Source organism: Pseudomonas sp. E45-MNA-CIBAN-0222 (genome assembly GCF_040310405.1).
Lineage (GTDB): Bacteria > Pseudomonadota > Gammaproteobacteria > Pseudomonadales > Pseudomonadaceae > Stutzerimonas > Stutzerimonas stutzeri_AC.
This window is the reverse complement of the sequence record NZ_JBEOPU010000003.1, coordinates 55,812-110,847: the sequence shown is the minus strand read 5'-3', so window position 1 is coordinate 110,847 and position 55,036 is coordinate 55,812. Positions and strand designations below refer to the sequence as shown.

General features: G+C 61.2%; 54 protein-coding genes and 3 pseudogenes (2 of these 57 only partly in view). 38 read left to right on the top strand and 19 right to left on the bottom strand.

Annotation, left to right across the window (positions count from 1 at the left end):
• The 3 genes from AAEZ08_RS05970 to AAEZ08_RS05960 all read left to right on the top strand — a co-directional run.
• Nucleotides 1–771: the 3' portion of a LysR family transcriptional regulator gene (locus AAEZ08_RS05970; RefSeq protein WP_058064020.1), read on the top strand. The gene continues 186 nt to the left of window position 1, outside the view; only the last 771 of its 957 coding nucleotides appear in the window; its start codon lies off the left edge, out of view; it ends in the stop codon at nt 769–771.
• A gap of 56 nt (nt 772–827) precedes the next feature.
• The gene (gene rloA3, locus AAEZ08_RS05965; RefSeq protein WP_500123913.1) at nt 828–1,346 is read left to right on the top strand and encodes a retropepsin-like aspartic peptidase RloA3; all 519 of its coding nucleotides are present in this window, start codon (nt 828–830) and stop codon (nt 1,344–1,346) included.
• 361 nt (nt 1,347–1,707) lie between these two features.
• Nucleotides 1,708–3,696: a TonB-dependent receptor domain-containing protein gene (locus AAEZ08_RS05960; protein ID WP_500123912.1), complete on the top strand. Its 1,989-nt coding sequence runs from the start codon at nt 1,708–1,710 to the stop codon at nt 3,694–3,696.
• Between the two features lie 29 nt (nt 3,697–3,725).
• Here AAEZ08_RS05960 and AAEZ08_RS05955 read toward each other — a convergent pair whose 3' ends face one another.
• Nucleotides 3,726–4,688, bottom strand: coding sequence for a class I SAM-dependent methyltransferase (locus tag AAEZ08_RS05955; RefSeq protein ID WP_427703002.1), 963 nt, complete (start codon nt 4,686–4,688; stop codon nt 3,726–3,728).
• 62 nt (nt 4,689–4,750) lie between these two features.
• A pseudogene (locus tag AAEZ08_RS05950) lies at nt 4,751–5,760 on the bottom strand (zinc-dependent alcohol dehydrogenase family protein).
• Between the two features lie 253 nt (nt 5,761–6,013).
• Here AAEZ08_RS05950 and AAEZ08_RS05945 point away from each other — a divergent pair.
• Entirely contained in the window at nt 6,014–7,525 is a 1,512-nt protein-coding gene (locus AAEZ08_RS05945; protein ID WP_427703001.1) for a phosphate ABC transporter substrate-binding protein, read from the top strand.
• A gap of 18 nt (nt 7,526–7,543) precedes the next feature.
• Here AAEZ08_RS05945 and AAEZ08_RS05940 read toward each other — a convergent pair whose 3' ends face one another.
• Both AAEZ08_RS05940 and AAEZ08_RS05935 read right to left on the bottom strand, forming a co-directional pair.
• On the bottom strand, nt 7,544–8,860 hold the full coding sequence (locus AAEZ08_RS05940) for an NTP/NDP exchange transporter (RefSeq protein ID WP_014821105.1): 1,317 nt from the start codon (nt 8,858–8,860) through the stop codon (nt 7,544–7,546).
• Between the two features lie 67 nt (nt 8,861–8,927).
• Nucleotides 8,928–9,974, bottom strand: a complete 1,047-nt coding sequence (locus AAEZ08_RS05935) for an SDR family oxidoreductase (RefSeq protein WP_090521443.1) — start codon at nt 9,972–9,974, stop codon at nt 8,928–8,930.
• 148 nt (nt 9,975–10,122) lie between these two features.
• Between AAEZ08_RS05935 and AAEZ08_RS05930 the strand changes: the two genes are divergently transcribed.
• Nucleotides 10,123–11,028 carry a LysR family transcriptional regulator gene (locus tag AAEZ08_RS05930; RefSeq protein WP_014821107.1) on the top strand — a complete coding sequence of 302 codons (906 nt, stop codon included), beginning with the start codon at nt 10,123–10,125 and terminating at the stop codon, nt 11,026–11,028.
• 52 nt (nt 11,029–11,080) lie between these two features.
• Here AAEZ08_RS05930 and thrH read toward each other — a convergent pair whose 3' ends face one another.
• From thrH to AAEZ08_RS05915, 3 genes are read right to left on the bottom strand one after another with little or no spacing between them, the layout of a single operon-like run.
• Complete coding sequence (gene thrH / locus AAEZ08_RS05925) at nt 11,081–11,695, bottom strand: bifunctional phosphoserine phosphatase/homoserine phosphotransferase ThrH (protein ID WP_014821108.1); 615 nt, start codon at nt 11,693–11,695, stop codon at nt 11,081–11,083.
• Nucleotides 11,696–11,709: 14 nt separating this feature from the next.
• Nucleotides 11,710–12,327: a LysE family translocator gene (locus AAEZ08_RS05920; RefSeq protein WP_003300809.1), complete on the bottom strand. Its 618-nt coding sequence runs from the start codon at nt 12,325–12,327 to the stop codon at nt 11,710–11,712.
• Between the two features lie 48 nt (nt 12,328–12,375).
• A complete protein-coding gene (locus AAEZ08_RS05915) occupies nt 12,376–13,158 on the bottom strand; it encodes a 2OG-Fe dioxygenase family protein (RefSeq protein WP_272867665.1) in 783 nt (260 codons plus the stop codon).
• 121 nt (nt 13,159–13,279) lie between these two features.
• Between AAEZ08_RS05915 and AAEZ08_RS05910 the strand changes: the two genes are divergently transcribed.
• Nucleotides 13,280–14,215, top strand: a complete 936-nt coding sequence (locus tag AAEZ08_RS05910; protein ID WP_037000029.1) for a LysR substrate-binding domain-containing protein — start codon at nt 13,280–13,282, stop codon at nt 14,213–14,215.
• 70 nt (nt 14,216–14,285) lie between these two features.
• Here AAEZ08_RS05910 and AAEZ08_RS05905 read toward each other — a convergent pair whose 3' ends face one another.
• Together AAEZ08_RS05905 and AAEZ08_RS05900 are read right to left on the bottom strand one after the other, a co-directional pair.
• Nucleotides 14,286–14,873, bottom strand: a complete 588-nt coding sequence (locus tag AAEZ08_RS05905) for a glutathione S-transferase family protein (protein WP_500123911.1) — start codon at nt 14,871–14,873, stop codon at nt 14,286–14,288.
• Nucleotides 14,870–15,298, bottom strand: a complete 429-nt coding sequence (locus AAEZ08_RS05900; protein ID WP_500123910.1) for a VOC family protein — start codon at nt 15,296–15,298, stop codon at nt 14,870–14,872. Before AAEZ08_RS05900 ends, AAEZ08_RS05905 begins: the two co-directional genes overlap by 4 nt.
• A 113-nt stretch (nt 15,299–15,411) precedes the next feature.
• Between AAEZ08_RS05900 and AAEZ08_RS05895 the strand changes: the two genes are divergently transcribed.
• On the top strand, nt 15,412–16,308 hold the full coding sequence (locus AAEZ08_RS05895) for a LysR family transcriptional regulator (RefSeq protein ID WP_500123909.1): 897 nt from the start codon (nt 15,412–15,414) through the stop codon (nt 16,306–16,308).
• Between the two features lie 252 nt (nt 16,309–16,560).
• On the opposite strand, the gene AAEZ08_RS05890 is transcribed toward AAEZ08_RS05895, so the two are convergent.
• Complete coding sequence (locus AAEZ08_RS05890; protein ID WP_197444646.1) at nt 16,561–16,800, bottom strand: hypothetical protein; 240 nt, start codon at nt 16,798–16,800, stop codon at nt 16,561–16,563.
• 164 nt (nt 16,801–16,964) lie between these two features.
• On the opposite strand from AAEZ08_RS05890, the gene AAEZ08_RS05885 reads away from it, so the two are divergent.
• Both AAEZ08_RS05885 and AAEZ08_RS05880 read left to right on the top strand, forming a co-directional pair.
• Entirely contained in the window at nt 16,965–17,528 is a 564-nt protein-coding gene (locus AAEZ08_RS05885; protein ID WP_500123908.1) for a hypothetical protein, read from the top strand.
• Between the two features lie 19 nt (nt 17,529–17,547).
• On the top strand, nt 17,548–17,997 hold the full coding sequence (locus AAEZ08_RS05880) for a hypothetical protein (protein WP_312963157.1): 450 nt from the start codon (nt 17,548–17,550) through the stop codon (nt 17,995–17,997).
• A 226-nt stretch (nt 17,998–18,223) separates the two neighbouring features.
• Here AAEZ08_RS05880 and AAEZ08_RS05875 read toward each other — a convergent pair.
• Nucleotides 18,224–18,460: pseudogene (locus tag AAEZ08_RS05875) on the bottom strand (IS66 family transposase); the annotation flags it as partial.
• A gap of 83 nt (nt 18,461–18,543) precedes the next feature.
• On the opposite strand from AAEZ08_RS05875, the gene AAEZ08_RS05870 reads away from it, so the two are divergent.
• From AAEZ08_RS05870 to AAEZ08_RS05855, 4 genes are all read left to right on the top strand, one after another.
• Nucleotides 18,544–19,737: an SAVED domain-containing protein gene (locus tag AAEZ08_RS05870; RefSeq protein WP_312963168.1), complete on the top strand. Its 1,194-nt coding sequence runs from the start codon at nt 18,544–18,546 to the stop codon at nt 19,735–19,737.
• Nucleotides 19,737–20,990: a nucleotidyltransferase domain-containing protein gene (locus tag AAEZ08_RS05865; RefSeq protein ID WP_312963156.1), complete on the top strand. Its 1,254-nt coding sequence runs from the start codon at nt 19,737–19,739 to the stop codon at nt 20,988–20,990. Before AAEZ08_RS05870 ends, AAEZ08_RS05865 begins: the two co-directional genes overlap by 1 nt.
• 970 nt (nt 20,991–21,960) lie before the next feature.
• Nucleotides 21,961–22,758, top strand: a complete 798-nt coding sequence (locus AAEZ08_RS05860) for a ThiF family adenylyltransferase (RefSeq protein WP_500123907.1) — start codon at nt 21,961–21,963, stop codon at nt 22,756–22,758.
• Nucleotides 22,755–23,246 carry a Mov34/MPN/PAD-1 family protein gene (locus tag AAEZ08_RS05855; RefSeq protein WP_197444642.1) on the top strand — a complete coding sequence of 164 codons (492 nt, stop codon included), beginning with the start codon at nt 22,755–22,757 and terminating at the stop codon, nt 23,244–23,246. Before AAEZ08_RS05860 ends, AAEZ08_RS05855 begins: the two co-directional genes overlap by 4 nt.
• Here the strand turns inward: AAEZ08_RS05855 and AAEZ08_RS05850 are convergent.
• Nucleotides 23,243–23,791, bottom strand: coding sequence for a 3'-5' exonuclease (locus AAEZ08_RS05850; protein ID WP_197444641.1), 549 nt, complete (start codon nt 23,789–23,791; stop codon nt 23,243–23,245). The two genes, AAEZ08_RS05855 and AAEZ08_RS05850, sit on opposite strands and share 4 nt — an antisense overlap.
• 270 nt (nt 23,792–24,061) lie before the next feature.
• On the opposite strand from AAEZ08_RS05850, the gene AAEZ08_RS05845 reads away from it, so the two are divergent.
• Nucleotides 24,062–24,454 carry a VOC family protein gene (locus tag AAEZ08_RS05845; protein ID WP_003285382.1) on the top strand — a complete coding sequence of 131 codons (393 nt, stop codon included), beginning with the start codon at nt 24,062–24,064 and terminating at the stop codon, nt 24,452–24,454.
• A 131-nt stretch (nt 24,455–24,585) separates the two neighbouring features.
• Here AAEZ08_RS05845 and ggt read toward each other — a convergent pair whose 3' ends face one another.
• A complete protein-coding gene (gene ggt, locus AAEZ08_RS05840) occupies nt 24,586–26,259 on the bottom strand; it encodes a gamma-glutamyltransferase (RefSeq protein ID WP_500123906.1) in 1,674 nt (557 codons plus the stop codon).
• 297 nt (nt 26,260–26,556) lie between these two features.
• Here ggt and AAEZ08_RS05835 point away from each other — a divergent pair, with 297 nt between their 5' ends.
• On the top strand, nt 26,557–27,747 hold the full coding sequence (locus AAEZ08_RS05835) for a Fic family protein (protein WP_500123905.1): 1,191 nt from the start codon (nt 26,557–26,559) through the stop codon (nt 27,745–27,747).
• A gap of 77 nt (nt 27,748–27,824) precedes the next feature.
• Here the strand turns inward: AAEZ08_RS05835 and AAEZ08_RS05830 are convergent, their stop codons facing one another.
• Nucleotides 27,825–28,526, bottom strand: coding sequence for an SDR family NAD(P)-dependent oxidoreductase (locus AAEZ08_RS05830; protein WP_500123904.1), 702 nt, complete (start codon nt 28,524–28,526; stop codon nt 27,825–27,827).
• 14 nt (nt 28,527–28,540) lie between these two features.
• The gene (locus AAEZ08_RS05825) at nt 28,541–29,848 is read right to left on the bottom strand and encodes an ABC1 kinase family protein (protein WP_500123903.1); all 1,308 of its coding nucleotides are present in this window, start codon (nt 29,846–29,848) and stop codon (nt 28,541–28,543) included.
• A gap of 435 nt (nt 29,849–30,283) precedes the next feature.
• Here AAEZ08_RS05825 and AAEZ08_RS05820 point away from each other — a divergent pair, with 435 nt between their 5' ends.
• The 8 genes from AAEZ08_RS05820 (at nt 30,284) to AAEZ08_RS05785 (ending at nt 37,022) form a co-directional block, all read left to right on the top strand.
• Nucleotides 30,284–31,810, top strand: coding sequence for an ATPase domain-containing protein (locus tag AAEZ08_RS05820; protein ID WP_003285376.1), 1,527 nt, complete (start codon nt 30,284–30,286; stop codon nt 31,808–31,810).
• Nucleotides 31,794–33,494, top strand: a complete 1,701-nt coding sequence (locus AAEZ08_RS05815) for an ATP-binding protein (RefSeq protein WP_500123902.1) — start codon at nt 31,794–31,796, stop codon at nt 33,492–33,494. The genes AAEZ08_RS05820 and AAEZ08_RS05815 overlap by 17 nt, the downstream gene beginning before the upstream one ends.
• A gap of 172 nt (nt 33,495–33,666) precedes the next feature.
• Nucleotides 33,667–34,170, top strand: coding sequence for a GNAT family N-acetyltransferase (locus tag AAEZ08_RS05810; RefSeq protein WP_003285374.1), 504 nt, complete (start codon nt 33,667–33,669; stop codon nt 34,168–34,170).
• 98 nt (nt 34,171–34,268) lie between these two features.
• Nucleotides 34,269–34,670 carry a GFA family protein gene (locus AAEZ08_RS05805; protein WP_482695737.1) on the top strand — a complete coding sequence of 134 codons (402 nt, stop codon included), beginning with the start codon at nt 34,269–34,271 and terminating at the stop codon, nt 34,668–34,670.
• Entirely contained in the window at nt 34,667–35,206 is a 540-nt protein-coding gene (locus AAEZ08_RS05800) for a GrpB family protein (protein ID WP_003285372.1), read from the top strand. Before AAEZ08_RS05805 ends, AAEZ08_RS05800 begins: the two co-directional genes overlap by 4 nt.
• A gap of 87 nt (nt 35,207–35,293) precedes the next feature.
• Nucleotides 35,294–35,974 carry a hypothetical protein gene (locus AAEZ08_RS05795; protein WP_500123901.1) on the top strand — a complete coding sequence of 227 codons (681 nt, stop codon included), beginning with the start codon at nt 35,294–35,296 and terminating at the stop codon, nt 35,972–35,974.
• A gap of 138 nt (nt 35,975–36,112) precedes the next feature.
• The gene (locus AAEZ08_RS05790; RefSeq protein WP_003280159.1) at nt 36,113–36,520 is read left to right on the top strand and encodes a RidA family protein; all 408 of its coding nucleotides are present in this window, start codon (nt 36,113–36,115) and stop codon (nt 36,518–36,520) included.
• Nucleotides 36,521–36,533: 13 nt separating this feature from the next.
• A complete protein-coding gene (locus AAEZ08_RS05785; protein ID WP_500123900.1) occupies nt 36,534–37,022 on the top strand; it encodes a 2-thiouracil desulfurase family protein in 489 nt (162 codons plus the stop codon).
• A gap of 137 nt (nt 37,023–37,159) precedes the next feature.
• Here the strand turns inward: AAEZ08_RS05785 and AAEZ08_RS05780 are convergent.
• Both AAEZ08_RS05780 and AAEZ08_RS05775 read right to left on the bottom strand, forming a co-directional pair.
• Nucleotides 37,160–37,309 (bottom strand): annotated as a pseudogene (locus AAEZ08_RS05780) (YggS family pyridoxal phosphate-dependent enzyme); the annotation flags it as partial.
• Nucleotides 37,310–37,343: 34 nt separating this feature from the next.
• The gene (locus AAEZ08_RS05775) at nt 37,344–38,591 is read right to left on the bottom strand and encodes a benzoate/H(+) symporter BenE family transporter (RefSeq protein WP_500123899.1); all 1,248 of its coding nucleotides are present in this window, start codon (nt 38,589–38,591) and stop codon (nt 37,344–37,346) included.
• 372 nt (nt 38,592–38,963) lie between these two features.
• Between AAEZ08_RS05775 and pdxR the strand changes: the two genes are divergently transcribed.
• From pdxR to AAEZ08_RS05730, 9 genes are all read left to right on the top strand, one after another.
• The gene (gene pdxR, locus AAEZ08_RS05770; RefSeq protein ID WP_500123898.1) at nt 38,964–40,463 is read left to right on the top strand and encodes a MocR-like pyridoxine biosynthesis transcription factor PdxR; all 1,500 of its coding nucleotides are present in this window, start codon (nt 38,964–38,966) and stop codon (nt 40,461–40,463) included.
• A 352-nt stretch (nt 40,464–40,815) separates the two neighbouring features.
• The gene (locus AAEZ08_RS05765; protein ID WP_500123897.1) at nt 40,816–41,796 is read left to right on the top strand and encodes an isopenicillin N synthase family dioxygenase; all 981 of its coding nucleotides are present in this window, start codon (nt 40,816–40,818) and stop codon (nt 41,794–41,796) included.
• Nucleotides 41,789–42,538 carry an alpha/beta fold hydrolase gene (locus AAEZ08_RS05760; protein ID WP_500123896.1) on the top strand — a complete coding sequence of 250 codons (750 nt, stop codon included), beginning with the start codon at nt 41,789–41,791 and terminating at the stop codon, nt 42,536–42,538. The genes AAEZ08_RS05765 and AAEZ08_RS05760 overlap by 8 nt, the downstream gene beginning before the upstream one ends.
• Nucleotides 42,539–42,588: 50 nt before the next feature.
• Nucleotides 42,589–43,566, top strand: a complete 978-nt coding sequence (locus AAEZ08_RS05755) for an ABC transporter substrate-binding protein (protein ID WP_500123895.1) — start codon at nt 42,589–42,591, stop codon at nt 43,564–43,566.
• A 4-nt stretch (nt 43,567–43,570) separates the two neighbouring features.
• Nucleotides 43,571–44,374 (top strand): ABC transporter ATP-binding protein, encoded by an 804-nt coding sequence (locus AAEZ08_RS05750; RefSeq protein ID WP_500123894.1) that lies wholly within the window; start codon nt 43,571–43,573, stop codon nt 44,372–44,374.
• Entirely contained in the window at nt 44,361–45,155 is a 795-nt protein-coding gene (locus AAEZ08_RS05745) for an ABC transporter permease (protein ID WP_482695721.1), read from the top strand. Before AAEZ08_RS05750 ends, AAEZ08_RS05745 begins: the two co-directional genes overlap by 14 nt.
• Nucleotides 45,156–45,191: 36 nt before the next feature.
• The gene (locus AAEZ08_RS05740; protein ID WP_003280143.1) at nt 45,192–45,662 is read left to right on the top strand and encodes a nucleoside deaminase; all 471 of its coding nucleotides are present in this window, start codon (nt 45,192–45,194) and stop codon (nt 45,660–45,662) included.
• Nucleotides 45,663–45,784: 122 nt separating this feature from the next.
• Complete coding sequence (locus AAEZ08_RS05735; protein ID WP_500123893.1) at nt 45,785–46,522, top strand: SDR family oxidoreductase; 738 nt, start codon at nt 45,785–45,787, stop codon at nt 46,520–46,522.
• Nucleotides 46,523–46,532: 10 nt separating this feature from the next.
• Nucleotides 46,533–46,988 (top strand): carboxymuconolactone decarboxylase family protein, encoded by a 456-nt coding sequence (locus AAEZ08_RS05730; RefSeq protein ID WP_102821238.1) that lies wholly within the window; start codon nt 46,533–46,535, stop codon nt 46,986–46,988.
• A 66-nt stretch (nt 46,989–47,054) separates the two neighbouring features.
• Here the strand turns inward: AAEZ08_RS05730 and AAEZ08_RS05725 are convergent, their stop codons facing one another.
• The gene (locus AAEZ08_RS05725; protein ID WP_500123892.1) at nt 47,055–47,975 is read right to left on the bottom strand and encodes an AraC family transcriptional regulator; all 921 of its coding nucleotides are present in this window, start codon (nt 47,973–47,975) and stop codon (nt 47,055–47,057) included.
• Between the two features lie 250 nt (nt 47,976–48,225).
• Here AAEZ08_RS05725 and AAEZ08_RS05720 point away from each other — a divergent pair, with 250 nt between their 5' ends.
• From AAEZ08_RS05720 to AAEZ08_RS05710, 3 genes are all read left to right on the top strand, one after another.
• Nucleotides 48,226–49,782 carry an ABC transporter ATP-binding protein gene (locus AAEZ08_RS05720; RefSeq protein WP_500123891.1) on the top strand — a complete coding sequence of 519 codons (1,557 nt, stop codon included), beginning with the start codon at nt 48,226–48,228 and terminating at the stop codon, nt 49,780–49,782.
• Between the two features lie 12 nt (nt 49,783–49,794).
• A complete protein-coding gene (locus AAEZ08_RS05715; RefSeq protein WP_500123890.1) occupies nt 49,795–50,901 on the top strand; it encodes an ABC transporter permease in 1,107 nt (368 codons plus the stop codon).
• Between the two features lie 65 nt (nt 50,902–50,966).
• A complete protein-coding gene (locus AAEZ08_RS05710) occupies nt 50,967–51,893 on the top strand; it encodes an ABC transporter permease (protein ID WP_500123889.1) in 927 nt (308 codons plus the stop codon).
• Between the two features lie 766 nt (nt 51,894–52,659).
• On the opposite strand, the gene AAEZ08_RS05705 is transcribed toward AAEZ08_RS05710, so the two are convergent.
• A complete protein-coding gene (locus AAEZ08_RS05705; RefSeq protein ID WP_058063980.1) occupies nt 52,660–53,385 on the bottom strand; it encodes an SIMPL domain-containing protein in 726 nt (241 codons plus the stop codon).
• A 376-nt stretch (nt 53,386–53,761) separates the two neighbouring features.
• Between AAEZ08_RS05705 and AAEZ08_RS05700 the strand changes: the two genes are divergently transcribed.
• The 3 genes from AAEZ08_RS05700 to napA form a co-directional block, all read left to right on the top strand.
• Nucleotides 53,762–53,941: a periplasmic nitrate reductase, NapE protein gene (locus AAEZ08_RS05700; protein ID WP_003282219.1), complete on the top strand. Its 180-nt coding sequence runs from the start codon at nt 53,762–53,764 to the stop codon at nt 53,939–53,941.
• 61 nt (nt 53,942–54,002) lie between these two features.
• Nucleotides 54,003–54,257: a chaperone NapD gene (locus AAEZ08_RS05695; protein ID WP_058063979.1), complete on the top strand. Its 255-nt coding sequence runs from the start codon at nt 54,003–54,005 to the stop codon at nt 54,255–54,257.
• Nucleotides 54,257–55,036, top strand: the 5' portion of a protein-coding gene (gene napA / locus AAEZ08_RS05690) for a nitrate reductase catalytic subunit NapA (RefSeq protein WP_058063978.1). It continues 1,725 nt past the right edge of the window; 780 of the gene's 2,505 nt are visible here — the first part of the coding sequence; the start codon lies at nt 54,257–54,259; the stop codon falls past the right edge of the window. The genes AAEZ08_RS05695 and napA overlap by 1 nt, the downstream gene beginning before the upstream one ends.

The following is a 55,036-nucleotide window of genomic DNA, read 5'->3' as shown; positions in this document are numbered from 1 at the left end:
CTGACCGCAGCCGGCGAGATTTTCGCCCGTCACGTCATCGTGGTACTGCAGGATACCGAGCGAGTGCGCTCCGAATTGGACGCACTCCAGGGCCTGCGCACTGGCCATGTGGAGATTGCCACCGTATCGGGCGTAACTACCGATTTGCTGCCCGGGGTGCTGGAGCAACTGCGCGAGCGCTATCCTCGGGTCACGGTGGGCGTCACCAGCCTTGGCTCGCAGGCGATTCCTGAAGCGGTAATCAGCGGTCAGGCTGACATCGGCCTGGCTTTCGCACTGCCACGCACCGCTGATCTGCAGCAGCTGGGCGTCGGTCATTTTCGTCTGGGCGCCATCGTCGACCCGGCGCATCCATTGGCCGAACGCGCGGACGTCAGCTTCGCCACTTGCGCCGAATATCCGCTGATCCTGGCCAAGAGTGACCTCTCAATCCATCACCTGCTGGCACCGCTGCTGGCGCGTACTCGTCCGCGACACAAGGCGCCACTGGAAACCAGTTCGGTGGAGCTAGCCCTGCAGATGGCCAAGCGCGGCGCCGGTGTCGCTTTCCAGACGCGCATCGGCATCGAGGCAGAGCTCGCCAGCGGCACCCTGATGCACGTTCCGCTTAACGACAGTGGCGCGGTATTCAGCGATCTCGGCGTCTATGTGCGCAGTTCGCGTTACCTGCCTGTGGCCGTCGATGCCTTCGTCCGGGCGCTCAGCGAAGAAATCGCCATACGGGAGGCCGCGCAGAATGGCGTCGCGAGCAGCGCAACGAAAACAAGCTGAACGTCCGCCGCAGCTGTCGCTCTATTTAGCGAACCCAACGCTCAGGAGCACCCCTGATGTCATCCCGCCTGCTTGCTGTGCCTGCCGCAATGATTCTCTCGCTGGCGACCCTCTCCTGCCATGCCGCCGAGGGCACTCCGCTGGGCTGGGTCGAGCGTGGTCTGATACTCCCCGAACAAGTCACCGTGAAGTTCAAGCTCGACACCGGCGCCCTGACCTCCTCCATGCACGCCGAGGATGTCGACTACTTCGAGAAGGACGGTGACAAGTGGGTCCGCTTCGATCTGGACCTCAAGGACGTGGAGCACGACAAGCTGATCAAGTCGCGCATCGAGCGCAAACTGCAGCGCGAGATGACCGTGCGCGGCGCCGGTGGCAAAGAAGACAGGCCCGTCGTGCTGATGAAGGTCTGTATCGGCGATCGCCTGCTCGAAGAGGAGTTCTCGCTTCGCGACCGCGACGAGATGAACTACCCCGTCCTGCTCGGCCGACGCACACTGGAAAAGCTCGGCCCGGTGGACTCGGCGCGCACCTTCACCATCGAGCCGGCCTGCGAAGAGCTGGCCGAACGCTAAGCCACGATTGCGTCCGACGCGGCACTTGGCCGCGCGAGCGGCGGCCTCACCTTTTACACATACCCCGCATTACCGAGGCCGCATAACAGTGCGTTCGCGCACTCGCGCTAAAGCCCGACGCACCTCCCTCCCCGCAATTATCAAACAATAATTATTACCATTTGTAATAGATTCCTGTCTTGCCTACCATACGGCCGCTTCGACCACCGGCTGCACCTTCGTGGCGGTGGTCGAGCGTGGTCGTGCGCGGGTGCCTAGCGCCAGTGACGCATCCATCCGCCTCAATAACAAGCCGGGCCTGAGCCCGCAGCCGTAAGCCTGATGAGACTCACATCCGCATATAGTCGCAATGGAGTCTGCAATGCCCTTAGTAAGATCTGTTGGTCGTCCCTGTCACCTCTCGCTCACACTGCTCGGCACTCTGCTGCCGATGCTTGCCGTCGCTGCCGAGCCAATCACGCTGCAGCACGAGGTGATCACCGCCACCCAGACCGCCCATAGCGAGCTCAGCGCGCCGGCCAGTGTATCGGTCGTCACCCGCGAAGACCTCGACAAGCTGCCGGTGTACAACCTGGCCGACGCGGTGAAGTACCTGCCGGGCGTGTACATCAACCCGTCTTCGGCCTACGGCCGCAAGGAAATCAAACTGCGCGGGATGGATTCGGACTACACGCTGCTGCTGGTCAATGGCCGTCGCGTCAACTCCCGCGAGGCGCTGGTTTCCAACTACGCCAACGACTTCGACCTGTCGTCGATTCCCATGGCAGCCATCGAGCGCATCGAGGTGATCCGCGGGCCGATGTCATCGCTGTACGGTGCCGATGCCATTGGCGGCGTGGTCAACGTAATTCTGCGCAAACCGACCGCCGATACCCGAGCCGGCATTGCCTACGGCTACGAGCACCCGACCGAGGGTGACTCCGGCGACAGCCACAAGACCAGCGGCTACATCAGCGGCTCGCTGATCGACGACAAGCTGCTCGGCAATCTGATCATCGAGGGTACCGACCAGGCTGCCTGGGGCTCGGACCAGACGACATCACCATTGATTGACGCGGCAGAGAAGCGCCAGAACAGCAGCGCCTATGGGACCCTCAGCTGGCTGCTGGACGAGCGCCAGACGCTCGATCTCGACGTGAGCTATCGCGAAGACGATCGCAAAGCCACATGGAGCAATTCGGGTTTTGCCTTCCCGACCAATGTCCAGGAGATGAAGCGCAGCACGTTCGGACTGACCCACAGCGGCACCTGGGATGGCTTCAACTCACGTGTTCGCTATTACTACGAAGATGTCGATCTGACCGACGATTCAGAAGTCATGACCAACCTGCGTGGCGGTCGAATCAGCGACGTCAACCAGACCAACCATACGGTCGACGGCCAGGTAAGCGCGTTTCTCGGCAACCACCTACTGACCCTAGGAAGCGAACTGCGCCGCACCGAACTCAGCCACAGTAACAACCTGGGCTCGGACATCCAGGTCGATCAGCAGGCGCTCTACCTGCAGGACGAATTCTCGCTGGGCCAGCTGGACATCACGCTCGGCGCACGCCTGGATGACCATGAAAGCTACGGCACAGAGTTCAGCCCGCGGGCCTACGGCGTGTACAACCTCAGCGACAGTTGGGTGATCAAGGGCGGCGTGGGCAAGTCCTTCAAGGCACCGAGCATCGCGCAATCCGATCCCACCTATGTGGAAATTGCCTGTCGCGGCTATTGCGTGACGGTCGGCAACGAGGACCTCAAACCCGAGACTGCTACCAGTTACGAGCTCGGCACCTTCTACCAGAGCGACCGACTGCAGGCCGGCATCATGTTCTTCCAGACCGACATCGAGGACATGATCAGCACCGAAACGACACGGTTGATTCGCGTGAACGGCCAGATCGTTGCCGAAGATCCGGTGCTGACCACCTACAACCAACCTCACGTGCGGATCAAGGGCTACGAGCTGCAGGGCAACTATCTGCTGAGCGATAGCATCGGCCTGCGCGCGAACTACACCTACGCCGATGCCAAGGACCGCGATACCGACGAGGCGATTCGCAATTCGCCCCAACATGTCGCCAACCTGGGCGCCGACTGGCAGGCGCTGCCGAAGCTCGGTTTGAACCTGGACTACCAGTACACCGGCAGCCAGTACGTGTACGACGTAGCGCGCTCCGGGACCTTCGAAACCGGTGCATTCCATACCTTGAATCTTGGCGCCCGCTACCAGGCCACCAAGCAACTGACACTCAACGGCGGGCTCAACAACCTGACCAACGAGAAGCGCGACGAAGTTGCCCAGGCCGTCGACAACATTCTCATGGGCCGCACGCTGTTCGTAGGCTTCGCCTACGACATCTGATGGTCACCCGGCGGCGAAAGCCGCCGGGTCTACTCCGAAACCGAGTCGCCGAAATCGTCTGCGACGAACAGCAGTGCCTTGAGCCCGCTCTCGGGGCTGATGTCGGGAAACTCCGGCGGGTTTTCCAGGCGCTGCTCGAAGCGCAGCGGCGGCGCCTCGGCAGCCATGCCCTGGATCAGGAAGTCCGCGCCGATATCCGGGTCGTTCACACAGGCCAGCACCTGGCCGCCAGCATTCAGCAGTTCCGGCAGCTTGCGCAGGATTTTCTGGTAATCGCGGGTCAGGGCGAAGCTGCCCTTCTGGAAGGACGGCGGGTCGATGATGATCAGGTCATAGGGCCCGAGCCTGCGCACCTTGCCCCAGGATTTGAACAGCTCGTGGCCGAGAAAGCTCACCCGGCTGAGATCATGACCATTGAGGCGATGGTTCTCCCGCCCACGGGTCAACGCCGCGCTCGCCATGTCCAGGTTGACCACATGCTCGGCGCCACCAGCGATCGCCGCGACGGAGAAGCCGCAGGTGTAGGCGAACAGGTTGAGCACCCGCTTGCCCTGCGCCTGTTCCTGCACCCAGCGTCGGCCGTAGCGCATGTCGAGAAACAGACCGTTGTTCTGCTTTCGCCCGAGATCGAGCTTGTAGTGCAGGCCGTTCTCGCTGATCTGCCACTCGGCGGGCATATCGCCCAGCAACGCTTCGGTCGGCGCGTCCGGCAGATAGCGATGCTGCAGCAGCAAGCGCTGCGCCTGGCTCTGCTGCCAGGCCGCGGATTCGGTCAGCGCCATGAGCATCTGCCCTAGCGCCGCCCGTTCCGCCTCGCCTGGATCACGGAACAGCGCCACCAGCACCACACCCTGCAGCCAGTCGACGGTGAGTTGTTCGAGCCCCGGATAGCAGCGGCCCCGGCCGTGAAACAACCGCCGCGTCTCGTCGGGCAGGTTGGCCAACGCGTCGAGCAGGTGATCTTGCAGGGTGGAGAGGTGTTCGGGCGTCATGGGCGGGCATCGTCGGCAGCGTGGCCGCGCATTCTAAACGCAGCCGCCGCCGACGCCAGGCTTCAGATATCCAGGCAGATCTTGCCGAAGTGCTGGTTGGTTTCCTGGTAGCGGAACGCCTCGACGATATCGTCCACGGCGAAGTGCTTGTCGATCACCGGGCGGATGCCGTTGGCGTCGATGGCGCGGATCATGTCCTGCTGCTGAGCGCGACTGCCGACCAGCACACCTGCAGACGCAGCTGGCGCACCAGCGCCGGTACCAGCGGCAGCTCGCCGGCAACGCCAGTGAGAATGCCGATCACCGAGATATGCCCGCCGATGCGCGCCGCGACCATCGATTGCTCCAGCGTTGCCGGCCCACCGACTTCGATCACGTGGTCGACGCCGCGGCCATCGGTGAGCTGATGCACCGTCTCACCCCAGGCTGGCGTGCTGCGGTAGTTGATCAGGTGATCGGCGCCCATCTCGCGCAGGCGCTCAAGCTTGGCGTCGCTGGACGAAGTGGCGATGACCGTGGCACCGGCCATCTTGGCGAACTGCAGGGCAAAGATGGAAACGCCGCCGGTGCCCTGGATCAGCACGCTGTCGCCGGGCTTGAGCTTGCCGTCGGCCATCAGCGCACGCCAGGCAGTGAGGCCGGCGGTGGTCAGGGTCGACGCCTCGGCATGGCTGTAACCCTTGGGTGCATGGGTGAACGAGGTGGCGCGGGCGGTGACCATTTCCCGTGCGTAACCATCGACGCCATCGCCCGGCACCGTGGCGAAACCTTCGATCAGCGGCTCACCGGCCAGCCAGTCGGGGAAGAAGGTGCTGACCACCGCATCGCCGATCGCAAATTCGGTCACGCCTGCACCCACCGCCACCACTTCGCCGGCACCATCGGCCATGGGAATGCGCGGCTCGCTCGGCCCCCACATGCCGCTGACCACCGCGAAGTCGTGATAGTTGAGCGAGTTCGCGCGCAGGCGCACGCTGATCTCGCCGGCGCCGGGCGTGGCGGCCTCGCTGGTGCCGACGACGACCCGGTCGTAGCCGCCACCGGGCTGCACGAATATGGCTTTATGGCTCATGGCGTTCTCCTCTGCTCATGGAATGACCTGCATGGGAGCGGACGGCAACGACATCGTTCGACCTGCCAAAGCCTGCTGCGCATCGCTGCACGAGCGCCGCTCGAATGCGCCACAGCATAGCCAATCCGCCATCGACGTGGCTGCCGCGAACTTACGTCCTTTAGTACCGTCGAAAGCGCGTCCGCCAATACCTACGGCTCGCCTGCAACCTGCCGTACACGATGATCCAGTGCCGTCCCGGAACCGCAATCTCATGCTCGAGCTTCGCCATCGCCCCCAACAGCTGACTACTCCACGTCTGCGCACAGCCATCGCCGTAGCCCTGCTGACCATCACCGCGCCTGCCCTGGCCGCCCTGTCGGACAGCGAAATGACTGCCCGCGACGCCGAGAACAAGCGCCTGACCGCTGAGCTCATGGCCAAGCGGAACGAGCTGACGCAGCCGCTGGAGAGCAAGTACAACCACGTCATCACCTATGGCCAGTCGCTGGCATCGGCGGCCGAAGGCTGGCCGGCGCTGTCCGTCGCGCCGCGTTACGACAACCTGATGCTCGGCGATTCGCCGCGATCGGCCGCCTTCAGCGGTGCAACGTTCAAACCGGTCGGTGACGCCGCGTTCACACCACTGCGCGCCGTGGTGCAGCAGAAGAGCAATGCGGCGGTGCTGCTCGATACGGAAAAGGTCGCCAAACTCGACCCGAAGGCGCAGGAGGAAGGTGAATCTGTGGAAGTCGGCGCGCTGAACATGGCGCGGCGGCTGTATCTGCATCACCTGGGCCGTGACACCGACCCCGATCACCTGCTCGTCGCCAGCAACGCGTCGACCTCCGGCCGCTCCGTCGCACAGCTGTCGAAAAGCGGCGGCACCAACGAGTATCGCCGTGTGACCCAGGCCGTCGACCAGGCCAAGGCACTGGCCGACGCGCAGCAGGCCAGTTACAGCATCAGCGCGTTCTTCTGGCTGCAGGGCGAGTTCGACTATTCCCACACCAACGGCGGCAAGAACGACAAGGATTACTACAAGGCCAAACTGCGCCAGCTGCGCGACGACCTCTATGCCGACACCGCCAAGGCCATCGCCGGACAGGAAAAGATGCCCGCCTTCTTCAGCTACCAGACCGACGCCAAGTCCTCGGTCAAGGACGGCTCGCTGGCCATCGGCATGGCGCAGTGGGAACTGGCCCAGGAAGAACCCGGCTGGTACCTGGTCGGACCGGTCTACCCCTACACCGACAAGGGCGTGCACCTGTCGGCGAACGGCTATCGGTGGTTCGGCCAGATGCTCGGCAAGGTCTACCACCACGTCGTCGTCGAGCGTAAAGGCTGGACCCCACTCGCACCGCGCCAGGCCACGCTGGACGGCCGCGATGTACTGATCGACTTCCTCGTGCCGCACCCGCCCCTGGCGTTCGACCAGCCCTACATCGGCCACCAGGCCCGCGACGTGAAGGACAAGGGTTTCGTGCTGCGTGACGACCAGGGCGAAGTGCCCATCAACGCTGTCGACATCGTCGCCGATACCATCGTGCGCCTGCGCGCCGGTCGCGACCTCAGCGGCCAGCCACGCATCAGCTACGCCAGCCACCAGGTCGGCGGCGCCGGCCAGCTACGCGACAGCGACCCGATGCGCGCCGACGCCACCTACGAATACCTGCCCGACCTCATGCCTGCCGAGGCCAACATCAAGGCACTGGTGCACCAGCCCTACCCGCTGCACAACTGGAGCATCGCCTTCGATATCGCCGCGCAGGGTGGTGAACGCTGAGTCGAAGCAAGGTGGAATTCATCGGCAAGCGACCTCTGCCATCGCCGGTACTTCCACTCGCCTGTCCGCCTGCTTGCCGAGCTGCCAGCCGAGGTAGCCCCAGAGCAGCGCGCAGAGTGCGCCGGCCACGGCTACCAGGCCGGCGCCCTGACCGAACATGTCCAGTGCCGTCTTCCCCCAGCCGCTGACGGCATCGCCGGCGCGGTAGACAACCGTGTCGATGACGCTCTTCGCCTTGTACTTGCTCTCCGCATCCAGCGGCGCGAAGAGCATTTCCCGTCCGGGCCGGACGAACGCGTACTCGCCGATGCGGCGCACGATCATCAGCGCGGCGAGCACGGCGAAACTGGGCATCAGCGCCAGGCCAATAAAGCCGACGCAGACCAGCAGCGGCACGATGGCCAGCAGCACGCGCACGCCAAGCTTCTGCGCCAGGCGCCCGGTGATGAACAGTTGCGACAGCAGCGCGCCCGCCTGGACGACCACGTCGATGGTGCCGAACACGCGAACCTGGGCGGCCCGGTCAGGGAACAGCTCGGCCACCAGGCGCGCCTGCTCGAAATAGAGGAAAGTGGTCACGGTGGCCAGCAGCACCACGAAGCCGGCGATGCCGAGCAGATAAGGCGACTGCAGCACCCGCGTCATCCCGCTGAACGGGTTGCCTGGCACCGGCTTGCGCGTGCTTTCCGCCGGGGCCGCGCCGTGGCGCCCTGCTCCACCGATCTCGCGCCAGCGCATCAGTGAGAACTTCAGCGCCAGCGCCGCGCCCAGCAACAAGGCGGCGAGCAGCATCAACCCCGACTCGCCCAGGCTGCCGATCAGCAACGCACTGAGCGCCGGCCCGACCAGCCCGCCGACGCTCGCGCCGGCGGCGATAAAGGCGAACAGCCGCTTGGCCTGGGCGCTATCGAACACATCCGCCATCAGGCTCCAGGCCACGGACACGACGAACAGGTTGTAGACCGATATCCACACGTAAAACACCCGCGCCAGCCAGGGGTTTTCGCCCTGCAGTAGAAACAGCGCGGAGAACAGCAGCAGGTTCAGGCAAAAGAAGCCGTACACCCAATCGACGAAATGCAGCCGCGGTACGCGGGAGCTGAGCCAGGCGAACAACGGAACGGCAGCCAGCATGACAAAGAAGGTCGCGGTGAACAGCCATTGCAGGTTTTCCACCCCCGCCGCGATGCCCATCGACTCGCGGATCGGGCGCAGCATGAAGTAGCCGGCGAAGAGACAGAAAAACAGCAGGAAGCCACTCAGCGCCGGACGCAGCTCATGCGCTTCGGCATTGATCGTGGCACTCAGGCGATGCACAACGGATGGCGTGCTCATGGGCGCGCTCCTGACAAAGGAAGAGAGGTAACCGGGCGCGGGCGCAAGGCGGCCCGCGCCCGAGGGTTCAGGGGTAGCCCACGCCGGTCAGGCGTTCCGACAGCTGCCACAACTCGGCGGCATCCGCCTGGTTCGCGGCGGCCTCGGGAACCCTGGCAAAGCCCAGCGGCCCACGTTTCTCCTCCTCGCCGGTCGGCCCGTAATAGGCGCCGCCGACCGCTTCCGGCGCGGTCGCGGCATACAGGGTCGGCAGTGCGCCTTGGGCGGCGGAGTGGTACTTGTCGCGATCCTTGGCCCAGTTGGCAGCGAACTCGCTATCCAGCCCCGGCCCGCGCTTGACCAGTTCGGTCACCGCGACGCCCGGGTGCGCGGCGATGCTGCGAATGCCCCAGCCGGCGGAATCGCTGTGGCGCTGCAACTCCATTGCCCAGGTCAGCACCGCCAGCTTGGATTGCGCGTAGGTGGCGTAGGGGTTGTAGTCCTGCTCGGCCTGCAGGTCCGCGAAGTTCAGGCGACCTCGACCCGCCGCAATGCTGGACAGGCTGACCACCCGGGCATCGTCGCTTTCCAGCAGCAGCGGCATCAGCAACGCGGTCAGAGCGAACGGCCCGAGGTAGTTGGTCGCCAGCTGCAGCTCATGGCCGTCAGCGGAAGTGCCCCGCTCAGGAGGCGCCATGATTGCCGCGTTGTTGATCAGCACGTCCAGGCGCGGCAAGCGTTCCTGAAGGCGCTCAGCGAGGCCGCGCACCGAGGCCAGGTTGGCCAGATCGACGGCCTCGAACTGCACGCGGGCATCCGGCACCTGCTCACCTATCCGCTCGATCGTCTCCTGCCCGCGCTCGGCGTTGCGCGCGGCGATGATCACCTCGGCGCCGGCGCGTGACAGCGCCAGCGCATCTTCGTAGCCCATACCGCTGGTGCCGCCGGTGACCAGCACGATGCGGCCGGTCTGGGCCGGCATGTCGGCCAGGCTCCAGTCCGGTGTCGGCGCCGGTCGGTTGGCGGCTTCGACGGTCAGCGTTCCAGCCAGCGCCACCCCGGCGATCAGCGCTCTGGCCAGCTTCATAAGAGGCCAAGCATTACTGCCCGGCCCGGTTGCGTTTCTCTGCGCCATGATCGTTTCCTCGTCGTCGTGAATGGCCTGCCTCAGGCAGAGGCGGCCGACGGAGGAAGTATCAGCGTACGATCACAGGCTGATAATCCAGGCAAACATGGACGGGCTGTTCGACCATTCGTACAGTTCGATCATTCAAGGAGGTCCCATGCGTCAACCCAACCTGAGTGATGTAGCCCTGTTCGCCGCTGTGGTCGAAGCCGGAGGGTTTCGCGCCGCGGCGCAGAAACGCGGCATGTCGGCGTCCTCGCTGAGCGATTGCATGCGCCGCCTGGAAAGCGATCTGGGCTTGCGCCTGCTCAACCGCACCACCCGTAGCGTCACCCCGACCAGCGCCGGCGAACGCCTGCTGGAACGCCTGCGCCCGGCGCTGGACGAGATCAGCGCCGCATTCAACGACCTGGACGATGACGCCCAACGGCCGGTCGGCACCGTCAAGCTGAACGTGCCGGTGCCGGTGGCGCGCTTCCTGTTGCCGGACCTGCTGAGCCGCTTCCTCAAGCTCTACCCGGCGGTGAACGTCGAAGTGGTGATGGAGAACACCTTTATCGACGTCATCGCGGCGGGCTACGACGCCGGGGTGCGCTACGAGGAAAGCCTCGCCAAGGACATGATCGCCATCCCCATCGGCCCGCGCCGGCAACGCTTCGTCGCCGCCGCCGCGCCCAGCTACCTCGCCGCCCATGGCACACCGCGGCACCCGTCCGAGCTGACCGAGCACCAGCTGCTCGGCCATCGTTTCGAGAGCGGCAAGGTGGGTGTTTTCGAGTTCGAGAAGGACGGCCGAACCCTGCGCATACCGCCACAAGGCCAGCTCGTCACCTCCTCCCACGACCTGAAGACCAGCGCGGCGATCAACGGCCTGGGCATCATCTACACCTTCGAGGACTTCATCCGCGAGCCGCTCGCCGACGGCCGCCTGACGCCCATCCTCGAAGACTGGTGGCAGTCATTCGACGGCCCCTATCTCTACTACCACGGCCGCCGCCACATGCCCTCGCCGCTCAGGGCTTTCGTCGATTTCCTCAAGGCCGAGGGGCAAGAGCGGGCCTGACTCAGCGCAGGTCAGGGCTTGGGCAGATAGCCCGGAAGCGCCTCCAGCCGCTTCATTCCAGCGCAGCTCTTTCATGAACGAGCAAAGGAATAATCTCATCGACACTTGCCACAGTTTTAATATCTGGAGCAGCTGCGCGCGTCGCTGCAGACGGGCTGACTAAATAACTTTTATTCGCCATTCGCAACATCGCGAGATCATTGAAGGCATCACCTACTGCCAACACATAACGCCCTTCAGAAAGCGCCTGGGCCACATGGTCTTCCTTACCGGCGCGCTTATAAAAACTGCAATCCGTCACAAAGCCAAAACGATCCACATTCAGGCGATGACACATAGCTGTCGGCCCGCCTAACAAGTCGAAGAGCGGATTTGCCAACTCGAGAAAGCAGTCAGAAATAATGTTTATCTCGTACTCATTAAAAGAAAGCTCATCAAGAAACTGTCTGGCGCCGGGAACAGGCTCAACATGGGATAGTATTCGGCTGACACAGCTGAGTCTTAAGCCGTTGTCACGCAGAAGCGCAATGCGATTTCGCATCAACAAATCGTAATCTGGCACCTCGCGCGTGGTCAGTGCCAGGGAATCGATGCCTGTACGCTCGGCAATGATTGGCCAAAGCTCCGGGACCAAAACACCCTCTAGATCTATGCAGGCCAGTTTCATAAGCCTCTCCTGAATCATCGCCCAACGCCAGGCAATACTAAGCTCGCGCCAAGACCAATCAGCGCGGTACCAATAACCCGGTCAACAATGTGCTGCTTTCTCAGTATGCGTCTACGCAGAGCCTCAGCGGAAAAGAATACCGCCACTAAGCTAAACCAAACCAAGTGAGACAACGACATAAATATACCGTAAGCAAAATTAACGTATAGAGAGCTATCGGCGCGCACTACCTGACTATAAGTTGCAACCACAAACAACATTGTTTTTGGATTGAGCGCATTAGTAAAAAAACCAGTCCGAAATGCTTTCCAAGCTGTAGACTCACGTCCGTCAGCCTCCCCTATCGTCAGGGCTCCAGCATTCATCAACGATTTAATTCCCAAGTAAATGAGATAGCCAGCGCCGAGCATCTTCATACTTATGAACAGTATGGGTGAGTGGGTAATTATTACAGCGATTCCGAAAACCGTGTAAAAAACATGGACCTGCACGCCACAAGCAATACCTAGCGCAGCCGTCAAACCATTCTTCCGCCCGAACGAGTAACTATTGCGGGTCACCATGGCAAAGTCGGGACCTGGACTGACAACAGCTAAGACAGTAATGGCGGCCACTGCAAACAATTCGTTCATTTACATTCTCCGAGGCGGTAAGACTAGCCTACCGCCAGGATCTATTAATCAGCGCTTACTGAAGGTGATAACCAATACATCTCGATAAGCGGGCAACTCTGGATCTATCTGAATGACCGGTGTTACACCATGCAGCACACGCTCGTCATTCACGATGGCGGCCTCCAACTCATGTGCAAGTGTAAGACTACTCAACGGTCGTCTATCACGGTCATAGATAGACGTTTCTCCATTAACGATGTTGACGCGATTAACCAGCATCATGAAAACGAAGTTTACCCCATCACGATGAATGCCTTCAGGAGTTGGTGAGGCTGGAAGCTGTGAAGCATTTATTCTGAACTGGTGAACCTCGATGTGCCAAGAATAATACGGAGCTAGGCTACTAAAACTGGCACAACATAGCTTCAATGCAGAGCGCAACACTTTCCCTTCGCTTATTTCGCCCTCTATCGGAGCAAAGTATCGTGGAATACCGCCGTTGAGGCTGTTGTAGTCAGTGCTCTGAAAGTGCGGTTGGTGCGGTTCCATAACGGGGCACTGTATGCCAGGACCAGCACTGTATGTCCCATGTCGGCGGAAACGGTACGTGCCGCCATCGCGCATATACGCGTCCTGCTCAAGGCGATTCCAGCTCTCCTGAAAAGCATGCCAATCATCCATGACGTCTGGGTCCATTGCAGTCAGCAGCTTGGTAGTCTTTCGGCCAGCAAGGAAAATGAAATCTTTTTGTGCTACTTTTTCGCACAGATTTCTGACTTCAGGCGACGGGTTGGTGAGCTGAGGGTGAAACATGACGGCATTTTGTATATCGCTTCGCATGTTATTCATAGGTCCTCCTGATGGGCAATACCACCGCTTTGACTCAAGTGGCAGCAGAAATCTTGCGGACCTACAAGCAATTAGAAAAACGATTTATCGTTTCCGATATCTGTGAGAAAACGTCGTCTATATGAATTTACCTCCGCTAGCTTCGTTTCGATTTTTCACTGTTGCAGCCAAAACTCAGAGCTTCGTCAAAGCAGCTGAGCAACTGCACGTAACTCACGGCGCCGTTAGTCGTCAGGTGCGGCTGCTGGAGGAAGCTATCGGGGTCGAGTTATTTGATCGGCGCAACAGGGCAATATTTCTCAACCAGGCAGGCCACCTCCTTCTTAACGTGACAGCGCCCCTGTTCGATCAGTTGGAAGATGCCGTTTATCGCTTACAGCGAGAGGGTCGAGAAGACGTCCTTGTGCTCTCCTGTGAGCCCACCATCGCCATGAAGTGGCTGATCCCTCGACTTCCTGCTTTTCATGAAGCGCATCCGAACTTGCAGATCCAATTATTGGCCGCCGGCGGGCCGATTGATTTCGCCCGCTCAGGGGCTGATCTCGCAATCCGCCGCGATGACTTTCATTGGGGCAGCTCTGTACACAGCGTGAAAATCTGCGAAGAGTGGATCGGGCCGGTTTGTACGCCGCCAAATACTCCCGACAAGAAACGGCTGGACAAATTAAGCCTGTTACACAGCAAGACTCGCCCGATGGCATGGGATAATTGGCTACGCCTTACGGGAGTGGATCTCTCTGGTTCTATAAAGGTCGACTATGAGCATTTCTACCTGTCCATTCAGGCGGCGACGTCAGGATTAGGAGTAGGAATGGCGTCCCTATTTATGGTTCAAGCCGAACTGGAGTCCGGCCAGCTAGTTGCGCCGTATGGCTTTATCCGAGACGGTTCAACATATTGCCTTTTATCACCCAAAGCTTTGGATGAAAGTTCCAAGTGCAATATATTCAAGAGCTGGATAACGGAACAACTTGATCACTACATTGAGCTTATGGGTGGTGAGCTGCCGCCAACAGCTAACTCGACGAGCAGCCCACATCCCGCGGTATCTTCTTAGCAGGTAGGCCGTAACTCGGAATGCTGGCCGACAGCGGTTTTGTCAGTAAACCTGCCTACCTGATCGACACTCAGGGCTTGGGCAGATACCCCGGCAACGCTTCCAGCCGCTCCATCCAGCGGGCGACATGGCTGTACGGCGTGAGATCCACATCCCCTTCCGGCGCTAGCACCACGTAAGGGTAGACCGCGCAATCGGCGATGGTCGGCCGGTCGATCGCCAGCCAATCGTGGCGCTGCAGATGGTCGTCCAGCAGCTTGAGCACCGCCGGCGCCTTGGCCAGCGCCGCGGCCTTGTCCAGCGGATAGCCGAACTTCTGCACCAGCCGCGCCGCATTCAGGCTCTGCTGGATCTCGTTTGCGGTGAAGGACAGCCACTGCACGATCTCCGCCTGCCCGCGCGGATTGTCCGGCCACCACGCCAGGCCGCCGTAAGCGCCGGCGAGGTAAACCAGAATGGCCTGCGAGTCGCGGACGATATGCCCGCCATCATCCAGAATCGGCAACTGCCCCAGCGGGTTCAGCTCGGACAGCGGCGGCTTCTTGTGCGCGCCATTGGCAAAATCCACGGCCACCCGTTCAAGGTCGATGTTTGCCAGCGCAGCGAACAGCCGCACCTTGTAGCAGTTGCCGGACGGACCCAGGTCGTACAGTTTCATTGCGCACCTCCTCTGATGAGCTGATTGAATTCCAGAACGTTGCCGTCCGGGTCACGGATGAACAGCGCGATCCGCCGCGGGCCGATGGGATGCGGCCCCTCGGTGATGACGATGCCCTGCACCTCGAGCCAATGCTGGAGCGCCGCGAGGTCATCGACGATAAAGGCCGGATGGGTCATACCGGGCCGCTTGACCGGCGCATCCAGCAGCACGTTGTGTGCGTCGGGCGCACGCGCACCGTTGAAGATCAGGTTGATGCGCACGCCATCCGGGCTGAGCATCTCGTTCGCCTCGAACAGCGGGAAGCTGGCGCTCTCGACGAAGCCAAGCGTCTGGTAGAAGGCCATCGCCCGCGGCCGATCGCTGACACGAATACCGATGTGGTCGTAGGCGAGAATGCGAGCGGGACTGGCTGATTGATTCATGTGCGAAACTCCAAAAGACCTCAGTCCCTGCAGTGTCAGCCGCCACACGGGTTTCACCTATGCCGCGGGCCTGACAACATCTATGCAGCAATCGCACAAATCCCGGGGTGGCAATGGACAAGCTCAAGGCAATGGCCAACTTCGCTCGCATCGTCGACAACGGCAGCCTGAGCTCGGCCGCCGATGCCACCGGGCAATCCGTGGCATCGGTGGTGCGCTCACTTGCCGCGCTGGAGCGGCACCTCGGCGTGCGCCTGCTTAACCGCAGCACCCGGCGCATGGCCCTCACCGATGAGGGTGCGGAATACCTGGCCTGGAGCAGGCGCATGCTGGCGGACTTCGCCGACATGGAGCAGCAACTGGAGGCCAGCGATGGCACCGTCCGCGGCCTGCTGCGCATCACCGCACCTATGGAGTTCGGCCAACGTTACGTCGCGCCGCTGGTGAGCGAATTTCTCAAGGAACATGCAGAGATCCGCGTCGAGCTGAACCTGAGCGACCAGATCGTCCCGCTGCTCGACGAACGCCTCGACCTCGCCCTGCGCATCGGCCACCTCCCCGACTCGGCCATGGTCGCCCGACAGATCGGCAGCACCCGGCTTGTCACCTGCGCCAGTCCCGACTACCTGAACACCGCCCCCGCCATCGACACCCCGGCGGCGCTCAAAGACCACGCCTGCATCCTCTTCGCCGCCCAGGGCCGCCACTGGTACTACCGCCACGGCGAGAAGGAACAGGCCGAAGAAATCACCCCACGCCTGACCTGCAACCAGATCCGCACCGCGAGCCTGGCCTGCGTGCAAGGCCTCGGCATCACGCGGCTGATGCACTATCAGGTCGCCGATGAACTGGCTGATGGCCGTCTGGTAAGGGTGCTCAGGGATTACGAGCCGAAGGACTTGCCGATCCAACTGGTCTACCCCCACGCCTTGCAGCTATCGCCAAGGGTGCGGGCGTTTGTGGAGTGGGTTTGTCTTAGGTTGGAGAGGGGGTTGCCGGGGTTGGGTTAGGGTCGCGGCTGACTGCTATCGGCCAGAAGCGGGCATTGCGGGTCGAAGTTCTTGTATTCGGGGACTGGGGCTGGGGACGGGCGAAAGAGACCGAAGTAGGTCCTGCACATCGCTAGTGTGCGGCCTTTGCTGTAGCGGTTCCCGGTGCGACCAACGTCAACGGCTTTGACAGCCCATGACGTGCGACCGGGATATCGCCCCTCCAAAGACCCAAGGTACTCTCTAGCGAACACCGCCCTAGGGGCACTCCTCTCAAGATATCTGAGGATCGCCTTGCACCTCCAGAGATTGCATCGCCTTGCTGCTCAACAGCATCTGTTTTGAGGCAAGCTCGTTTACCTCAACGTAGTGGCGAAGCTTGGTTGGGGTCATGCTTACCCCAGTCTCGTCGCGGACCACCCGGACAATCGTGTCATAGCTGTAGTTGCGTTTGAGCAGGGTTTGTACGCGCGCCAGATTCAGCTCGCGGTAGAACGGGGAATGGATTGCCATGGATCGCCTCTTAGTCGTGTTCCTGTACCGGTCGCGTAATTGCCCCGGTTGAGAAGACGATACAAATCCGGCACATTCGGCCACCACCCCAAAATGGGAAACCCGATTTTCAGGGCAGCCAGCTCATGCCTAGTCCGAACCATAAGCCTTCCGAACTCTTCGTCATGGACCAGCTAGAGCGGATCTTCCTGCTTGAGATTGCTCAACAAAAGGCCAGGCGAGAGGAGCCAGAAGAGTTTGCTGAGCTCTGCTTGCTCCGCGAGGAGCTACAGCTCTTCTTCGAGAACAATCCTGATTCAGATATGGAGGTGCTGGAAAACGGACCCGATATCGTTTTTGACGCAGTTGAAAGGGAGGTTGATATCGAGCTGCAGGTCAACCTGAGTGGCGTTGATCACATCGAATTTCACTGCGGGTCCGTCAATAATGCCCTGGAGATTTTCGGAAAAAGGATCTCTGACGTCGGCCAGTCTCTCAGACTCTCACGTGGGTTTCGATTGGCAGACTTCTCACACGTAAATTCGATGATTGAGCTGGCGGACTGGTGGTACTTCATCACTGATGATGACGTGCGCAAGGAGTCCAAGTGGGAAGGAACCATAGGGACAGTCAGCAAGCCTCTTCAGGATGCCAATTGTCCGGAAATGAAGGTCATCAAAACAGCGCCGATCTGCCCCGCGAGGGTACCCATCCGATTGGGGGGGGGCACCTCCTTTCACCATTATTGATACCCAGCAAACCGCGGTGATGATCGACGATTGGCCAGTTCAGGATGCTCTGGTAATCGTGCTTGACCGTAATGCTCCGATGCCACCACTCAATACCCTACGTTTCGAACTGGCGCGTCGTATGAACTCCATCAAGTTGGAAAAGGACTGGACCGACCTGATTGAGGGGCGAGTTCCTTCTGAAGGACGCCGGGAAGAGATGGACTTCAGCTGGCTTCTTCCACCGACGAAAGACCTTGTATTGGCAACAGGGCCAAAGGCCATTGAGATGATGCTTCGAGGTCTAAGCTGTCTTGCCAATCGCGCTGTCTGTAAGTCACACCATGATGCGATTGAGAAGACAATGAAGGATCTCGAGGCTGTGGAGCCTGAAGTGACGTACGAGAAGGTCGAGTACGCCTATTCGTTGGCTCGCAAGCGTTGCGATGGTTATCACCTGGGGTTGTTGTCCTGGCTGAGAGAGGCGTAATGGAGAATTGGCGGAGAGGTTTAGCACTACTGCTTCTGGCCGATTGAATCGCCCCGGGTTTAAGTCTCGGGCACGACCCTTACGTCAACCGAGAGGCGTTCTGCCAGCTCAGCGAGTTGAGTGGGGAGATCTCTTGGATCACAAGCACAGCATGAGCATCGAGCGCTCTTTGCCAGGCGATGCAAACCGCGCGGTATTTGAAGCATTGATAGATGCCGCGAGAGAGGTCATGCCCATTCATCCGTGCCGACTGGATCAGGCTCATGATTGCCGCCGCCCGCTTGCCGCTGCGCAGTGACCCTGCGAAGAGCTAGTTCGAACGTCCAAGCGCCCACGGCCGGATCTGGTTCTCGACCGCATTCTTGTCGATGGGCACAGCACCATCATCTAGGTAGCGCGTCTGCGCTACCCCGCGTTTTAAGCTGTAATCCAGTGCCTTGGCCGTGGCCGATCCTTCAGGTACGCACTTATTTTATCCTCCTTCCTTGATTTCCAATTTATCGACCTTACTTGACATCAAAGAGCTAACGCGCATCAGTGTTCCTGATGTTTCAAGGAGGATTCGTGGAAAAACAAGGAAAAGCCAATATTGCCAGCGGTCGCTACGACACCGACGAAGTGACAAAGCGTGTCGTGTGGACTCAGGCTGCAGGCCATTGTGAGCTGTGCGGCACCGACCTCATGTATGACTATCGTGCAGGTAAGCCCATGAAATGGGGCGAGGTAGCCCACATCCTGCCAGCTAGCCCCAAGGGCCCACGGGGTCGATCTGACCATGACGAAGCCAAGGCTGCGTCGCTTACCAACGACCCAGCCAATCTCATGCTTCTCTGCCCTGGTTGCCATGACAAAATCGATCGGGATGCTGATGGATATCCGGAAAGCGATCTTAGCGGCCTGCACCAAGCATACCTGGAGCGAGTCCGGCTGGCGGCAACCACTCCTGACGGTGGAAGAGCGATTCCAGTAATTGTTCAAAGCCAGCATTTCGCAACGAACAACGACATCCCCGTCCGTGACCTGTTGGTGGCAATGTCCTCAGAGGGACTGACTGCATTCGATCATCCTATCAAGATCACTTTTCCTGCCCCGAGCCATCGTGGCAGGGATGCCCACTATTGGCAGAGCATTAAGGACAACATTCAGCACGAATTAGAGCAGCAGCTAAAGCGCCGCGGAGGAGCCTATGGTGATGCTCCTGCGCTGGCCGTAGTGGGCGTAGCTGACATCCCAGCGCTGATCATGCTGGGGCAGTCCTTAGGAGATCGATCCAAGCGCCTGCTTTTCTCGTTCAACCGCGAACACCAGCTACGTTGGCCTGACCAGTCAGCCGAACCTCCCAAGTTTGTGTTCACCCCGCCCTCGGATGGAGAAGGCCCGCTGGCTTTGGTGTTGTCTATCTCCGCGCAAGTCCCAGCTCGCGATGTCGAAGAGGCACTACCTGGTGCGCGTATCGCTGAGCTGAGCATCCCAGTGCCCAGCTATGCGATGGTTCAGAACCGTCGCGTGATACACGCGTTTCGCGACGCTCTACAAACGCACTTGAGCCGGCTTGAGGCCATGACTGCAGACACGATCCATGTGTTCGCGGCGATTCCCGCTGCTTTGGCAATTGAGTTCGGGGCCTTGCTTACTACGCAACACCAACACGCTTACCTGATTTTCGATCGAGATAAGGACAACCAAAACAGGTTCACGCCAACACTACAGTTGGGCCACCAAGCCCAGGAGGTTCGTTGATGTCCATGAGCAATGAACAGACCAAGCGCGGAAGCTGGGAGCACTTTCTGCTCCGCGCTGCGAAGGAGATCTCACTGTCCGAAGCACAGTACGAGAAGATCAACGACCGATACTCCCAGCTTGAGAAGATCCTCAACGCTTCCGACAATCCACTATTGGCGGAGGCGCACATTTTTGTTCAAGGCTCCATGCGCCTGAAGACAACGATCAAACCCGTTTCTGGCGCCCCAGAGGATCTGGACACCATCGACGCGGACGCCATTATTTGGCTCCCTCATGCCCAGGGTGCTGGAGCTCGAGAGGTTCTGGATGCCATTGAGGAACGCTTCAAGGCTGGCAGCCGTGTCCAGGAGGAAATCAAGCAACTACGCCGAGGCATCCGGATTATCTATGCTGACGAAAACCCTGGATTCCACATCGATGTCACGCCAGCGCGAGCCATCAATGGGAATTTTCAAGGCAATGGCGAAGGTAAGCTGGAGGTACCCGATCGGGAGACTGGGTGGAAGGCGAGTAGCCCGATCCCCTACTCAAAATGGTTGCAGGTCGCGTCAACGCAAACCATTTCCTTGGCGGAACATATGGCTGTCGCGAAAAACCAGCGCGCTTTTGATGCCGCCACTCAGGATCCGCTGCCGCAGTATCAGGACTATCTCGATCAAGACCCACTTCGGGCAACGATCAAGCTGCTGAAGCGACATCGGGATGAGTGGGCCATCCGCACCAAAAATACGGATCATCGTCCGATTTCGGCAGTTATCACCACTCTCGCTACCCACGCCTACCTTGATGTGGCGAAAGAGTCCCAGTCGACGCCGCTAAGGCCGCTAGATGCCATCCTCGAAATCGTGCGAAGGATGCCGGATCACGTTAAGTACCGGGGCAACGAATGCCAGGTTTGCAACCCGGCAGATAGCGGCGAAAACTTCGCTGAAAAATGGAATAGGCCGCTCGATGGACATCGCTACCGCCGGGCATTCCAGGAGTGGCACGAGAATGCCAGCGTATCGGTCTCGCTGGGACTTGAAAGCTTCGAGTCCGCAGAAGCGTTTGCCAAAGCAGTGAATGAAAACTTCGGCATTGGCCCTACCTTCATTTCGGCAGTGAATAGCGAAATTCCGCCCAACTGGACGATGCCTGGCCGGCCTGATGGCACCACCCGAAACGCCACGTTAATGGGCACCATGTTTGGCGGCGTGAGCGGGACTGCGAGCTCTCAAGAGGATGTGAAGCCAGTTGGGCGTCTTGGTTGATCAGACGGATACGTCTCTGCAGCGTGGTATAGCCGCGCTGCGAGGTGCTCTTGGCGAAGATGCCGCACTGGCACTGCTTCAGCCTGCGGTCGCTCGGACCGGTGAAGCTGCGAGCTACTACTTTCCTCTGCCAGTTGACTATACGGGCACGGAGCGGCGGCTACGCATCGGCTTTCCGAGGAATTTCCCCCGCAGTGGGTTGAGGCTTACAGTCGAGCCCTCGCCATGGCTTTTATGGCCTCATGCTATGGAAGTCGGACTCTGCCTGCATGGTTTCCAGGAGCGCCCTGTGATGGGCACCCCTGAACATGTGGTATCGGATAGCCTGGCGCGGTTAGGCAAGATCGTAAATTTGTCCCGGATGGGTTCATGTGCGGCTACCCGGGATGCCGAATTTCGTCGCGAAATCACATCGTACTGGTCTAGGCAGCAAGGGCTATCTCTACAGAACCTTATCCTTTTGGATCGCCCTCAAGCTGCCTCGAAGCTGTATGCCCTTAGCGATCCTCGGCAAACGTTACCATCTGGACAAGAAACAGTCTGGTTCGCCACGGATCTGGCATCCCTGAAAAGGCACTGCTGGCGGACGATTGGCCGATCTCCAAGGATGCGAGCACCGGAGGCCCCAGGTTTCTATGCAAAGCTTCGGAGCTATCCGGACCTGCGTCTTCCCGCCCCTGAGCTACTGCTCACATGGCTTTTGCCGCATCTTGCTCCTAATGACAGAGCGCAGCTGGTGGCTTGGTTCAATGAGCGTGGCTCACTGCCCAACCGCTGGATCGCTTTGGAGCTACCCGGGGATACCAGCGCCCCAATCTACTGCCTGAACGTTCGCGCATACGGCCCACAGCTGGATCGAGGATCGAGGTTTTACCTGCGATCAGCGCGGCGCCGGCCTGCAGTTGCAGTCAATCATCCCCCAGTTCTGATCCGAGCAACGACGCTGGATGTGCTGGATAGGACGGAGATTTTGTCCCGTGACCTCAGTGGCGTGGCGCAGAAGCTAGAAGGAGCTCGCGTCGTTTGCGTTGGGGTAGGCTCATTGGGTAGCACCGTTGCCCTACAGTTGGCGCGTTCGGGTGTTGGTCATCTGACACTCATTGACCCGGACCACTTGGTCTCGGCAAATCTTGGCAGACATGTGCTCGGTGCCGATGACCTTGGTCTCCCCAAGGCCGAAGCGCTTCAGGAAAAAATTCGCAAAGACCTGCCCACCACGGAAGTCGCGGCGTTCGCCACCTTCGCCGAAGTGGTGATGTACAAGAATCCCGAGGTTTTTGATAAAGCGGATCTGGTAGTGGTTACTACCGCAGACTGGCAGTCGGAGGTGGCGCTGTGGGGGGCCAAGTCAAATGGCACCTCCTGGGGGTTACTCCAGGCCTGGAGTGAACCTCATACACAGGTGGGGCATGTGCTCCTTGCGCCATCTGGTGCATTTGATGCTCGAGGCCTATTCACAGACAACGGTGATTTTAAGCACAAGTTCACCGAGTGGCCGGAAGGAGGGGTCGTCGCCCTTCCCGCCTGCGGGGAGAGTTTCATCCCGGGAGGCTCACTTGGGATGGTGAACATTGCTTCGATGGTTTCTCAAGCTGCATTACGAGCGTTGAATGGCAACATCGGTAGCCCGAGTTGGGTCAGCAGCATCAATCGACCTGATGACGTGGTTACGCTGGGAGGTAACTATCTCGGGCCTGAGCTACCTGCCGGAATGCAGCAGGCCCAGCTGGAGCGCGATTGGCCAGAAATATCGGAGAGAAGTAAATGACGGCGATCGCCTGGCAATGGACCTGGCCCGGGCTAAACACTTCTCTGTTGGTATCGCAGGAGGTTGCGAGCCTGCTGGAGAGCTACAGACAGAAAAACTTTGATGTAGAGCGTGGAGGACAGCTCTTCGTTGACCCTTCAGGCGCTGCCGGATTGGTACTGGCCTTGGCAACTCCTCCTCATAAAGATGATCGGGCTGGTAGGGCCTGGCTGGATTTGAATGCTCGTCGCTGTCGAAAGGAAATTGAGCAGGCTAACGCCACAGGTCTCCGCCTGGTGGGGTACTGGCATACGCACCCGCAAAGCATTCCTATGATCTCCCCCACTGATATCGGGAGCTTTTCCAGGTTCGCCGCGTACTACACCCAACAGCTGCCGCACCCGCTAGCAATCATTGTGGGCAACTCCAGCAGCAACGAAGGCATAAAGGCTTGGTCTTTCAGGGATGGGTGTTATGTTGAGGCCATCCGGGGCAGTTGGCCAGGTTAGCGGTTACGTGCCTCTTCCAGCATGAGAGCGAAAAGCTCCCCCTGAAATCGTGCGTCGTCCAACGCGTTATGGTTGGGAGCGCTTTGGGGGGTGAAACGAGCGGTCATTTGGGAGGATTTAGTTTCCCTCCAGCGGCATCCGGTAACCCCCATGTAATACGCCTTCATGTCGAGTGCGGTGAACCCAAAGGGGTTCGTCCCAGAATACTTGTGGAAGTAGTAGTTGATGAACGACCAGTCAAACGGGGCATTCAGTCCCACGAAAACGACTTTCTGATCTGCCGGACATATCTGGCTCAACCATTGCTCCAGCTTGAGCATTGCCGTCTGTGGGGCTAACCCTTCGTTTTCGAGCCTGGTGAGGTCGAGGCCAGTTACGGCGACCGCCTCCGGATCGTGCTGTAGGCCGTCAGGCTGAAGTTCGAGATAGATTGACTGAGCGGGTTCTGAGACGACGCAAGCGCCGATGGAGAGCAGGCTATAGATGCCCGGCACCGGCCCCGAAGTCTCGACATCGACGGAAATATAAAGCTCATCGCTCATCATCTTGCTCCCTATATTTCGAACAGTATGCCGGGAGTTGAACAAGGCTAATACCCATCAACTCGATGGCGAAGTAGTCGTCGTGGGTAATGCGCCTGAATCACTCAAATTTTATCAAGCGTTCGATGACTGCTTCTGGCCGAAAGCTGCCGGTGATCGTCGGTACCAACATCAGCGCTCACCGCCCAACCCACCATTGCCCGCCCTCTTCATCCCGATGCTAGAGTGCTCGCTCCATAGCCGCACAAATCCAAATCACCTAGCGAGGCCCCCATGCTCAACCATGTAATGGTCGGTTCGAATGATATTGAACGAGCGAAGCGGTTCTACGATGCCGTGCTCGGCGTACTCGGCGCAGGCGAGCCGCTGCGCAATGTGGCGCCGTCCGGGCACACGCGCCTGTTCTACCGTCACGATGGCGGTCTGTTCGGCGTGACCGAACCCATCAATGGTGAAGAAGCGACCGTCGGCAACGGCGGCACGATTGGCTTCAAGTGCAGCTCGGCCGAGCAGGTCAAGGCGTTTCACGATGTCGGCGTCGCCCATGGCGGCACCACCTGTGAGGAGCCACCAGGACTGCGCGAAACCAGCCTCGGCGCGTTGCACCTCAGCTACGTACGCGACCCTGACGGCAACAAGCTGTGCGCCATCTACCGCCCGCAGTAAGCGTCCCGCTCAACGCCGCACAGCCCATGTGCGGCGGTGAAAGCTCAACCTCATGCGCCGTAGATCACTGCGGCGCATGAAGCATCACAAGACGGCAGCAATTCCCTCCGTTTGCTCTCTCCCCTCACCCATCAGGGTTTGACGATCATCCCGACGCCACGCCCGCGCGGGTCTGAGCCGGTCTGCAAGCGGGTGCCGTCGACGCGTATCGCCTGGATATCACCCATCAGCCAGCCCTGATCCTCGAGCGTGTAGCCCATGGCTTTCAGCTTGTCGGCCACCTTGCCGGTCAGCGGTGCGTGGGCGTCGTAGTAGATGGTGTCCTTCGGCAGCAGCTGATGGTGCACGCGTTGCGCGGCCACGGCTTTTTCCAGCGGCATGTCGAAGTCGTAGACGTTGTTCAGCACCTGGAAGATCGAGGTGAAGATGCGCGAACCGCCCGGTGTACCGAGCACCAGGCTGACCTTGCCGTCACGCGTGACGATGCTCGGGCTCATGGAGGACAGCATGCGCTTGCCTGGCTCGATGGCATTGGCGTCGCTACCGACCACACCGAACGCATTGGCGACGCCCGGCTTGGCACTGAAGTCGTCCATTTCGTTGTTGAGCAGGAAGCCGGCGCCCTTGACCACCACACCGCTGCCGTAATCCAGGTTGAGGGTGTAGGTGTTGCTGACCGCATTGCCGTCGGCATCGACGATGGAGAAATGGGTCGTCTGCCTTGGCTCAAGGCCCGGGCGCACCTTCTCGGTCTCGGAGATGGCCGTTGGATTGACCTCGGCCGCGCGCTGCTTCAGGTAATCAGGCGATGTCAGCTTCGTGACCGGCACGTCGGAGTAGTCCGGGTCGCCGAGGTAGTCGGCACGGTCGGCAAAGACGCGCTTTTCGATCTCCGCCAGCAGGTGGATGTAACGTGCCGAATTCAGCTCGACACCCTTGAAGTCGGCGGCGCGCTGCTCCTTCATGCCGATCAGCTGCGCCAGGGCAATGCCGCCGGAGCTTGGCAGCGGCGCGGTATAGAGGCTGTTGCCCTGCCAGTCGACACGCATCGGCTCGCGCCATTTGACGCGGTAGGCGGCCAGGTCCTCCTTGCTGATCAGCCCGTCGTCACGCTGCATCTGGGCCACCAGCAGGTCAGCGGTCTTGCCTCTGTAGAAATCATCCGGCCCCTTGTCGGCGATGCGCTCCAGGGTCTCGGCCAGCTCCGCCTGGCGGAAGGTGGAACCGGCTTTCATGGCGCCGAAGTAATCCTCGAAATTGGTCGTACCCTTGAACAGGCCGAGGGCGTCGTCGCGGTACTGGTACTGCTGGTCGGCCACCGTGAAGCCTTCACGGGCATAGCCCACCGCCGGGGTGATGAGCTCGCTCCAGGGCAACTTGCCGAAGCGCTGGTGTGCCTCCCACATGCCCAGCACGGTGCCGGGCACGCCGGAGGCCCTGGCGCCGACCAGGCTCAGGTTCTCGATCACCTCGCCCTTGTCGTCGAGGTACATGGTCTTGCTGGCGGCCTTGGGCGCGACTTCCCGGTAATCCAGAAAGTACGGCTTGCCCTCGATATACAGCGTCATGAAGCCACCGCCGCCGATATTGCCCGCCTCGGGGTAGGTGACGGCCAGGGTGAAGGCGGTCGCCACCGCGGCATCCACCGCATTGCCGCCGGCCTTGAGCACCTGAGCGGCCACCTTGGCGCTGTACTCATCCGGAGCTGCGACCGCCCCGCCTTCCAGAATCGCGCCGTCGGCGATGTGGCCCGTGGCAACGATCGCCACGGCAAGGGTCAATCTGCTGATCTGAAGCAAACGCATCGTGCTCATCCTTATTGTTGTGGTCACCGCCGCCCCGGCGATGGCCTGGGCGGTAATCATCAACATAGACAATGGGGACGAGGCGTAGGTGCATATCGGCCTGGGGAGAATGCCGCGCCGGGCTGAGAGATGACTGGTGCTTTCGAAATGTGCTTATAAATATGCAGGCGGAGCTTGATTAAAAAAGCCAAGCCTCAATATTGGCGGGGCATGCAGACTGGATATTTGTGAAAAAAAATGTGCAGCGATGAGTGCTAGACTTGCCGAATTTCCTGACCGAAGCGAAATGTCATCGTCATGACGCTCATTACATCCAAGACCTGGCTTGATCCTGTGCTCTCGGAACAGCTGCCGAGTTCCATCATCGAGAAGGCGGATTCGCTGCCAGCAAAGGTAGCATTTCTTGCTGGCCGAGTTGCCCCCGAAACTGCTGCTCGTTTGGGCAAGCTATTGCTCATCACCAACACCTACTATTCGAACCTGATAGAAGGGCAGTACACCGAGCCCGCGGCGATGCAGAAGGCGCAGAACGCTCCCAAGAGAGAGCGCCAGCTCCTTAAGGATCTTGCGGTCAAGCATATGGAAGTCCAACGCGTGTTCGAGCGTGCCCTGCGCCTCAAGGCTCCGGAGTTCCACGCCATGTTCTCACCCGAGTTGATCAGCGCGGTGCATTTTCGCCTGTTTGACGGGACAGATGAAAACAGCCGTCGCCTGTCAGATGGCAGAGTGCTGGTACCTGGCAAATTGCGTAGCCAGCCAGCAGACGAGGTAGTCGTTGGAAACCATGCCGCCCCCGCTGCTGCTGCCGTCCAGGCAATGCTGGAACATCTTCAGAGGTTCTATGGAGCTAGCCAGGACCCTAGGCGCCGTCTGATTGCTACGCTCGCTAATCATCACCGCTTAGCGTGGGTACACCCGTTCTTGGATGGCAACGGCCGTGTGGCTCGAATGATCACGCACCTGCAGCTCGTACAGCTTGGCCTGCAACCTCATCTTTGGTCTTTGTCACGTGGCCTCGCCCGCCGGCACGAGGACTACTATAGAACCTTGGCCATGGCCGACAGGCCCCGGGAAGGTGACTACGACGGTCGAGGCCAGATGTCCCAGAAGCACTACTTCGCATTCATCGAGTTCATGCTCGACGTGTGTCACGACCAAGTGGATTACATGACCGAAGCCTTAAACCGCGACAAGCTTCGGGAGCGGGTCATCAGAGCATTCAAGACGAATGAGAAACTGCTCGATGTGGGCATACGCCAGGAAAGCGCACCAGCTGTATTGGCGCTTCTGCTGCAGGGTTCGTTGCCGCGTAGTGAGTTCAAGACATTCACCGGGCTTTCGTCACGACCTGCCATCGACGAGCTTTCACGATTGATCAAGGCCGGCATCGTGGTCAGCCGTACGCCGAAGTCGCGAACGGTCGAACCCGGGCTACCCTCCTGGTTCGCCCAAGACATCTTTCCGGATCTGCATCGACGCTTCCAATGAGAGATCATGGATCGCTCAACGCTAGCTGGTGCCCCGGGCTGCTGGTTATCCGCGAGCATCCGCCCCAGCGGCTACCCCTACCAGGGCAACTCATCCCCGCTATACGCATAAAACCGACCACTGGCCTCCGGTCCCAGACCATCAATTACCTGCAACAGATCCCGCGCGGCATCGCTCGCAGGCCTGCCGATTTCGGCGCCACGAAATGGCTGTGAAAGCCGCGAGTTCACCGTGCCGGGATGCAGCGCCAGCAGCACGGCATTCGGCTGGCTACGGCGCACCTCGATAGAGGCGGTCTTGAGCAGCATGTTCAGCGCGGCCTTGGAGGCGCGGTAGCTGTACCAGCCGCCGAGGCGGTTATCGCCGATGCTGCCGACCTTGGCCGAGAGCATGGCGAACACGCCGCGCTGCCGGTCGAGCTGGCCGCTGAAGTGGCGCAGCAGCATGGCCGGGCCGAGGGTGTTGATCTGGAAAGTGGCGAGCAGCTGCGCCTGGTTGAGATCGGCCAGGCGCTTCTCCGGCATGAAGTCGCCACCGTGCAGCACGCCGGCGGCGTTGATGATCAGGTGAAACGGCCCCTGCCCCGCCACGCTGGCCGCGGCCTGTTCGATGCTGGCGGGATCGGTCAGGTCGAGCGCCGGCCCGGACGAGCGACTCAGCGCAATGACCGAGGCGCAGCGCGGATCGCTGCGCAAGGCATCGACCAATGCGGCGCCGATGCCACCGGATGCGCCGATGACGAGCGCACGAAATCCTTCGGGGAATGATTCCAACGGCATGACGATCTCCAGATTTACGGTCGACGGGCGCCGGCTTCGCTGCGCCAGCGTTCGATATGCTCGGCGAGCAGGTCGGCGATGGGCAGGCAAGCGCCGAGCCGGTAGAGGTTCCAGTAATGGCCTTCCAGGGTGCGGTTGATCAGCAAGGTGCCGGAAGCCGGTTGCAGGCTGCCGAGTGCGGACATCATCAATGGGAACAGCTCGGACAGCCGTTGATGCAGCGCCGCTTCGCGGAAGTCCCATTGCGCACCGGGTTGCAACAGCGGGTGCAGCATCAGGTGAATGCTTCGGTACAGCCCGTGCGGCGGCGTGCTTCCCGGCTGGCGTCCGCCCAGGGCCTGAAAACCGGGCTCCAGCGCCTCGCTGGAGGTACCACGCAGTGCTTCGAATATCTGTACGTAGCCCGCCAGCAAACGCGGTTCCAGGCGCAGCACACTGCCGAAATCGTAGACCACCAGCTCGCCGGACTCGGTCCAGGCGAGGTTGCCGGGATGCGGATCGGTATGCAGCCGTTGCAGACCGAATGCCTGCTCGGCCAGCCATTCGCAGAGGGTTTCGGCCAGGCGCTGGCGCACCTCCGCCGGGGCCTGTTCGACCTCGGCCATGGAGCGGCCCGGCAGGTCTTCCAGCACCAGCACGCCGGGCCGGCAGAGTTCGCCCGCGGCAAAGGGAATGCGGATGCCCGGCCAGTTGCTGAAGTGCTCGCGGAAGGCTTCGAGATTGGCGCGCTCGGCGTCGTAGTCCAATTCTTCGTCGATAGCCCGTTGCAGCTCGATATAGACCGCATCGAGACGCGAGGGCGGCGTGCCGAACAATCGGCCCAGCGGCATCAAGCGCCGCAACTGGCGCAAGTCGGCATCGCAGATGGCGCGGATGCCGGGGTACTGGACCTTCATGATCAGCGCCCGGCCCTGCCGATCCCGGGCGCGGTGCACCTGCCCCAACGAGGCGGCCGCGGCTGGCTCGGGCTCGATGGACTCGAACAGTTCGTACAACTTGCCGTCGTAGAGGCGCTGCAGATTGGCTTCCAGCGCATCGAACGGCAGCGAAGGCACCTGATTCTGCAAGCGCGCCAGCGCGGCGCTGATCGGCTCGGGCAGCAGATCCTGCCATTGCGAGGCCTGCTGACCGAGCTTCAACACCGGGCCCTTCATCTGCCCAAGCGCATCACCGAGCAATTCGCCAACAGGCACCCAGTCGATACGCGTCTTGCCCGGCGTGATGCGCTGCACCAGCAGGTTGCCGGCGATGCGCGCACCGGTGCCACCCAGTTGCAGAAAGCGACCCAGCGCCGAAGCCGATGGACGAGAGAATCGAGACATGCCAGCAACCTGTGAAGGCAAAGGCCGATCATGGGCCAGCCCGTGCCGTGAGCCAAGGGTGAATGGTTGCAGTCTGTTGCGCAAACGGCTCGCTCAAAGCGCCCCGAGCAAAACAAACGAAGCGGCAGCTGGCGGGGCTTTGAGACCGCTTGAGCCGCCTGAAATTGGCGCTTGAGGCGACAGCCAGCATGCGCTCATGCGGAACGGGGCGGCACAAGATGAGTCGGATTAGATGACTGCGCCCCTCAGCTGTCGCCTGTCGAAAGCACCTATTTAACGTGCACGACGCAGCACTCGGCGATGACTTGAGCGGCTTATGGCCCGACCAGCCTACAAGGCAAAAGAACGGGCGTGTTCCCCACCAGACTTCGTCCTACGTGGACGCACAGGTGCCGGAACGAAACACGCAGCGGAGCCTGCGTTAAGGAGAACGGAATGACCGATTTCAATGATCTTCCCTTCCAACCAGACGATGAAGCACCACGTATTTCCACCGGCAGCGAGGGGCTGGACGACATCCTCGGCGGCGGTCTCGACCCCAACCGTATGTATCTGTATGAAGGCAGCCCAGGCGCCGGTAAAACCACCATTGCACTGCAATTTTTGCTCGAAGGCGTGCGCCAGGGCGAACGTGTTCTCTACGTTACGCTGTCGGAAACCCAGGCCGAATTGGAGCTGGTTGCCAAGCGCCACGGCTGGACGCTCGACGGCATTGACGTGTTCGAGCTGGTCTCGCCGGAAGCCAGCCTCGACCCTGACCTTGAACTGACCGTGCTGCATCCGGCGGAAATGGAGCTGAGCGAAACCACGCAGCAGGTCTTCGACCGTGTAACCAAAACCAACCCAACACGGGTGATTTTCGACAGCCTTTCAGAAATGCGCCTGCTGGCACAAAGCCCGCTGCGCTATCGCCGGCAGGTGCTGGCGCTCAAGCACTTCTTCACCACACGCCGCTGCACGGTGATTCTGCTCGACGACCAAACCTCGGAGATGGGCGACCTACAGTTGCACTCGATCTCCCATGGCGTGGTGATGCTCGAGCAGCTGGCCATCGACTACGGTGCCGAACGCAGGCGACTGCGGGTCATCAAAATGCGTGGCATCCAGTTTCGCGGCGGCTATCACGACTTCGCCATCCGCAAGGGCGGACTGCAGATCTATCCGCGCCTCATCGCTGCGGAGCATCACTCTCCGTTTACCGGCGAGTTGGCCTCGTCTGGTAATCCCGCGCTGGACAAGATGCTCGGTGGCGGGCTGGAGCGCGGGACCAACGCGCTGCTGGTTGGCGCTGCGGGCGTCGGCAAATCCTCGTTGGCGTTGAGCTATGCGGTTGCCGCGTGCAAGCGCGGCGAGCAGGTCGCCTTCTTTGTCTTCGATGAGAACATCGGCACCCTGCTGGCGCGTGGTCGTGCGCTGGGGCTGCCCATGGAGCCTTGGATCGACCAGGGTCTGCTGCATCTGCAACAGGTCGACCCCGCGGAACTGTCACCTGGTGAGTTCACCGCCGCTGTGCGCCAAAGCGTGGAAACACGAGGTGCCAACCTGGTGATTCTGGACAGCCTCAACGGTTACCTGCATGCGATGCCGGACGGCCGATTCCTGATTCTGCAGATGCACGAACTCTTGAGCTATCTAGGCCAGAAAGGCGTGATCAGCATCATGGTACTGGCCCAGCATGGTCTGGTCGGGCCGATGGATACGCCAGTGGATATCAGCTATCTAAGCGATGCGGTTATCATGCAGCGCTACTTCGAGCATGCCGGCGTCGTTCGCCGGGCCTTGTCAGTGGTGAAAAAGCGCAGCGGACGGCATGAAAACACCGTTCGGGAGTATCGCCTCAGCAGCGCTGGCCTAGAGGTCGGGCCACCGCTGAGCCACTTCAGCGGCATTCTATCGGGCACACCGGAATACACCGGTGATGCGACTCATCTACTGACTGACGAGTATGACGACGTCCACTAAACGACAAGGCCCCATCGTGGTCGTCTATGCCCCCATCGGCCGGGACGGTCCCGCCTCGGCCGAACTGCTCAGCCGCAGCGGCATGGATGCCGTTGTCTGCCACAGTGTCGATGAAGTGCTGCGTCGCGCCGAAACCGATGCCGACGCCGTATTCATTGCCGAGGAAGGCCTCTTCGGCCAGGACCTTCAAGCGCTCTCCGCTTGGGTCGACCGGCAACCGGCCTGGTCCGACTTTCCGTTCGTCGTCCTCACCAGCAAACATCAACAGCCCGCGGTCGCCGCGTGGCGCCAGCGCATGGTGGCGGCGCTGCGCAACGTTTCCCTGCTGGAACGCCCGGTACAGAGCATTACCCTGACCAGCGCGGTAAAAGCCGCACTGCGCGGGCGGCATCGCCAGTACGAAGTCAGGACCTTGCTCGAAGCCCGTGAGCGCGCCTCGAATCAGCTCGAAGCGCTGGTAGTCGAGCGCACCAGCGAACTGGAAAAGGCCAACCAGGAACTGCGCACGCAAATGGACGAACGCGCTCAGATCGAAGAAACCCTGCGCCAGGCGCAGAAGATCGAAGCCATCGGCCAGCTCACCGGTGGCATCGCCCACGACTTCAACAACCTGCTGATGGTGATCTCCGGCGGTCTCGACATGCTCGACCGCCGCGCCGACCCTGCACGCCGCGAACGGTTGATGGACGGCATGCGCCAGGCCGCGCAACGCGGAACCGCCCTCACCCGGCAACTGCTCGCCTTCTCCCGACGTCAGTCGCTGGCGCCGGAATCGGTCGATCTGGTGCTGCGCATCAGCCGCATGCGCGAGCTGCTCGATCGCAGTCTGAGTGGCGATGTAAAAGTGCGTGTACGGTTCACGCCGGACCTTTGGCCGGTCGAAGTGGACCCGGGCGAGCTGGAGCTAGTCATTCTCAACCTGGCCGTGAATGCCCGCGACGCGATGCCCGATGGTGGCTCGATCCTGATCGAAGCCAGCAATGCACCCGGCGAAGTGGTGCTGGGCATCACCGGCGATTTTGTCCGCCTCACGGTGACCGACTCGGGCACCGGCATTCCCGAGGAGGTTCGCACCCGCGTATTCGACCCCTTCTTCACCACCAAGGAGATCGGCAAAGGCTCGGGCCTTGGCCTGGCGCAGGTCTACGGCTTCGCCCGGCAGTCGGGCGGTACCGTGTGGATCGAAAGCGAGTGCGGCCACGGCACCAGCGTAATCATGCTGCTGCCACGCTCGGAACGTATTCCCGATCTACCGGATGGCCACGAGCTCGTCGAAGATACCGCGGCCGACGCGTCAGTCGGCACCGTGTTGCTCGTGGACGATGACGAGGAAGTGGCGGCGCTGGTAGGTGAAATGCTCGAACACCTCGGCTATCGCGTCACCCATGCCGCGAGCGCAACCGATGCCCTGGGCGCGCTGGCGAATGCATGCAAAGTGGACATCGTTTTCTCCGACGTGATGATGCCTGGCGGCATGAACGGCGTTGAACTGGCCCGGGAAATCCGCACCCGCGCCTTGGGAGTGCCGGTGTTGCTCACCAGCGGCTACGCCGAAGCTGCACAGAAGTCCGCGGCTGCCGAAGGTGTGCACGTATTGGCCAAGCCCTATCGTCTCGAAGAACTGGCCACCGCATTGCGTGAAGCGATTGAAGGTGCCAGCGCGGTCACCAGCAGGGTCGGCTAGCAATCTGTCTCAGCCGCAGGCACTAAGTACGGCAAATAGCCGTACAACAACCCTGAATCTGGAACTACAACCGCGGTACTTATTCGCGCACTTTGCAGCACTGTGCCCTGCACGTTCTGTCGCTGCGCCCTCTGGTGTTAGGCTGAACCACTGAATCTACGGAAGGCTCCAGATGGACAACTCATACACCACCTATTACCTGGAAATGACGTCCGCAACTCAATTGCGACCCAAGCCCCAGCCTGCCGAGCTTCAGATCATCGAATGCGAAGTGCCTCAACCGGAACTCAACCGTTTCCTATACCAACTGGTAGGAAAGCAATGGGGCTGGAGCGATCTGGATACCTGGAGCATCGCTGACTGGGCGGCCTTGATCGAACAAACCTGCCATAGAACATGGGTCGCTTATTACAAAGGCGCCATCGCCGGCTATTACGAACTGCATCAGGCCGCAGATTTCAGCGTAGAGATTCGCTACTTTGGCCTGGCACCGCAGTTTCTGGGTAAAGGCTTCGGTGGCCCACTGCTGAGTCACGCAATCGAGAGCGCCTGGGCCTGGCCTGAGACACGGCGAGTCTGGGTACATACCTGCACCCTGGACCATCCTGCCGCACTTGCAAACTACCAGGCACGCGGCTTTCGCATTTTCAAGCAAGAGACAGCTTTGCTTGACTGAGCCAATCGCCTGATGACCGATATATGCGCAACGAGAGCGAGACAGCGGTCCGATTACCGTCGTCGAACGGCCGGCATTTTTGAACGGAGCGCCACAGATTGACCGAGTCTTTTCAAGGCAGCTGCCTTTGCGGCGCCGTGAGATACGAGACGCTTACCCCACCAAAAGCAGTAAGCCACTGCCACTGTCAGCAATGCCGCAAAAGTCATGGAGCCGCGTTTGCCAGTTACGGCAGTGTCCCGCGCAGCGACCTTCGCATCCAGGCTGGCGCAGAGAACATCACGTCCTTCGAGTCATCCGAATCGGTGTCACGGCAATTCTGCGCTCGCTGCGGCTCTTCGCTGTTCTGGTCACGGGACCACGGCGACTACTCCGACTGGGTTTCAATCGCGCTGGGCTGCCTGGACAGCACCTTTACACCAACGAAGCAGAAGCAGACTCACCTGACATCCACAGCCGCCTGGTATGCGCTTGACGATCGCACGGAGAACCCGTCATGACGGAAGATGAATCGCTTCTCGCTGCCATCCATGAAGGCGTAAATCTGAACGCCTATGAAGCCTCGTGGCCTCAAGCGTTCGACGACGAGCGTGATCGTCTTCTATGTCTATTTCCAGGCGTCTTCAAAGGCGTTCAGCACATTGGTAGTACCGCGGTCCCCGGGCTCAGTGCCAAACCCATCATCGACATTCTTGCGGGCGTTGAGTCCATCACCATTGCTGAACAACTGGCGCTGCCGTTATGCAACTCCGGCTACACCACTTCTTCGGAATTCAACGACTCCCTGCAAGACCGCAAGTGGTTCATGCGCTGGGAAAACGGTCACCGGACCCATCATCTTCATCTTGTCGTCCATGACGGTTGTGTCTGGCGCGAACGCCTTAAATTTCGCGACGCCCTAAGGGCAAGTCCAGCGCTCGCAACAAGGTACGCCGCACTCAAGGCGGAACTAGCGGCGACGCATCCTCACGATAGGGAGGCCTACACGGCGGCTAAAACGGACTTTATTCGCACCGTATTGCACGAGATCCGATGAGCGCCCGGAGCATGACCCGCCAATATAACGACCGAATGAGCGCCGGCAAGCGCGCTACTCCCGTAAACGAAATTAACGAGTCCCTGAATGACTAGAATAGCCCTTTTGATATTACTGGTATTTGGCACGCCAGCCATAGGACAAGCAGCACCTACATTCGTAAAGTCGCCCACCGATTTGATCCCTAGCGAATATGTGCTCGTAGAGACAATCCAAGGGGATATGAACAAAGACGGTAAAACGGACTATGTGCTGCTAATAAAGGGAACGGATAAAGAAAAGTTTTTTGACCACGAATACCTTGGAGCATTGGATCGTAACCGCAGGGGCATTATCATCGCCTTCGAAAGCAACGGAGAATATGAACTCGTCCTGAAAAATCTCGATTGCTTTTCACCTGAGAATGAAGACGGAGGTGTTTATTTCGCTCCAGACCTGAGCATAAGCGTTCACAAAGGAAGTCTATTCATCAGCTATGGCCATGGCAGATACGGTTATTGGTCTTATAATTTTCGCTATCAGAACTCAAACTTCGAGCTGATTGGCTACGACAGCAGCCAAAACCGTGGGCCTCTGATTGAAAGAGAGGTCAGCATAAACTTTCTGACCAAAAAAATCCTGACAAGAGAAAACATAAATCAGGATGCGGAAGGCGGTGACGAGTACTTCAAGGAAACCTGGAAAAGACTTACGCTGCCAAAGCCGATCAAGTTAGAAGAAATTATTGATTTCGATGAATTATATATGGAGCGCCTGGTTGAATCATAAAAACATACAACACAAAAGCATCTTGGCTTAACTACCCGCTCGCCGCGCCATAATCTGGCCTGACGGCGACAGATTGGACAGGGCCGATCATCGTGCCACCGAGGGCAACGGCCTTCGCCCAGCAAACCTAGGAATCCCATGAAAGTCGAAACTTTCTCGCCAGCAGACATGTTTGAACCGATCGGTCCGTATAGTCATATCGCTAAAGCCGGCCCTTTCATAACAATCTCCGGAACACCCGGTGTCGACCCTGCTACGTCTCAGCTTGCTGGGGCCGACGCATATAGCCAGGCCAAGCAAATCGTTCGGAACCTAAGGTCCTTGCTGGCCCAAGTTAATGCGTCACTCAATGACGTAATGCATGTTCATGTATTTCTGAAGCGAGTTGAAGACTTCAAAGAAATGAACCGCGCGTACTCGGAAGAATTCGGCGACCATCAACCGGCCCGCACAGTGATCTGTATTGCTGACCTGCCAAAGGAAGGAGCGCTGATGACCATGAATCTAACGGCCTTTGCGCAGCTCGACTGTAATCGCGCTGTATAGGCAAGGTAAATTGATGAATAAAATACTGGTCAGTTCGTGTCTTGCCGGGCAAAAAGTAAGATACAACGGTGGCTGCCTTAACATCGCTGACCAGAGCATGGACTGGTTGAATAGTAACTTCGAAATCATGCGCTTTTGCCCTGAAGTTGCATCAGGCCTACCCACGCCGAGAGCCCCAGCTGAAATTTTGATCGGTACGGGAAAAGACGTACTGGATCAGGGTTCTCAGGTTATTGGAAACGACGGGCTTGATGTCACCGACTACTTTTTACGCGGTGCTAAGCTGACGCTGGAGTTCTGCAAGGTGCATGGAATCAAGTATGCGATTCTGGCGGAATCGAGCCCATCGTGTGGTAGTTCTTCAATCTACGACGGCACATTCACAGGCAATAAAATTCCAGGCCGAGGAGTTACCACAGAGCTTTTGGAACGCAATGGCATCCAGGTATTTAGCCAGCACACTATTGCGCAGCTAAAGGCAGAAATTGAAAAGAGCAAGTAAGAAAAAACTCGCCGTTTGCCAGGGCGTCCAGTACGTCGCACAACCAGCCCGCCAGTTGCTCGCATTCGAACACGCCCTGCCCATCACCGTATCGCCTGGATTGATCAAGGACAGGAATACCGCGGCGTTCGCCTGGGCTTGCTGGCCTCGCCGGAGGTATTGGCCTGGACGAGTACATCCGGCTGACGCCCCTCGATGTGCAGGCGTCGATCTAGGGCCTCGGCCACTCGCAAACTGTCTAGTGCCTGAAACTCGCTGGCAAAACTCGCCACTTGCTTGGCCTTGTTGAAGACGCTCCGTGTTCGTCTTGCAGAGCGAGCATCAGTGGCCTCCTTTGGCCGTGACAACCGCGTCGGCTGCCGGGCTGACCGCTCCCTCGCGACATGGCAAACGACCATTGAGCAGAGCGTGCGCCGCCAGGCCGATCAACAATCCCCAGAACGCCCCTCCGATTCCCAGCAGAGTGATGTTCGCGGCGCACGCCAGAAAGGTAATCAGCGAGGCTTCGCGGGATTTGACGTCAGCCATGGCGCTGGCCAGGCTTGCGCCGATAGTACCGAGCAGGGCCAACCCGGCCAGCGCTGTAATAAAGGCGGCCGGGAGCGCCATAAATACGGCCGCGAGGGTCACCCCGAAAACCCCAACAAGGATGTAGAGCACGCCTGCGGCAACCCCGGCGATCCAGCGCTTGGACGGATCCTCCGAGGCTTCTTTTCCGGTGCAAATGGCTGCCGTGATCGCGGCGATGTTGAAGGCGTGAGAACCGAACGGTGCCATCAGCAATGAACCAAGCCCTGTAACCGTCAGGATGGGATTGGCGCTGGTGCTGAAACCATCGTTGCGCAGCACCAGCATGCCCGGCATGTATTGGCCGGTGAGGGTAATCAGAAACAGCGGCAGCGCCACGCTAAGCAACGCATTGAGCGAGAACTCGGGCCGAGTGAATAGCGGCGCCGCAAATTGCAGAGACAGCCCCGAAAGATCCACACGGCCTTGCGCCAGCAAGAAGCCCAGCCCAAGCATCAGAATACCCACGACCGCGTAGCGCGCCGTGAAGCGTTTGAGCACCACATAAGCTGCAATCAGCAAGCCGACCAATACGGGATCAAGGCTCATACCAGCAAACGCGCCGATTCCGAACTGCAGCAGAATGCCGGCCAGCAGCGCTGCAGCCACGCCCGGCGGAATCAGGCGGATAACCTTCTCAAAGCAGCCGGACACACCTAGCAGCACGAAGGCAGCAGCCGATATGACGTACGCACCGATTGCCTCGGCGTAAGGCGTGGTGGACAGCGCGACCACCAGAAAGGCCGCAGCGGGTGTCGACCAAGCGGTAATGATCGGCTCACGGTTCATCCAACTGAGTAACAGTCCGGTAATCCCCACACCAATCGACACCGACCACACCCACGACGCCGTCAGTTCCGGGCTGAGCCCGGCAACCTTCGCAGCCTGAAAGACTAGGATGAATGTGCCGCCATAGTTGACGATGACTGAAACCAATCCGGCGACAATCGGATGCAGAAGGTCGCGTAGACGTAGGGGCGACGCGGAAGCTGACGAGGACATGGTGCTTTGCTCCTTGCAAAACGAGGTGATTGGCCTGGCGTAACAGCTGATTTATAAACGCTAAATGGCATGCCATACCCGTACGCTTCAAGCCTAAACACCAGACCACTTATCGCAGGTAGCGGTTTTTCAAGCATCCAATCTTCAGCTATTCACGTGCTCAGCACAGTGCCGGCAAGGCACGAACGGCAGGTTATTGATCGAACAAGACGGCGCTTGCACGCGGTAGCGGTAAACCTGAATAACCCTTGTTCCAAATTGCTCGCAGCGTGGGTGGTCGCTCGCCTAGCGCCAATGGCGTGGCGACGGGCGAAGTCCATGAATAGACTGGCCTGCCTTTAAGCGCCTATTTATTGAGATCAGGCAGACCGCATGACAAAAACGTTCGAGCTGGAAACCCTGAAAATGCGCCTCAACGATGCTGAGTTTCAGCTGCTGGATCTACACCAGCGGATTCAGCGTGCGTTGCGTGCACTGATCCTCGACGGTGCCCTTGGGCCAGGCCTGAAACTGCCCGCAACTCGGGTTCTTGCCAGGTCACTAGGGGTTGCCAGAGACACCGTGGAAAATGCCTACGTACAACTGCATCGGGATGGCTTTATCGTCCGGCGCGAGGGCTCAGGCAGTTACGTCCGTGAAACCGTAGGTACCGAATTGCGCGGCGCAGCCCGACGACGCATCAAGGCGCAAGAAGTCAAAAGCAGCCAGGCGTTGCCGGGAGCGGGGTTGAGCCAGCGAGGGCGAATGATTTTTGAAAGTGCCGGCGTGAATGATCAGCAGGTGATCAAGGCGTTTGCCACCGGTCTGCCGGAAACCCGCACCTTTCCGACCAATGTCTGGGAGCGCCTGCAACGTCAGGTAATGAAAGACTATCGCTCCAACGTACTGTTGCACGGCGATCCGCAGGGTGCCGAACCGCTGCGCAAAGCCATCGCTACCTACTTGAATCTCGAACGCGGGGCCAAATGCTTCCCCGACCAGATATTGGTACTGAGCAGCACTCGCCAGGCCCTCTTTCTGTGCGCGCAATTGCTGGTGGACGCCGGCAAACCGATCTTGTTGGAAAACCCGGGGTACTTCGGTGCCAAGAAAGCCTTTGAAACCGCCGAGGCCAAGATTCTGCCTATCGATGTCGATGAACTGGGCATACGCACCGACCTGCTGTACGCCGACCGCAGCGGTGCCAACTGCGTCTATGTCACGCCTTCTCATCAATACCCAACCGGCGCGACCTTGCCACTGGAGCGCCGGCTTGAGCTGATCAGTTGGGCTGCAGAGAAGGGCAAGTGGGTCATCGAAGATGACTACGACAGCGAGTTTCACTACGACGGGCAACCAACCGCCTGTGTGCAAGGCCTGGACAAGTATCAGCGCACGCTCTACCTCGGCACCTTCAGCAAGACCCTCTACCCTGGGTTGCGAATGGGCTACATGGTACTGCCTCACGAGTTGGTCAAAGCCTTCACCTACGCGCGCAGCATGATGGACGGCCACACGCCACAAATCCTGCAGCTGACCCTGGCGCGCTTTATGGAAGACGGCCATTACAACGCCCATGTCCGGGCCATGCGCAAGCTCTATGCCGCGCGCCGCTCTATCATGCTCGACATGATCGGCAAGCATCTGGGCGGTGTCGTTACAGCTTTGCGCCCGCCTGGCGGACTGCAGATTCCCTGTCTGCTGCACGACGGTTGGAGCGAGGGGGAAACCATCCAGCAAGCGGCTAGCGCGGGTATACAGCTATCTGGACTGAGTCGTCTGTACGCAGGTGAGCAGAAGAAGCAAGGCTGGTTATTGGGTTACGCATCACTGACCGCTTTTGAAATCGAAACGGCCATGTTGCGCCTGGCTAATACGTTGAAGCCCCGCTAGGCCAGCTGCACAGAGCTCGCGGCTCAAGGCGTAGCTCAGCAGGCGTCGAGCCCAAGTGCGAATCGCGCGCGGCAAAGCCACAAAGAAAATTTCGGGCTGCCAACGGTTGCACTAACGCCCCATAAAAGTGCGAACGACTCAGCTCCAGCCTGGATCGTGTCCGCCTAGACAACCCCCGCGCTCCCTGACGTGAGCACCATTTGTGCTCATCTGCCGCTCCTAAATAAGGCAGCCGCCCCTGCTGCCGAAACAGCATCACCATGCTCGATATTCTCTGCTTCTGCGCACAGCGTGACCGCCAGATACTGCGCTCGCCGACCGCCATTCCGCGTCGGCAGAGCAGGATCGAGCCATGAACCAAACCCTTTCCGCCCGCCATCTCGAAGCCGCCGCGCTGCCGCTGATCGACATCGCCGGGCTGTTTTCTCCCGACCTTGCCGAGCGTACTGCCGTGGCCGAACGCATCGGTGCGGCCTGTCGCGAGGTCGGCTTCTTCTGCGTCGCCAACCATGGTGTCGACCCCGCACTGCAACAGGCGGTGTTCGAGCAGGCGCGGACTTTCTTCGCTCAGCCGGAAGCCGGGAAGCGCGCGCTGGACAAGGTGTTCTCGAAGGCCAATCGCGGCTATGAGCCGTTGCGCGGCCAGGTGCTGGAAGCCGGTGCGCCGGCCGATCTCAAGGAGGGCTTCTACATCGGCGAGGAGCTCGCCGAGGACGACCCGCGGGTACTGGCCGGGCGTTTCAACCACGGTGCCAACCAGTGGCCGAGCGAGCTTGCGGACTTTCGCCCGACCATGGAGCGCTATCGCGATGCGATGAACGCCCTCGCGGCACGGCTGATGGGCGCCATCGCGCTCTCGCTGCAACTGCCGGAGGAACATTTCGCCGGCTTCTGCCGCGACTCCATGAGCACCCTGCGCCTGCTGCACTATCCGCCGCAGCCGGCCAACGCCGCGCCCGGCGAGAAGGGCTGTGGCGCGCATACCGATTTCGGCGGGCTGACGCTACTTTTGCAGGACGAGAACCCCGGCCTGCAGGTCTGGGATCGCCACAGCAAGAGCTGGATTCACGCAGCGCCCGTGCCCGGCACCTATGTGGTCAATCTGGGCGACATGATCGCCCGCTGGACCAACGATCAGTACCGCTCGACGCTGCATCGGGTGGTCAACATTTCCGGACGCGAACGCTACAGCGTGCCGTTCTTCTTCAGCGGCAACCCGGACCATCTGGTCGAGTGCCTGCCCACCTGCCTCGCGCCCGGCAAGGCGCCGCGCTACCCCGCGGTGACGGTGGAGGAACACCACCGCGAGATGTACCGGAGGACCTATGGCTGACATCGTCCTCATCCACGGGGCCTGGGCCGGTAGCTGGGTCTGGGATTCACTGCAGGATGGCCTGCGCAGCGCCGGCCACCGACCGCACGCGCTCGACCTGCCGGGCAACGGCAGCGACACCACGCCACTCGCCGAGGTCTCGCTGCAGCGCTATGTCGAACATGTCGGCGCGCTGATCGAGACGCTGCCCGGCCCGATTCAACTGGTCGCGCATTCCGGCGGCGGCATCACCGCCACTGCCGTGGCCGAACGTTACGCCGAGCGCATTGCCGGGGTCGCCTATGTCGCCGGCATGATGCTGCCCAGCGGCATGGGCTTCGGCGAACTCTGCGCCGAGCTCGCCCGCGACTTTCCCGAGGTCAGCGGCATCGGTCCCTATCTCGAGGCGGTGCCCGGCGGCAGCCGCGTACCCAGCGATGCCGCCTGCGCGGTGTTCTTCCACGATGCACCGGCACAGGCCGCCATCACTGCCGCGCGCCGCCTGACGGTGCAGCCCGATGGTGGCCGCGACATCGCCGCGCAGTGGACGGCCACGCGTTTCGGTCGTCTGCCGCGGTTGTACATCGAAGCCGCCCAGGACCGTTCAGTGCTGCCCCGGGTGCAGCAGCGCATGCAGCAGCTGGTGCCGGGTGCCGAGCGGGTGCTGCTCGATTGCGGCCATGCGCCGCAACTGGCCATGCCCGGCGCGCTGCTCGCCGCCCTGGTGGATTTCTTCGCCCGCCATCCACATCCCATGCACTGACCCGTTTATTGCATCGCGCTTATCACGCCGAACCTTCAAGGAGCTTCACCATGTTCAAGAAAACCCTGCTCGCCAGCGCCCTGCTCGCGCTGTTCAGCCAAACCGCCCTGGCCGCCGACAAGGTGCGCTGGCTCAACGACTGGTTGCCAGCCGGCGACAAGGCGGCGATCTACCTAGGTGTCGAACAGGGCCTGTTCGCCGCAGAAGGCATCGAAGTGGAAATCGCCAGTGCCCGTGGTGGTAGCGACGTGGTGACCAAGCTGGCCACCAACAGCGCGGACTTCGGCTCTGCCGGCCTGGCCTCGCTACTGCAAGCCAAAGCCCAGGGCGAGGTGCCGGTGGTCGCCGTCGCGCCGATCTACAACAAGCAGCCGGACGCCTTCTTCACCACCGAAGGTTCGGGCATCGAGAGTTTCAAGGACATCGTCGGCAAGACGGTGGCCACGCCGACCTTCTCTGCCTCCAACGTGGTCTGGCCGCTGCTGCTGGAGCGCAATGGCATCGACCCGACCAGCGTCAAGCTGCTCAAGCTCGACCCCGGCGCACTAGCGCCGATGCTCGCCACCGGCAAGGTGGACGCGACCATCAACTGGCTGACCGTCGCGCCCGTCTTCGTCCGTGCCCTCGGTGAAGCGGACAAGACGCTGAAGACCATCCCCTGGTCGGAATACGGCTTCGAGGGCTACGGCCTGTCGCTGGTGGCTTCGCAGCGCTTCGTGCAGAGCCATCCCGAGGTCGCGAAGAAGTTCGTCAAGGCCTACCAGCAGGCGCAGAAGAACGCCATCGCCGACCCGGCTGCAGCGGCCGCCGCGCTGAAGAAAATGGTCGCCGAGGTCGACGAGCAGCAGGCCGAGGAGCAGTTCGCCGCCTCGGTACCGCTGATGCAGAACGAGATCAGCGCCGCCGAGGGCACCGGTTTCGACGCCAAGCGCCTGGCCACTACCTGGGAATGGGTCGCCAAGGCGCAGGGCATGCAGATCGACAGCCTCGACCCGGCCAGTGCCATCGACACCAGCCTGAGCGAGTGAAGCCATGAACGCCGCCGTCCTGTCCGCCACGCCGCGCCCCAACATCAGCTTCGACCGGGTCAGCCAGGTCTTCACCTCCTCCGATGGCAGCGAGGTGGTGGCGCTGGACAACGCCAGTTTCGACATCGGCCGCCACGAGTTCATCGCGGTGCTCGGCCCCTCGGGCTGCGGCAAGTCCACGCTACTGCGCATTCTCGCCGGGCTGGTGCGACCGACCCACGGCCAGGTCAGCATCTACGGCAGCCCGGTGGACGGCCCGCGCGACGAGATCGGCATCGTATTTCAGCGACCGACCCTGCTGCCGTGGCTGAACATCCGCGACAACCTGACCTTTCCCATGCGCCACAAGTACGGCCGCGTCACCGCCCAGGAGATCACCCGCGGCGAGGAGCTGCTGGAGCTGGTGGGGCTGAAGGACTTCGGTAACAAGCGCCCGGACGAACTCTCCGGTGGTATGCAGCAGCGCGCGGCGATTGCCCGCGCGTTGCTGCACGACCCGGAAATCCTGCTGATGGACGAGCCGTTCTCGGCCCTCGACGCCCTGACCCGCGACGAGCTGAGCCTGGAGCTGCTGAACATCTGGACCCAACGCCCGAAGACGGTGCTGTTCATCACCCACTCGATTCCCGAAGCGCTGCTGCTGGCCGACCGCATCCTAGTGATGTCGGCGCGCCCCGGCCGTGTGCAGGAAATCATCGACGTCGACCTGCCGCGCCCGCGGTCCATGGAAACCCTCACGGAGCCACGTTTCAATGAGCTCGCCAACCATATCCGCCGCAAGGTCTTCTCACGCCATGCCGACCATTAAGCCCAGGGCACAACGCCTGAAGGCGCTGACCGACCGCTTCGCACCCTGGCTCGCCCTGCTCGTTTTGCTGCTGATCTGGGAAGCGGCCTGCCGCCTGCTCAAGCTGCCGAGCTTCGTGCTGCCCTCGCCCAGCGCGATCTTCGCGGCGACGCAGAAGGTCGGCCTCGGTGCCTGGGCCGAGCATATTTTCGCCACCCTGCGGGTAACGCTGATGGGCTACGGCCTGTCGATCCTGATCGGCATCCCGCTGGCCATCGCCCTGGCCTCTTCACGGGTGATGTCGCGCACCCTCTATCCGCTGCTGGTGATCGTGCAGTCCACACCCATCGTGGCGGTGGCGCCGATCATCGTGGTGGTGATGGGCGCCGGCGACCTGCCGCGGGTGTTCATCACCTTCCTGATCGCCTTCTTCCCCATCGTCGTTTCCTGCGTCACCGGCCTCCTGGCTACGCCAGAGGAGCTGGTGGAGCTGTCGCGCTCGCTCGGCGCTTCCAAAGCCCGTGAGTACCGCAACATCCGTCTGCCCTATGCGATTCCGCACCTGTTTTCAGCGCTGCGCATCTCCATCACCCTGGCGGTGATCGGTGCGGTGGTCGCCGAGTTCGTCGCGGCGGAAAAAGGACTGGGCTATTTCATCAACTTCTCCACCTCGATGTTCCAGGTGCCGCAAGCGTTCGCCGCGTTACTGATGCTGGTGGTGATCAGCCTGGTGCTGTTCCACCTGATCGGGCTGCTGCAGAAGGTCTTCTTTCCCTGGAGCCTGCCCAAGGCTGGGCATTGAAGCCCACCACCTCTTAATCTCAGTCTGGATAACGCCATGCCTCTCGACGATCTCGCCCTGCTGCGCAAAAGCTTCGACGTCGCCCGCCGTGCGCTGGAAAACGGCACCCATCCGTTCGGCGCCATCCTGGTCGGGCCGGACGGTGAAGTACTGCTGGAACAGGGCAACGCCTACATGCCCGACCACGACATGACCGGCCATGCCGAGCGGGTGCTGATGACCCGTGCCTCGACCCGCTACACGCCGGAATTCCTCTCGCGCTGCACCATGTACACCTCCGCCGAACCCTGCGCCATGTGCGCCGGCGCCGCCTACTGGGTCGGTCTTGGGCGCGTGGTGTACGGTCTTTCCGAGCGCAGCCTGAAGGACCTCACCGGCAACCATCCGGAAAACCCGACGCTGGACCTGCCGTGCCGCATCGTCTTCGACGCCGGCCAGCGCAAGGTCGAGGTACTCGGCCCGCTGCTGGAGGACGAGGCTGCCGCCCTGCACGAAGGCATCTGGTAAGCAGCGCCAGAATCAGGCAAGCGCCCGGCAGGATCGCCATAACGCCGGCACCGTCCTCCATCGCAGTATTCGAACCACGGCGTCACCGACGTCGCCCGAATCCATCTGCGGAGGACAACCCCATGTCGAACATCACCGGCAAAATCGTACTTATCACCGGCGCCAGCAGCGGCATCGGTGAAGCCACGGCCCGCCTGCTGGCGGCCCAGGGCGCAACCGTCGTGCTGGGCGCGCGGCGTCTCGAACGGCTGGAAAAGCTGGCCGCCGAGATCGGCGAACGCGGTGGCATCGCCGCCTGCCGCGCGCTGGACGTGACCAGCCGCGAGGACACCCAGGCCTTCGTCGACTTCGCCGAACAGCGCTTCGGCCGCGTCGACGTGATCATCAACAACGCCGGGGTGATGCCGCTTTCGCCGCTGGACGCGCTGAAGGTCGACGAGTGGAACCGCATGATCGACGTGAACATCCGCGGCGTGCTGCACGGCATCGCCGCCGGCCTGCCGCTGATGCAGCGCCAGCGCGCCGGCCAGTTCGTCAACATCGCCTCCATCGGTGCCTATGCGGTGAGCCCGACCTCGGCGGTGTACTGCGCCACCAAGTATGCGGTGCGCGCCATCTCCGAGGGCCTGCGCCAGGAGGTCGGCGGCGATATCCGCGTGACCCTGGTTTCGCCCGGCGTCACCGAATCGGAACTGGCCGAGAGCATTTCCGATGACAGCGCCCGCTCGGCCATGGACGACTTCCGCCGCATCGCCATTCCGGCCGACGCCATCGCCCGCGCCATCGCCTATGCCATCGACCAGCCGGCCGATGTCGATGTCAGCGAACTGGTGGTGCGCCCCACCGCCAGCCCTTACTGAGGACGCCGCCATGACCCTTCGTACAGGCAACACCCTGGCCGCGGCCTGCCTGGCCGTGTTCGGCTCGCTGACCTTCGCCTCGCTGGAAGCCGCCGGCAACGAGCGCCACGAACGTGGCGTCGAGGTGATGGATCACCTGTCAGGCGGCGCCGGGCAACCGGTGCTCGAAGCGTTGCGCAAGGACTATCCGTTTCTCGCCGAGGGCATCACCCAGTACGCATTGGGCGATGTCTGGGGGCGCAGCGAGCTGGATGATCGCACCCGCCAGCTGGCCGTGATCGCCGCCTTCGCCGCCCAAGGCAATCTGCAGTACATGAAGGTGCACGCCGGTTACGCGTTGCGCCTGGGCGTCACCCGTGAGGAGCTGAAGGAGGTGGTCTACCTGACCACCGTGACCGCCGGCTTCCCCCGCGCCATCGATGCCGCCCAGGCATTGCGCGAGGTGCCGGACCCGGCGCCGCGCTGAGTATCAGAGCCTTTTCACGATCTCGCGAGCTAAAGGGCCGACGCGCAGCAGATCGTGAATAGGCTCTCAGGCGGTGCTGCGCAGCCGGGCTAAATCCTTCACCGGGGAGGCGCCGAACAGCCGGCTGTACTCGCGGCTGAACTGCGAGGGGCTTTCGTAGCCGACCCGGTAGCCGGCGCTGGATACATCGAGCCCCTCGGCGATCAGCAGCCGCCGCGCCTCCTGCAGACGCAGCTGCTTCTGGTATTGCAGCGGGCTCATCGCGGTGAGCGCCTTGAAGCGGTGATGCAGCGTCGAGCTGCTGAGGTTGACCCGCTGTGCCAGTTCCTCGATACGCAGCGGCTCGACGTAGTTGCGGTTCAGCCATTCGATGGCGCGGGTGACGCGATGGCCCTGGCTGTCGCGCACTGCGATCTCGTGCAGGTGGCGGCCCTGGCGACCGCAAAGCAGGCGGTAAAAGATCTCGCGCATGGCCAGCGGCGCCAGAACCGGGATGTCCTGCGGGCTGGCGAGCAGTCGCACCAGACGTAGCGTGGCATCCAGCAACGGCGCATCGATGCGGTCCAGATAGACACCGCGCGCCGGCCCTTCCACGGGCTGGCTCAACGGCGAGCTTTCGGCCACCAGGGTGGCGACCATCGCCGGGTCGATATCCAGGCGGATGCACAGGTACGGCTCGCCGGACGAAGCCTCCAACACGCGACCGGCCACCGGCACGGTGACCGACACCACCAGATAATGCAGCGCATCGTAGGTATAGAGCTCGTCGCCCAGGCGCACCTCCTTGCTGCCCTGCACGATGATGCACAGCGCCGGCTTGTGCAGCCCGTGCACCAGTTCGCTCGGCGCGCTGCAGCGGATCAGGTGGAGGTCGTCAATCGCGGTGGGGTGCATGCCGTCGTCGCGCACGAGGCCATCGATCAGCCGCGCCAGTGCGGCACGCTGGGCAATCGCTTCCTCGGCGGAATGAAGATCCATCTGGTTCATTGCAGGCAAACCGGTGGGAGCGGAAAGGACGGTTAGCTTAGCAGCCCATCCGGCCCGTGGTCGTCCCGCCCCATGGCAGTGCGTCGGCACGACAGCGCTACCGAGTGAAGCACCAAAGCGATGCACCGGCTAACATCGTCGCATGGCCAACCGGTGGCGCAGCTCCCGTAGCCACGTCGCATCTAAATTCCTGACTGCCTGGCCAGCTTTTTGCTACACCCTGGTCATGAAAAACCCAGCGGACGCCTCCATGCCCGATTCCCAGACCGCACGCCTCCAGCTCTGCGGCATCACCAAACAGTACCCAGGCTGCCTGGCCAACGACCGTATCGACCTGTCGATCCAGCCGGGCGAGATCCACGCCCTGCTCGGCGAGAACGGCGCCGGCAAGAGCACCCTGATGAAGATCATCTACGGCGTCACCCAGCCGGACGCCGGCGCGATCCACTGGCAGGGCGAACGGGTGACCATGCGCGACCCGGCCCAGGCCCGCGAACGCGGCATCGGCATGGTGTTCCAGCACTTCTCGCTGTTCGAGACGCTCTCGGTGGCGGAGAACATCGCCCTGGCGCTGGGCGCCAAGGCCGGTACGCCGAAGCAGCTGGAGCCGAAGATCCGCGAGGTCTCGCAGCGCTACGGCATGCCGCTGGAACCGCAACGGCTGGTGCACAGCCTGTCCATCGGCGAGCGCCAGCGGGTGGAAATCATCCGCTGCCTGATGCAGGACATCCACCTGCTGATCCTCGACGAACCGACCTCGGTGCTCACCCCGCAGGAGGCCGACGAGCTGTTCGTCACCCTGCGCCGGCTGGCGGCCGAGGGCTGCAGCATCCTGTTCATCAGCCACAAGCTCAATGAAGTGCGCGCGCTGTGCCAGAGCGCCACGGTGCTGCGCGGCGGTCGCGTATCCGGCGAGTGCGTGCCGGCCGAATGCTCGGACCTGGAACTGGCGCGGCTGATGGTCGGCGATGCCGAGGGGCTGGAAGCCGAATACCCGAAGAGCGAGGGCCGCGCGCCGTTCCTGCGGGTGGAGCGGCTGTCCTGGCACAACGCCGATCCGTTCGGCGTATCCCTCGAAGAAGTGGACCTGGAAGTACGCGCCGGCGAGATTGTCGGCATCGCCGGGGTCGCCGGCAACGGCCAGGACGAACTGCTCGCTCTGCTCAGTGGCGAACAGCGATTGTCCGCCGCACAGGCCATGCGCATTCGTTTTCTCGGTGACGATGTCGCCCACCTGCGCCCCGACGCCCGCCGTCGCCACGGCATGGCCTTCGTGCCGGCCGAACGTCTCGGTCACGGCGCGGTGCCGAGCATGAGCCTGGCCGACAACGGCCTGCTCACCGCCTATCAACAGACCGGAATGGTCGAGCAGGGCATGATCCGACGCGGCAAGGTGCGCGCCTTCGCCGAACAGGTCATCCAGCGCTTCGCCGTGAAGACGCCGGACGCACAGACCCCGGCGGCGAGCCTGTCCGGCGGCAACCTGCAGAAATTCATCCTGGGTCGCGAGATCCTGCAGCAGCCGAAGCTGCTGATCGCCGCGCACCCGACCTGGGGCGTGGACGTCGGCGCGGCAGCAGCGATCCACCGCGCGCTGATCGAACTGCGCGATGCCGGCGCGGCGATCCTGGTGATCTCCGAAGACCTTGAGGAGCTGTTCCAGATCAGCGACCGCATCGCCGCCCTGAGCGACGGCAGGCTGTCGCCACAGCGCGCTACTGCCAGCACCTGCCCGGTCGAAGTCGGCCGCTGGATGGCCGGCCAGTTCGATACCAGCGACACCCCTGTTTCCACCTCTGCCGCCTGACGAGAATCCATCATGCTGTTATCCCTGCAACCCCGCGGCGAGGCCTCACGGGCCATGCTCTGGTTTTCGCCATTGCTGGCGGCGCTGCTGACGCTGTTGAGCGGCGCCCTGCTGTTCGCCCTGCTCGGCCATCCGCCGCTGGAGACCCTCAAGGTGCTGCTGGTCGACCCGCTCGGCGATCTCTACGGCGTCTCCGAACTGCTGGTCAAGGCGCTGCCGATCCTGCTTTGTGCGCTGGGCCTGGCGGTGGTCTACAACGCACGCATCTGGAACATCGGCGCCGAAGGCCAGCTGCTCATCGGCGCACTGGCCGGCAGCGCGCTGGCAGTCAACATCATCGACTGGGATTCCCGCTGGGCGCTGGTGCTGACACTGCTGCTCGGCACGCTGGGCGGCGCCGCCTGGGCCGGGCTCTGCGCCTGGCTGAAGACGGCGTTCAACGCCAACGAAATCCTCACCAGCATCATGCTCAACTACATTGCGCTGAACCTGCTGCTGTTCGCCGTGCACGGCCCGCTGAAAGACCCGGAAGGCTTCAACTTCCCCGAGTCGGCGATGTTCGGCGACGCCACCCGGCTGCCCGAGCTGATCGAAGGGCTGCGCGTGCATGGCGGTTTCTACTTCGCCCTGCTGGCACTGGTGGTGGTCTGGGTACTGCTGCAGAAGAGCTTTCTCGGCTTCCAGATCAAGGTGCTCGGCCTGGACAAGCGCGCCGCCGGCTTTGTCGGCTTCCGCGACAAGAAGCTGGTGTGGATCGCCCTGCTGATCAGCGGCGGCCTGGCCGGGCTGGCCGGTGTCGCCGAAGTCACCGGGCCGATCGGCCAGCTGGTGCCACAGGTGTCGCCGGGCTACGGCTACGCGGCAATCACCGTGGCCTTCCTCGGTCGCCTAAACCCCATCGGTATCGTTTTCGCCAGCCTACTGATGGCGCTGCTCTACCTCGGTGGCGAGAACGCGCAGATGGCCGCCAACCTGCCGCAGTCCATCACCCAACTGTTCCAGGGCATGGTGCTGTTCTTCCTGCTCGCCTGCGACGTGCTGATCCTCTACCGCCCGCGCCTGAAGCTGTGGGCACGCAAGCCCCAGCTCGTCAGCGCCAAAGAGGAGCCGGCCACATGATCGTCCGCGCTGCGCTACTGCCCTTTTCACCCACTGCCTACCGCTTGAAGTTCGAGGCCTGACCGATGGACATGGATCTGCTGACCAATATCTTCTACGCCATGATCCGCACCGGCACGCCGCTGCTGCTGGTCGCCCTCGGCGAACTGGTATGCGAGAAGACCGGCGTACTCAACCTCGGCCAGGAGGGCATGATGCTGTTCGGCGCGGTGATCGGCTTCATCGTCGCCTTCGCCAGCGGCAACCTCTGGCTGGGCGTGCTGTTCGCCTGCTTGGCCGGTGTGCTGCTGTCGCTGCTGTTCGCCATGGTGGCGCTGGGCTTCAACGCCAACCAGGTCGCCACCGGCCTGGCGCTGACCATCTTCGGCGTCGGCCTGTCGTCCTTCGTCGGTGCCAGCTGGGTCGGCAAGCCACTGGCCGGCTTCGAGCCGATCGCCATTCCGCTGCTCAGCGAAATCCCCGTGATCGGCCGCATGCTGTTCGCCCAGGATCTGCTGGTGTACCTGTCCTTCGCACTGCTCGCGCTGGTGGCCTGGGTGCTGCTGAAAAGCCGCATCGGCCTGATCATCCAGGCCGTCGGCGAAAACCCCAACGCCGCCAGCGCCATGGGCCTGCCGGTACTGCGCGTGCGCACCCTGGCGGTGATGTTCGGCGGCGGAATGGCAGGGCTTGCCGGCGGCTACATGTCGCTCGCCTACACGCCGATGTGGGCGGAAAACATGACCGCCGGCCGCGGCTGGATCGCCCTGGCCCTAGTGGTGTTCGCCAGCTGGCGAGTGAGCCGCGTCCTGCTCGGCGCCTACCTGTTTGGCCTGGCCAGCATCCTGCACCTGGTGGCGCAGGGCCTCGGCCTGGCGATCCCCGGCAACCTGCTGGCGATGCTGCCGTATGTGGCGACCATTCTGGTACTGGTGCTGCTGTCGCGCGATGCGATCCGTACGCGGTTGTACGCGCCGGTGTCGCTGGGGCAGCCTTGGCAGCCGGGGCATTGATTTTTCGGGCCGGCTGGAAAGAACGGGGATCGTTGCTCGCGCTATTGGGCTGGCAGCTTGTACATCAGGCGATTACTGAGTAAGCCGACACATCTGGTTTCGGCCCTCCGGCCGAGTCACTTGACTCGCTTCGCTCGCCCTTCGGGCCAGCCTGCGGCTGTTACTCCGCTACGCTCCGTATCTCGTTGCTCGCCAAGAAAGTAACCAAAGAAGAAGGGCACCCGACATCCGAGTCTGTCCGCTGCGCGGCCAGACTTCCCTCCTTCCGGTGCCGCTCCGGGGGCCGTCACGAAGGGACGTCCCCCTTCGTTCCTCGCTCGGCTTCCATGCCTCGCGTCCCCCTGCGCGACACCTCCACTCGGCCTCCTGACGGGAACGGAGTCCGAGTTGCCTGGAAGATCGTTGATGCTTGCTTTGGCTTGGCTTTTTCTTTCTGCACGAACCATCAGGCGACACCAAACGCCCCTTCAGGAGGGTGAGCGGAATCGTTGCGTAGGGGGTTGAGCCGCAGGGATGCGGCGAAAGGCTTAAAGGGCCATGGATGGCCCTTGTAAGCCGACCCCTGAAGCGGCGATGGAGCGAACGAACCCCGCGCGAAGCGCGGGGCCGGATGCAGGGGCAAAGCGTTTTTGCTTACTTTTTTCGCGACTGAAAAAAGTGAGTCGCCCAGCAGGGCGAAACCAAGCCTTCAAGCGACTCGGCAATCGCCAACCGCCATCAAGCAAAACCCTCTGCCCCAAACACACCAGGGCCAACCAGCCCGTAATCAATCCAACGTGTACTCAAACGTACTCACCACCCGTAGCCGTTTCCCCACGGTCCGTCCGCTGTCCATATCGCTGCCATCGTCATCGATCACCCGAATCACTCCCTGATTGGCGTTCTTCAAACGCCCCAGCGTGGCACCGGCATCATCGGCAAAACGGGTCGCCTGCTCACGGGCATTGCTGGTGGCTGCCTCCAGCAACTGCGGCTTCAGCTCATTAAACCCACGCAGCTGGTAGCGCGGCCCGGCAAAGCCGTTCATCTCGGTATCCAGCTGCACACCGGCCTGGATCAGCGGATCGATGGCATTGGCCGCCTTGCCCACCGCATCGACGCGTTCGGACTTGACCAGCACCTGGCCCTGGCCATTGAAGCGCAGCGCCACATCACGCGAGGCCCATTCGCGGGCCAGCAGGTCCTGCACCTGCAACGGCCGCACCTCGAGTTCCTCGTCGGTGAAGCCCTGCTCGCGGAGGAAATCCAGCACCCGCTGGCGATCCTCGCTGAGCCCCTTCTGCACCTCGGCGAACTGATCGCCACCACGGCGAAAGCCCAGCGTCCACACCGCGAAGTCGCTCTTCACATCCATCTCCGCCAGACCCTTGACCGTCACCGTGCGGTCGGCCATGCGGAAACGCTCCACGCCCTGCCCCACCGACCAGCCGGCAAACGCCACTGCCACGGCTATCAGTGCCGCCGGCAGAAATCCGATTCGTGCTGTAGTCACGTGCTTCTCCTGTAGAAAATGACTCGATGCGCATGCTACTCCAGCGCAGAGCCGTTGGAGCGCCATCTGCGTCGCACGCTCAAGATCGGGTCATCAGCGCGGGCGCCCGGCTGCGGCTATTGGCAACAAGCGCGGCAAATACGTCACCCGCAAGGCACGCTGCTGATCGCTTTTGGATCTATCAGTGACTATCCGGACTGCAGGCCCTCGACATGGCCGGGAATGCCTGTAGCCGCCAAGCGCGCAGCCGCGTCCTAGACGCTTCCAAGCGTAGCGCCAGTCATCAGAATGCCCAGCGGCCTGCAAACAATCGAAACGAACATTGCCGTATGCTTGTCTCTGACTAAACTCCCTACATGCCAGTCGGAGTAGAACAATGACAGTAACGCCGAATGACGCCCGCCCCACCGACACCTCGATAAAGCGCGACGAAACCCGCCTTTTCGTATTCCTGATCGTCTTCCTATTTCCCATCCTTAGTGTGGTTCTGGTTAGCGGTTACGGCTTCATGGTCTGGATCATACAAATGATCTTCGGGCCGCCTGGGCCGGCGTAACACGCTTACTGCCGATCCATTCGGGGTTTGCGCCCTGCTGCCAACGGAAACGGAATTACTGATGGAACACCCCCTGCATATCGCCAGCCTGCTGGTGCATTGCCGTCCCGAGCTGCTGACCGCAATCAAGGCCAATCTGCGCTTGCTGCCCGGTCTTGAACTGCATCAAGAAAATGCCAACGGCAAGTTGGTGGTGGTTCTGGAGGCCGAGCATGAGTCTCGGATTCTCTCTGCAATCGATCACATCCAACACTTGCCTGGCGTGCTTAATGCCGCGTTGATCTACCACGAAGAACTCCTCGAAGGAGACGCCTGATGAGCCTTACCCGACGTCAATTTGCCAAAGCCAACGCTGCGGCCATCGCCGCAACCGTGGCCGGCATGCCGATCGCTTCAACCGCAAGCAATCTGGTTACCGAAGCCGATGCCACCAACCTGAAATGGGACAAGGCCCCCTGCCGCTTCTGCGGCACCGGCTGCGGCGTCATGGTGGCCACCCGCGAGAATCGTGTCGTCGCCACCCATGGTGACGTGAAGGCGGAGGTCAACCGCGGCATCAACTGCGTCAAGGGCTACTTCCTGTCGAAGATCATGTATGGCTCGGATCGCCTGACGCAGCCGCTGCTGCGCATGAAGGATGGCAAGTTCGACAAGCAGGGCGAGTTCCAGCCGGTTACCTGGGACCAGGCCTTCGACATCATGGAGGAGAAGTACAAGGCGGCGCTCAAGCAAGGTGGTCCGGAAGCGATCGGCATGTTCGGCTCTGGCCAGTGGACGATCTGGGAAGGCTACGCCGCGAACAAGCTGATGAAGGCGGGCTTTCGCTCGAACAACATCGACCCCAACGCGCGCCACTGCATGGCCTCGGCGGCGTTCGGCTTCATGCGTACGTTCGGTATGGACGAGCCCATGGGCTGCTATGAGGACATCGAAGCGGCAGACGCTTTCGTGCTCTGGGGCTCGAACATGGCGGAGATGCACCCAGTGCTCTGGACCCGCGTGACGGATCGCCGCCTCAGCGCGCCGAACGTCAAGGTGGCGGTCATGTCGACGTTCGAGCATCGCAGCTTCGAGCTGGCCGACATCCCGATGATC

What these genes read in the sequence shown, in the direction of transcription:
- rloA3 (WP_500123913.1), top strand. Translation starts at nt 828, where the DNA reads ATGTCATCCCGCCTGCTTGCTGTGCCTGCCGCAATGATTCTCTCGCTG.
- AAEZ08_RS05960 (WP_500123912.1), top strand. Translation starts at nt 1,708, where the DNA reads ATGCCCTTAGTAAGATCTGTTGGTCGTCCCTGTCACCTCTCGCTCACA.
- AAEZ08_RS05955 (WP_427703002.1), bottom strand. Translation starts at nt 4,688, where the DNA reads ATGACGCCCGAACACCTCTCCACCCTGCAAGATCACCTGCTCGACGCG.
- AAEZ08_RS05945 (WP_427703001.1), top strand. Translation starts at nt 6,014, where the DNA reads ATGCTCGAGCTTCGCCATCGCCCCCAACAGCTGACTACTCCACGTCTG.
- AAEZ08_RS05940 (WP_014821105.1), bottom strand. Translation starts at nt 8,860, where the DNA reads ATGAGCACGCCATCCGTTGTGCATCGCCTGAGTGCCACGATCAATGCC.
- AAEZ08_RS05935 (WP_090521443.1), bottom strand. Translation starts at nt 9,974, where the DNA reads ATGGCGCAGAGAAACGCAACCGGGCCGGGCAGTAATGCTTGGCCTCTT.
- AAEZ08_RS05930 (WP_014821107.1), top strand. Translation starts at nt 10,123, where the DNA reads ATGCGTCAACCCAACCTGAGTGATGTAGCCCTGTTCGCCGCTGTGGTC.
- thrH (WP_014821108.1), bottom strand. Translation starts at nt 11,695, where the DNA reads ATGAAACTGGCCTGCATAGATCTAGAGGGTGTTTTGGTCCCGGAGCTT.
- AAEZ08_RS05920 (WP_003300809.1), bottom strand. Translation starts at nt 12,327, where the DNA reads ATGAACGAATTGTTTGCAGTGGCCGCCATTACTGTCTTAGCTGTTGTC.
- AAEZ08_RS05915 (WP_272867665.1), bottom strand. Translation starts at nt 13,158, where the DNA reads ATGAATAACATGCGAAGCGATATACAAAATGCCGTCATGTTTCACCCT.
- AAEZ08_RS05910 (WP_037000029.1), top strand. Translation starts at nt 13,280, where the DNA reads ATGAATTTACCTCCGCTAGCTTCGTTTCGATTTTTCACTGTTGCAGCC.
- AAEZ08_RS05905 (WP_500123911.1), bottom strand. Translation starts at nt 14,873, where the DNA reads ATGAAACTGTACGACCTGGGTCCGTCCGGCAACTGCTACAAGGTGCGG.
- AAEZ08_RS05900 (WP_500123910.1), bottom strand. Translation starts at nt 15,298, where the DNA reads ATGAATCAATCAGCCAGTCCCGCTCGCATTCTCGCCTACGACCACATC.
- AAEZ08_RS05895 (WP_500123909.1), top strand. Translation starts at nt 15,412, where the DNA reads ATGGACAAGCTCAAGGCAATGGCCAACTTCGCTCGCATCGTCGACAAC.
- AAEZ08_RS05890 (WP_197444646.1), bottom strand. Translation starts at nt 16,800, where the DNA reads ATGGCAATCCATTCCCCGTTCTACCGCGAGCTGAATCTGGCGCGCGTA.
- AAEZ08_RS05885 (WP_500123908.1), top strand. Translation starts at nt 16,965, where the DNA reads ATGGACCAGCTAGAGCGGATCTTCCTGCTTGAGATTGCTCAACAAAAG.
- AAEZ08_RS05880 (WP_312963157.1), top strand. Translation starts at nt 17,548, where the DNA reads ATGATCGACGATTGGCCAGTTCAGGATGCTCTGGTAATCGTGCTTGAC.
- AAEZ08_RS05870 (WP_312963168.1), top strand. Translation starts at nt 18,544, where the DNA reads ATGTTTCAAGGAGGATTCGTGGAAAAACAAGGAAAAGCCAATATTGCC.
- AAEZ08_RS05865 (WP_312963156.1), top strand. Translation starts at nt 19,737, where the DNA reads ATGTCCATGAGCAATGAACAGACCAAGCGCGGAAGCTGGGAGCACTTT.
- AAEZ08_RS05855 (WP_197444642.1), top strand. Translation starts at nt 22,755, where the DNA reads ATGACGGCGATCGCCTGGCAATGGACCTGGCCCGGGCTAAACACTTCT.
- AAEZ08_RS05850 (WP_197444641.1), bottom strand. Translation starts at nt 23,791, where the DNA reads ATGATGAGCGATGAGCTTTATATTTCCGTCGATGTCGAGACTTCGGGG.
- AAEZ08_RS05845 (WP_003285382.1), top strand. Translation starts at nt 24,062, where the DNA reads ATGCTCAACCATGTAATGGTCGGTTCGAATGATATTGAACGAGCGAAG.
- ggt (WP_500123906.1), bottom strand. Translation starts at nt 26,259, where the DNA reads ATGCGTTTGCTTCAGATCAGCAGATTGACCCTTGCCGTGGCGATCGTT.
- AAEZ08_RS05835 (WP_500123905.1), top strand. Translation starts at nt 26,557, where the DNA reads ATGACGCTCATTACATCCAAGACCTGGCTTGATCCTGTGCTCTCGGAA.
- AAEZ08_RS05830 (WP_500123904.1), bottom strand. Translation starts at nt 28,526, where the DNA reads ATGCCGTTGGAATCATTCCCCGAAGGATTTCGTGCGCTCGTCATCGGC.
- AAEZ08_RS05825 (WP_500123903.1), bottom strand. Translation starts at nt 29,848, where the DNA reads ATGTCTCGATTCTCTCGTCCATCGGCTTCGGCGCTGGGTCGCTTTCTG.
- AAEZ08_RS05820 (WP_003285376.1), top strand. Translation starts at nt 30,284, where the DNA reads ATGACCGATTTCAATGATCTTCCCTTCCAACCAGACGATGAAGCACCA.
- AAEZ08_RS05815 (WP_500123902.1), top strand. Translation starts at nt 31,794, where the DNA reads ATGACGACGTCCACTAAACGACAAGGCCCCATCGTGGTCGTCTATGCC.
- AAEZ08_RS05810 (WP_003285374.1), top strand. Translation starts at nt 33,667, where the DNA reads ATGGACAACTCATACACCACCTATTACCTGGAAATGACGTCCGCAACT.
- AAEZ08_RS05800 (WP_003285372.1), top strand. Translation starts at nt 34,667, where the DNA reads ATGACGGAAGATGAATCGCTTCTCGCTGCCATCCATGAAGGCGTAAAT.
- AAEZ08_RS05795 (WP_500123901.1), top strand. Translation starts at nt 35,294, where the DNA reads ATGACTAGAATAGCCCTTTTGATATTACTGGTATTTGGCACGCCAGCC.
- AAEZ08_RS05790 (WP_003280159.1), top strand. Translation starts at nt 36,113, where the DNA reads ATGAAAGTCGAAACTTTCTCGCCAGCAGACATGTTTGAACCGATCGGT.
- AAEZ08_RS05785 (WP_500123900.1), top strand. Translation starts at nt 36,534, where the DNA reads ATGAATAAAATACTGGTCAGTTCGTGTCTTGCCGGGCAAAAAGTAAGA.
- AAEZ08_RS05775 (WP_500123899.1), bottom strand. Translation starts at nt 38,591, where the DNA reads ATGTCCTCGTCAGCTTCCGCGTCGCCCCTACGTCTACGCGACCTTCTG.
- pdxR (WP_500123898.1), top strand. Translation starts at nt 38,964, where the DNA reads ATGACAAAAACGTTCGAGCTGGAAACCCTGAAAATGCGCCTCAACGAT.
- AAEZ08_RS05765 (WP_500123897.1), top strand. Translation starts at nt 40,816, where the DNA reads ATGAACCAAACCCTTTCCGCCCGCCATCTCGAAGCCGCCGCGCTGCCG.
- AAEZ08_RS05760 (WP_500123896.1), top strand. Translation starts at nt 41,789, where the DNA reads ATGGCTGACATCGTCCTCATCCACGGGGCCTGGGCCGGTAGCTGGGTC.
- AAEZ08_RS05755 (WP_500123895.1), top strand. Translation starts at nt 42,589, where the DNA reads ATGTTCAAGAAAACCCTGCTCGCCAGCGCCCTGCTCGCGCTGTTCAGC.
- AAEZ08_RS05750 (WP_500123894.1), top strand. Translation starts at nt 43,571, where the DNA reads ATGAACGCCGCCGTCCTGTCCGCCACGCCGCGCCCCAACATCAGCTTC.
- AAEZ08_RS05745 (WP_482695721.1), top strand. Translation starts at nt 44,361, where the DNA reads ATGCCGACCATTAAGCCCAGGGCACAACGCCTGAAGGCGCTGACCGAC.
- AAEZ08_RS05740 (WP_003280143.1), top strand. Translation starts at nt 45,192, where the DNA reads ATGCCTCTCGACGATCTCGCCCTGCTGCGCAAAAGCTTCGACGTCGCC.
- AAEZ08_RS05735 (WP_500123893.1), top strand. Translation starts at nt 45,785, where the DNA reads ATGTCGAACATCACCGGCAAAATCGTACTTATCACCGGCGCCAGCAGC.
- AAEZ08_RS05730 (WP_102821238.1), top strand. Translation starts at nt 46,533, where the DNA reads ATGACCCTTCGTACAGGCAACACCCTGGCCGCGGCCTGCCTGGCCGTG.
- AAEZ08_RS05725 (WP_500123892.1), bottom strand. Translation starts at nt 47,975, where the DNA reads ATGAACCAGATGGATCTTCATTCCGCCGAGGAAGCGATTGCCCAGCGT.
- AAEZ08_RS05720 (WP_500123891.1), top strand. Translation starts at nt 48,226, where the DNA reads ATGCCCGATTCCCAGACCGCACGCCTCCAGCTCTGCGGCATCACCAAA.
- AAEZ08_RS05715 (WP_500123890.1), top strand. Translation starts at nt 49,795, where the DNA reads ATGCTGTTATCCCTGCAACCCCGCGGCGAGGCCTCACGGGCCATGCTC.
- AAEZ08_RS05710 (WP_500123889.1), top strand. Translation starts at nt 50,967, where the DNA reads ATGGACATGGATCTGCTGACCAATATCTTCTACGCCATGATCCGCACC.
- AAEZ08_RS05700 (WP_003282219.1), top strand. Translation starts at nt 53,762, where the DNA reads ATGACAGTAACGCCGAATGACGCCCGCCCCACCGACACCTCGATAAAG.
- AAEZ08_RS05695 (WP_058063979.1), top strand. Translation starts at nt 54,003, where the DNA reads ATGGAACACCCCCTGCATATCGCCAGCCTGCTGGTGCATTGCCGTCCC.